The following is a 57231-nucleotide window of genomic DNA, read 5'->3' on the forward strand; positions in this document are numbered from 1 at the left end:
TTGAACTGTTCCTGCAGCATGCTTATCTCGAATTCGGAAATCATCAGCGTGAGGTCGCAACGGTAGATCGACGCGATTTCGCGCTGCGCCATGTCGCTGTCCGCCATGGCCTCGTACAGAACCTGTGCAGTGGCGTGCACCGGGCCGACCTGCTGCCGCTCGGTTTCGTTCGAACAGGCGTGCTGGCTGGCCTTGAGCAAGGCGTGACGGGCGTCGCGCAAGCAGTGCAGGTCGCTGGTGTCGAGTACCCGCAGGGCCTGTGGCCAGGCGCGCTCGACCCGCCAGGCGAACTGCTCTTCGGTGAAGAATCGGTCGAACAGCACCAGATCCGGCTGCAGCTGAGCAACCAACGCGTCGAAACTGTCGCAGTTCAGGGCAACGGGCACTTCGGCGATCTGCAATTCGCTCAAATCCGCGCGATGCGAAGACAGCGCCGCCGCGCTGGCGAAGGTGACCTGCCAGCCCTGGCCGTGAAACACGCCGAGCAGTTCGAGCATGCGGCTGCCCGCTGCGGACGAACGGGGTTCCGGCCAGACGTAGCCGATGACCAATACCTTGCGCATATCGGGCTCAGCGCTTGCCGCGGATGCTGCGCCACAAGGTGAACAGCACCAGTGCGAACAACACGGCGATGCTTGCCAGGGTCCAGACGGTGAAGGGCAGGCCGAGAATCTTGTAATCGTTCTGCCCGCAGATGCCACCGCTCATGAACACGCCCGGCCAGTATTCGTGTAGCGGCAGGGTCTGGTAATAGAACGGGAAGGGCGAGCAGCTGAAGCTTTCCATGATGCCCAGCTCGATGAGAGTGACGTGGGCGTTATCGATCAGCGCCATGCCACTGGCGGCGAGCAGCAGTGGCCACAGCAGCACCGCCAACCAGGTCTGCCGGGCCGCTGCGGCAGCGCTGAGCAGCAGGGCGATAACAGTGACCAAGACCAGCCACAGACGGATCTGCACACACAGCGTGCAAGGCTCCCAGCCAAAGACGTGCTGCGCGATCAGCGCACCGGCGAGCATGGCGGCGCTGGCCAGAGCGATCACGAGCAGCAGCGGGGCGGGCGTGGTAGAGCGGGACATGAACTTCTCCAACGAGACGGGACGGCCGGGCCACGGCGACAAGCTGCCGTTTGTACCGGAAGGCGGCGTGCGCGGCAATCGAGGATTCCGATGAAAACCATCATTTTCAATGACACATGACCGCGCCGCAGGCTTCCGCTGCTTGGTGACGCCGGGCCACGGGGCTGCTCCTGTAGCCCGGCGTCGAGCGCAGCGATACCCAGGAAGCATGTGCCTGCCCGAATACGAAACCGGCGCCCATAAAAAAGCCCCTCGGTCAGGAGCACGAACCGAGGGGCATCAAGGGCCAGCTGCGCTGGCCAGGGAGGGAAAAGCGATTCAGGACGCTGGCTGCCAACCGCCACCCAGCGCCTTGTAGATGGCGACGATGCCTTGGTACAGCTCGACCTCGGCCTGGGCCTGGCTGTCTTCGGCGGCCAGGCGCTCACGTTCGGCGTCGAGCAACACCAGAAAATCGGCCGTGCCTTCGCGGTACTGCAAGCCGGCCTGAGCCGCAGCACCACGGCTGGCCTCGGACTGACGTACCAATGCAAGCAGACGCTCTTGGCGTTTGGCGTAATCGCTGAAGGCGTTTTCGGACTCTTCCAGAGCCAGCAACACCTGCTGCTCGTAACCCGCCAGTGCGCCATCGGCATCCGCCTCGGCGCCGCGCAGACGGGCACGTACGCTGCCCAGATCGAACGCCGCCCAGGTGATGGTCGGTGCTACGCCCCAGGCGCGTGCCGCCGATGAGCCCAACTGCGAGCCACGGCCCGCAGTGAAACCGAGGAAACCGGACAGGCTGACCCGCGGGAACAGATCAGCCGTGGCTACGCCAATCTGAGCGGTGGCTGCGGCCAGCTCGCGCTCGGCTGCGCGAATATCCGGTCGCCGACGCAGTAACTCACCCGGGTCACCAATAGGCAGTGCCTTTGATATGGCGGGTAGCGGGCGCGCTGCCAGGTCCACACTGAGTTGATCCGTACGCTGACCAAGCAGGGTGGCGATACGGTTGCGAGCCCGCACCTGTTCGGCCTGCAGACGTGGCACTGTGGCCTCGGTGGCCGCCAGACGGGCGTCGGAACGCAGTACGTCCAGCTCGCTGCCCATGCCAACTTCGCGACGTCGCTCGATGATGTCGCGCGACGAGCGCTGGTTGTCCAGATCGTCACGGGCGATACGTTCACGCAGCTGTGCGCCACGCAGCGTGCCGTAGGCATCCACCAGCTCGGCGATCAGGCTGACCTGCAGTTGCTGATAATCGGCCTGGGCGACATCGATCTGCGCTTCGCTGGCTTCTAGCTGCCGCTGAATACGCCCGAACAGGTCGAGTTCCCAGGCCATGTCCAGGCCCAGGTCATAACGCTCGGCATTGATCCGTTCTTCAGTCACCCCAGGTTGCTGGGCCTTGCCGATTTCGCTGCTGGCCCGGGTGGTTACGGTGGGCAAGCGGTCATTGGCGACATCGTCGCGGATCGAGCGGGCAGCACGCAGGCGGGCATAGGCCACGCGCAGTTCGCGGTTATCCTGCTGCGACTGCTGCACCAGCTGGCTCAGGGTCGGATCTTCGAACTGCTGCCACCACTGGGTTTCGAAACGGCTGGTGTCGTAGCCTCCCCCGGCGCTTTGCGCCGAGGTCACGGTGGCGCTGTCCGGCGCCTTGTAATCAGGTCCGACTGCACAGGCAGTCAAGGCAAGCGTCAGGGCACTTAGCAGCAGACTGCGGGGTACCATCTTGGTCAGGGAATTCATGCCTGCACCTCCTGCAGACGGGCTGCCTTGCGGGCTTCGCGTTTTTCCACGAAAGCGCGGATCAGCACATAGAACACTGGCGTCAGCAGCAGGCCGAAGAAGGTCACCCCGAGCATGCCGCTGAACACCGCAACACCCATGGCATGACGCATTTCCGCACCGGCGCCGCTCGACAACACCAGGGGCACCACGCCCATGATGAAGGCGAAGCTGGTCATCAGGATGGGCCGCAAGCGCAAGCGGCAGGCTTCCAGCACCGCGGCTACGCGATCGAGGCCATGCTCCTGTTGCTCCTTGGCGAACTCGACGATGAGGATGGCGTTCTTGCACGCCAATCCCACCAGTACGATCAATCCGATCTGGGTGAAGATGTTGTTGTCACCCCCCGCCAGGATCACCCCGGTGATGGCCGACAGCAGGGTCATTGGTACGATCAGGATGACCGCCAGCGGCAGGCTCCAGCTTTCGTACTGAGCAGCCAGCACCAGGAAGGCCAGCAATACGCAGAGCGGGAACACGAACAGCGCGGTGTTACCGGCGAGGATCTGCTGATAGGTCAGCTCGGTCCACTCGAAGCTCATGCCGTTGGGCAGCTCTTCCTTCAGCAATTTGGCCATCGCCGCTTCGGCCTGGCCGGAGCTGTAGCCGGGCGCCGCCGCACCGTTGATTTCCGCGGTGATGAAGCCGTTGTAGTGCATAACCCGGTCAGGCCCGGCACTGTCGCTAACCTTCACGAAGGTCGACAGCGGGATCATCTCGCCACGGTTGTTGCGCACCTTCAGTTGCCCGATCTGATCGGCTTCCAGGCGGAACTGCTGATCGGCCTGGACGTTGACCTGATAGGTACGACCGAAACGGTTGAAGTCGTTGGCGTACAGCGAGCCCAGATAGACCTGCATGGTGTCGAAGATTTGATCGATGTCCACGCCGTGGGTCTTGGCCTTCTCACGGTCGATGTTGGCCTCCACTTGTGGCACGTTGACCTGATAGCTGGTGAACAACCCGGCCAATTCCGGTACCTGCTGGCTCTTGGCGATGATGTTCTGGGTCTGTTTGTACAGTTCGTCGTAGCCCAGGTTGGCGCGGTCCTGAACTTGCACACGGAAGCCGCCAATGGTGCCAAGGCCCATCACCGGTGGTGGTGGGAAGATGGCGATGTAAGCCTCTTGAATATCGGCGAACTTGCCGTTGAGTTCGGCCGCGATGGCATTGGCGCTCAGCGATGCATCCTTGCGCTCGTCGAAGTCTTTCAGGGTGACGAACACGATGCCGCTGTTAGGGCTGTTGGTGAAGCCGTTGATCGACAAGCCAGGGAACGCCACAGTGTTGGCCACACCGGGGTGCTTGGAGGCGATGTCGGACATGCGTTTGATCACCGCTTCGCTGCGATCCAGGCTGGCAGCATCCGGCAACTGGGCGAAGGCGACCAGGTACTGCTTATCCTGTGGCGGCACGAAGCCGGTCGGCGTGCTGGCAAAGCCCAGGTAGGTCAGGCCCATCAAGCCGGCGTAGACCACCAGAGCGATGCCGCTGCCGCGCAGTACCCGGCGCACGGTACCGACGTAGCCATTGCTGGCACGGTCGAATACCCGGTTGAAGGGGTTGAACAACCAGCGCCCGAACATGCGGTCGAGAACGCGCGAGAAGCGATCCTTCGGCTCGTTATGACCTTTGAGCAGCACGGCAGCCAGGGCCGGCGACAAGGTCAGGGAGTTGAAGGCCGAGATCACCGTGGAGATGGCGATGGTCAGCGCGAACTGCTGATAGAACTGTCCGGTAAGCCCGGAAATGAACGCGGTAGGGATGAACACCGCACACAGCACCAGCGCCGTGGCAACGATGGGCCCGGTGACTTCCTTCATCGCTTGCTTGGTGGCTTCGACCGGCGTCTTGCCGAGGCCGATATTACGCTCGACGTTCTCCACCACCACGATGGCGTCGTCCACCACGATGCCGATGGCCAGCACCAGGCCGAACAGCGAAAGGGCATTGAGCGAGAAGCCGAACATGTGCATCACCGCGAAGGTGCCGATCAGAGACACCGGCACGGCGGCCAGGGGAATGATCGACGCGCGCCAGGTCTGCAGGAACAGGATCACCACCAGTACCACCAGCACGATGGCCTCGAGCAGGGTGTGCACCACCGCCTCGATGGAGCCGCGTACGAAGATGGTCGGGTCGTAGACGATTTCGTAGTCAACGCCCTGAGGGAAACTCTCCTTCAGCTCGGCCATGCGCTCACGCACCGCATCGGAAATGGCGATGGCGTTAGAGCCGGGGCGCTGGAAGACCGGCATGGCAACGGCCGGCTGATTATTGAGCAACGAACGCAGAGCGTACTGCTCTGAGCCCAGTTCGATCCGCGCGATGTCCTTGAGGCGAGTGATCTCACCATTTTCACCGGCACGGATGACGATGTTCTCGAATTCCTCCTCGGTAACTAGACGGCCCTGGGCGTTGATCGACAGCTGGAAGCTGGTGTCACCGGCGCCTGGCGGTGCGCCCAGGGAGCCGGCGGCCACCTGACGGTTCTGCTCGCGGATGGCGTTGACCACGTCGGTGGCGGTCAGCCCGCGAGAGGCGACCTTGTCCGGGTCGAGCCAGACGCGCATCGAGTAGTCACCCAGCCCGAACAAACGCACATCACCGACACCGTCCAGACGCGACAGCTCGTCCTTGATGTTCAGCGCCGCGTAGTTGGACAGGTAGAGCATGTCATAGCTGTTATCCGGCGACGTCAGGTGAACCACCATGGTCATGTCCGGCGAGGCCTTGTCGACCGTCACACCGAGGCGCTGCACCTCGGTGGGTAGGGTCGGCATGGTACGCGTCACGCGGTTTTGCACCTGCACCTGTGCGGTATCCAGATTGGTACCCAAGGCAAAGGTGATGGTCAGCGTCATGCGCCCGTCATTGTTGGCCTGGGAGGACATGTAAAGCATGCCCTCGACACCAACGATGGCCTGCTCCAGCGGCGATGCCACGGTTTCACCGATGACCTTTGGGTTGGCGCCCGGGAAGTTGGCGGTGACCACTACAGTGGGCGGTACCACTTCCGGGTATTCACTGATCGGCAGTTGGAACAGCGAGATGGCGCCGCCGATCAGAATGATCAGCGACAGCACGGCGGCGAAGATCGGCCGCTGGATGAAGAACTGGGAAAAGTTCATCTGAGTGTCCTTGGAATGACGGGCACAGCCCAGCCTGCCCACGCCATCAATGGCGCGAGCAGGATTTCAGGTAAGGGAAAAGCGGGTGAAGCAGGGTGTTACTTGAGGCTGACCTTCAGCGGCTCGTCACTGCGTTCGGCGCGGGCCGAAGCTACCGCTCGGCGCTGACGTTCCAGAGCCGCCAGGGTTTTCTCATCGGCCATCGGCACAGACTGTGGATCCACCGTACTGCCCGGGATCGCCCGTTGCAGGCCATTGACCACGACACGTTCGCCCTTGGCCAGGCCATCACGGACGATGCGCAGACCTTCGAGCTTCGGCCCCAACTGCACGGAGCGGTAGACGACTTTGTTGTCGGTGCCGAGCACCAGCACGAATTTCTTGCCGAGATCGGTACCGACGGCGACATCCTGAATCAAGGTGGCGTCGTAGGTATCGCTGCCGACCAGCTTCAAACGCGCATACAGGCCCGGGGTGAAGCGGCCGTCTGCGTTATCGAACACTGCGCGGCCACGGATGGTGCCAGTACGCGGGTTGACCTGGTTATCGAGGAAGTCCAGCTGGCCCAGATGCGGGTTACCGTCTTCGTTCGACAGCCCCAGATAAACAGGGCTCTTGCCGCGGCTGTCGTGGCCGGACTGGCGGGCCAACTCGGTGTACTTGAGGAAGGCACGTTCGTCAGCGTCGAAGTAGGCATACACCTTGTCGGTGGACACCAGCGAGGTCAGCAGCGACTCGCTGGCGGTCACCAGGTTTCCGGCAGTGACTTCGGCACGGCTGACGCGACCGTCGATAGGCGCGGTCACGCGGGTGAAGCTGAGGTTGAGGCGGGCGTTGTCGAGCTCGGCCTGAATCGAGGCCGCTGCAGCCTGAGCTTCCTGGGCCGCGGTTTTGCGCGCATCAGCCAGTTCGGTGGAGATCGCATTGCCCTCACGCAGACGTTCGCCACGGCGTGATTCACTGACCGTGCGAGCCTGATTGGCACGGGCTTGCTGCAGTTGCGCTTCGAGGCGTTTGACTTCGGCCTGGAAGGGGCGCGGATCAATCTGGAACAGCAGATCACCTTTCTTCACCAGGGCGCCTTCGTTGAAGCTTACCTTGTCGACGAAGCCCGAGACGCGTGGGCGGACTTGCACGGATTCAGGTGCCTCGAGGCGGCCGGTGAATTCATCCCACTCGTTGAGTGGCTGTTCGATGACCTCGGCCACAGTGACTTTCGCCGCAGGCATCTGTTGTTGCGCCACATCCTCACTCTTGCCGCAGGCGGCGAGCACCAGAGTTGCGGCGAGTGCCAGAGGAAAGGGCCAGAGCCGGGTAGTGGGCTGTTCCATGATTACGATCCGCCAAGGTGTTAGTAGTGATGGAGGCGGAGTCTGGTCTCAGCAACATCAAGGAACGAATCGAACGCTCCGAAGATAGATATCACTGTGAATGATGATATTACGATTTGGAATATAAATAGCAAGCTACCTATCTATACTGCATAGATCGCCCGGTATGGCTGAATCTGTTATTCGAGGCTGTCCGGATCACCGAAGAACATCTGGATCCGCGACCGCAGCCAGCGCTCGGCCGGGTCGTTGTCCTGAGCGCCGCGCCAGGCCATGGACATTTCGAACGTGTCGCTCTCGAAGGGTGGGTCTTCGGCGCGCAGCCCGCCAGCAGCGGTGAGGGTAGCAGCGGTGTAGTCGGGGACCACGGCGATCAGGTCGGTGCCTGCCAGCAGGGTGCCCAGGCCATTGAACTGCGGCACGGCGAGCACCACCTTGCGGCTGCGATTCAGGCGCGCCAGTTGCTCATCGACAAAACCATTGAGATCCCCCGCGAAGGACACCATGGCATGCGGGCGAGCGCAGTAGTCGTCCAGGCTCAGCGGTCCGGGCACGACATCGGCACGCAACAGCTTCGGCTTGCTGCGGCGCAGGGTCTTGCGCTTGGCGTTGGCTGGCAGCTCCTCGGTGTAACTGACACCCACCGAGATCTCGCCAGAGGCCAGCAGGTTGGGCATCAGCAGGTAGTTGGCGCGGCGCACCACCAGCACCACGTTGGGCGCCTCGGAGCGCATACGGCGGAGCAGGGCAGGAAGCAGGGCGAACTCGACATCGTCGGAGAGGCCGACGCGAAATACTGCCGTACTGGTGGCCGGGTCGAATTCAGAAGCACGGCTGACCGCCGTCGAGATCGAATCCAGGGCGGGCGAGAGCAGGCCGAAGATTTCCTGGGCGCGGGCCGTGGGCTCCATGCTGCGCCCGGTGCGCACGAACAAAGGGTCGTCGAATAGCGTACGCAGCCGCGACAACGCGGCGCTGATCGCCGGCTGGCCGAGAAACAGTTTCTCTGCCGCGCGGGTCACGCTGCGTTCATGCATGAGTGTTTCGAAAACGATCAGCAGGTTGAGATCGAGACGGCGCAGGTCGTTGCGGTTCATCCAAGTACCAATGTGCGGGCTTGCCAGAGCGGGACGCTAGTGAGAGCCTTGTCCGCCAATAGTACGAGCACTTGAGCGAATTGGGAAAGACACCGGTATCATCGATATATCCACACGTTCTAGTGGCCTATATCACTGTCAGGCATGACGACTATCAATCGGGCCGGGTGGTGTACGTGAAGGTCAGCAGATAAAGTCGATTCCAATGAATAACCAATCCGCGATCAGTTGAGGTTGACGATGTCCCGCATGATCCGTTTCCACAAGTTCGGCGACGCCAGCGTATTGCAGTGCGAAGAAATGCCGACACCTACCCCCGCAGCGGGGGAGGTACTGGTACGCGTCCAGGCCCTTGGGGTTAGCTGGGGTGACGTACTGTGGCGCCAGAACCTGGCGTCGGAAGAAGCCAAATTACCATCAGGTGTCGGCTCAGAATTGGCCGGTATCGTAGAAGCCGTAGGCGAGGGCGTTGATGACCTCGAAGTCGGCGCGCAGGTTGCCGCCTTCCCGGCCAGTACCCCCAATCGCTATCCGACCTGGGGCGACCGCGTGGTCGTGCCGCGTTTTGCACTGACCCGCTTTCCTGACGTGCTCAGCCCGCAGGAAGCCAGCGTGCATTACACCGGCCTGCTGTTCGCCTACTTCGCGATGGTCGACCTGGCCAAGCTCAAGGCGGGTCAGCACGTGCTGATCACGGAGGCCTGCCATTGCCTGGCTCCGCAGTCGGTTCAACTGGCCAAGGCGCTCGGCGCCAATGTCATCGTATCGACCAGCGTGCCGGACAGCCGTGAGTTCCTGCGTGAACTAGGCGCTGACAAGATCATCTTCACCGAAGAGCAGGATCTGGTTCTCGAGGTCGAACGTTACACAGAAGGCAAGGGCGCCGAAGTGATCCTCGACCATTGCGCTGGTCAGCAGCTCAAACTGCTCGGTGATGTTGCGGCCACCCGGGGCAAGCTGATTCTGTACGGGCTCAACGGCGGTAACGATGCCGCATTCCCGGCCTGCGCCGCGTTTAAGAAACACCTGCAGTTCTTCCGTCACTGCGTGCTGGATTTCACTGGGCACTCGGAGCTGGGGATCGAACAGGATTGCGCAGCAGTGCAGCGGGCGCTCGATCACATCAACAAGCTCACCGCGGAAGGTGTGCTCAAGCCGCGTATCGACAAGACCTTCCCGTTCGAGGAGTTCGTCGAAGCACATCGCTACATGGAAGCCTGCCCGGATCGTGGCCGCGTCGCACTGACGCTGGAATGATCCAACTCTGAATGAAAGAAGCCCGGCATCTGACCGGGCTTTTTTCTGGGGCGACACATCCCTGTGTCAGGCCTGAAGCATGTCGCAAATCGATTGCGGTTTGATGACGGAAGCCGGGGGATCCACTAACTGCTTTCACGCACCCGCAGTTCGAAGCCGAGGTCGACGCTTGACGCGGCAGGGCGGCCATCGAGCATTTTCAGCAGCAGATTGGCGGCTTCGCGGCCGACTTCGGTGCGCGGCGTGTGAATCGACGACAGCCTTGGCACCGTATGGGCGGACGCTGGCAAGTCGTTGAAACCGACCAGCGCCACACGCCCGGGAACCGCGATACCACAACGCTGCGCTTCGAACAGTGCGCCCTGAGCAAGGTCGTCATTGCAGAAGAAGATGCCGTCGATATCCGGGTGGCGTTGCATCAGCTCACGAAACAGCTGGCCACCCAAGCCGATGGATGAGGGCAGGGGGTGCAGCAGCTCTAGCGCCGGGTCATACACACCGGCGGCCTGCAGCGTGCGTCGAAACCCCTCACCACGCTGCATCACCCGCGGGTCTAACTGAGCTGCGACATAAGCGAGCCGTTTGCGCCCCTGCTGCAGCAGATGTTGCGCTACAGCTTCACCGGCTGCCTGCTGAGAAAATCCGACGCTAGCGATACCGGGTGCACTGCTCAATTCCATCATGTGCACGCAGGGTATGCGACTGGCACTCAGCAGGTGTCGCGTGCCCTCGGTGCGGTCGAAACCGGTCAGCAGCATGCCCATCGGCCGATACGGCAGATAGTTGCGCACCAGCCGTTCTTCCTCATCCCGGCAGTAGTGGTAATCGCCAATCAGAACCTCGATACCACGTGGGCGCATCACTTCGTGAATCGCATCCAGTGGCTCGATGAACAACTGGTTGGACAGGGAGGGGATCAACACCACGACCGACGTGCTACGCGCCGACGCCAGGGTGCGCGCGGCAGGGTTCGCCACGTAGCCCAGTTCATCGGCCGCCTTGCGCACGCGTTCAGCGAGATCAGCCCCGACTGTCGCAACACCACGCAATGCACGTGATGCGGTGATAGTGGAAACCCCTGCGCGTTCGGCGACTTCTGCCAGCGTGGGCATACCAAGGGTACGGGAGTTGCTGGGCGTCGGAGATTTCATTGCAAGGGCTTGTCATCGGCAGTAATTGGCGTTTAAGGTAGCGCTGTCTCGGTGGCTTGGCAATCATGTGGATTGCTCATATGGCCCGGAGCAGCAGTACCTGGCGAATAACATTTACAACATTCGAAGCCGCCGTCTTGCAGATATTTACGATCTTCAAAGATAGCGCTGTCTTCCGCTGGAGTTGAGATATGCATAACCCAATAACCGCCTTGGTAGTCATGGGCGTATCCGGCTGTGGCAAGAGTTGCGTCGGAGAATCGATCGCCGAAAAGGTCGGCGGTTACCTGATTGAAGGTGACCAATTTCACCCTCCCGCGAACATCGAGAAGATGAGCGCCGGCACGCCTCTTACCGATGAGGATCGTGCTGACTGGCTGACTCGCCTGGGCCAGGAATTGGCCAGCGCACTCGAAACCCATGATCGGCCATTGCTGGCCTGTTCCGCACTCAAGCGCCAATACCGTGATCGGTTGCGCGAGGCAGTGCCCGGGCTAGGCTTTGTCTTTCTCGAGCTGTCCCGCGAAGAAGCTGCCAAACGTGTGGGCGACCGTCCCGGTCATTTCATGCCTGCCAGCCTTATCGACAGCCAGTTCGCCACACTCGAATCGCCTCGCGGCGAGCATGCAACGCTGACCCTTGATGCCACGCAAGCCATCGATACGCTCGGCCAGAAGGCCGCTGACTGGTGGTGCGCGTCCGATCGATAACACCTGCTGATAACGCAACAACCCAGTTTCTCCCATAACAAAGACAAGTGGAGACGATATGAAAACCATCCATCACGCTCACCGTTACCTGTCCCTGAAAGATGATCACGCTCGGCCTTGCCGAATGGCAGCAGTTGTAGAGGAGGGCGCTCATCATGAATGAGGTAGCCACTACCCTCGGCGCTGGAGCGCTTCTATCCATCGCAGCAGGCGCCGTACTTCTGCTGCTGTTGATGATCATCCGTTTTCGTCTGCATGCCTTCGTCGCGCTGGTGCTGGTCAGTATCATCACCGCGCTGGCTACGCAGATCCCCTACGATAAAGTCGTCCCAGCCCTATTAAGTGGGTTCGGCAGTACCTTGGCAGCCGTAGCGTTACTGGTTGGTCTGGGTGCGATGATTGGCCGATTGCTTGAAGTCACTGGTGGCGCTCAGGTGCTTGCGGACACGCTGATCAATAAATTCGGTGAGCAGCGTGCGCCATTTGCCTTGGGCGTCGCCTCGCTGCTGTTCGGCTTCCCGATTTTCTTTGATGCCGGATTGGTCGTGATGCTGCCGATCATTTTCAGCGTGGCCAAACGTTTCGGCGGCTCCACGCTGACCTACGCATTGCCTGCAGCCGGTGCCTTTGCGGCCATGCATGCCCTGGTGCCACCGCACCCTGGCCCCGTTGCAGCGTCAGAGTTGCTGGGTGCCAATATTGGCTTGCTGGTTCTCGTAGGCGGGTTGATCGCGTTGCCAACCTGGTATTTCGGCAGTTATCTGTTCGGCTTGTGGGCAGGCAAACGCTTTGACCTGAAGCTGCCGGCTAGCTTCCTGACGGAGGTCGAGCGCGACAACAGTGTGGCACCGCCGTCGTTCGCGCTGGTGATGACCATTCTGCTGATGCCGCTCGTGCTGATCTTCCTCGATACCGGGCTTAACACCCTTAGCGTGGTGGGTGCGGTCGATGGCAGCAGTGACTGGGTACAGTTCCTGCGCATGATCGGCAAAACGCCAGTAGCACTGCTGATAACGGTGATTTTTGCTCTGATCGCCTTCAGCGGTCGTCATGGGCGCAAGCACCTGGAAAAAATCTGTGAAGGCGCGCTTGCACCAATCTGCTCGATCATCCTTGTAACAGGTGCAGGCGGCATGTTCGGTGGCGTATTGCGTGCCAGCGGCATCGGTGATGCTCTGGCGGCAACGCTCTCGGATACAGGGATGCCCGTTATCGTTGCGGCATTTGTGATCTCTGCGGCGCTGCGTGTGGCCCAAGGCTCAGCCACAGTAGCACTGACCACGGCGGCGGCGCTGATGGCTCCCACGGTTGCGGCAACTCCAGGACTGAGCGAGTTCGATCTGTGTTTTATCGTCGTCGCTATTGCCGGTGGTGCAACGGTTCTTTCTCACGTCAATGATTCGGGCTTCTGGCTGGTCAGCCGTTTCTTGGAAATGGACGAGAAAACCACCCTAAAGACCTGGACAGTGATGGAGACCTTGCTGGGCAGCATTGCCTTCCTGCTGGCCTTGATCGGTAGTCTTATCCTCTAAACGCTCCTGCAAACAAGGCTTTCACTGCGTGTCGCAAAAGGCGCAGCGAAAGCCTTGGTCATTTGCGCTAGACGTATCCGTTCAATCACCTACAGTGAAATGAGAGAAATAGGCGGCTTAAATCTTTCAGAGTGTTTTCACCATGACGACTCTTACCAGCAAAAAGCTGGCATTCACTCACACCAGCAGAAGCGGCTCACGCAACGTGCAGCTCGAATTCATCTGGGCAACTGAACTGGGCGGCGTCGCACAAGCAGTCATCGCCACATTCCAGGACGACAACGGAAAACCACTCAAGCAATTCACCATATCAGGACCATTCAGTGAATCTGGCAGCGCACGCAAAGCGGTGATCGCTAAAGCGAATGCTTGGTTTGATCATGATCGGGAGTGAACCTGCACAAACCGCTAGATAGCTTATAGCTTACCCGTGAGCGGCAGCTTTAGTTCGCATAATGTATATTATGTTAAATTACGTGTCAGAATATCTGAAGCCGTCGGAAGCCGTCGGCTTTAGTTCGGGCGCTGAGATGGGAACGATCCAGGTTTTCTGCGCCATGCGAGTGCAATAGTTGAGCGCCCACGCTGACGTGGATTACGGCGAGGTGCTGGTGATCTTGACCATTTCGTTGGTCACGTCCGGTAATCCGCCTTGGGCAGGAACGAAGGTTTTCAGGAGGCGGCCGCCATAAGGCCCCTCGGACGCGAACCAGCTCTCGATGACGGCCAGATGTCTTCCATCCTTGCTGGATGCGGACCCCGAGGAAATCTCATTGGTGAACTTGCAGGTATCGAAGGTACCCAGCGGTGTCGTGATCGTCTCTCGACCGATGTAGGTGTGCTTCTCCGTGATCTCGGACTCTACGCCCGGGCCGGCCGTGACGGTTTTACTGAGATAGCTGACCGTAACGCTTTGCCCCGGTTGAAGATCGATCGGAACGGCCGGTGGCGGGATGTTGTAGGTAGTGACCAGTGAAGCACCGCTGCCGTGTTGGTTGCCATATCGGATGATCTTGCCATCCACGAGGTCAACGAAGACGTAACCCGTGAAGGCCGGGGCGTTATTGATCAGCGTCGTTTGTGCTTGAACCAGCGGATTGGCATCTGCGAAGGACTGACGGCCCAGGGTTTCGGTTTTGTTGTGACCCAACACGTCGGGCGCGTTGCTGATCCGAGCCTGCGTTTCGACCACACTGCCCTGTCGGAAGTCTGACTCGGCAATGCAGGCGCCCGATGACGCATCACTTGCAGCCGATGAACCCGCGAATGCCCCGCTCCACGCCACTACTATCACAGCCGTAACGCGCGTCGTTCGCTTGAGAGAACGACGTTGCGAACTGATTTCACCCATGAAGCGCCTCTTGTCTGGCAGCAATGAACGCCCTTCGCCTGGCACTCGCTGCGCGAATCACTCGGCTGCGTCAGGATAAAGACAAACCATGGAAATTATCAGCAGCTCTAAAAGGGCTCAATAGCACAGATGTGCTGCACGACTGCCCTCTCCGCCCACCACGCCGAATAGCCGGATCGATGAGCCGGAGAGGATTTTCAACAGTCGCCCCGGCTTCACAACACGCTGGCCAAAAACTCGCGCAGGCGCGGATGCTGCGGATTGTCGAGCAGCGTACGGGCGTCACCGCCCTCCACCACTCTGCCGTTGTCCATGAACACGATATTGTCCGCCACTTCCCGGGCAAAACCGATTTCATGGGTCACCACCACCATGGTGATGCCCGAGTGCGCCAGTTGCTTCATCGCCTGCAGCACCTCGCCGACCAGTTCGGGGTCGAGGGCAGAAGTCGGTTCGTCAAACAGCATCACGTCGGGCTGCATGGCCAGCGCGCGGGCGATTGCCACACGCTGCTGCTGCCCGCCGGACAGCTCGCGCGGCCAGGCTTGCGCACGATGCGCCAGGCCCACCTGTTCGAGCAGTTGCATGGCCCGCGCTTCCACCTCTGCACGCTTCTGACGAAGGATGCGCATCGGTGCATCGACGATGTTCTGCAACACGGTGCGATGCGGGAACAGGTTGAACTGCTGGAACACCATGCCGATACGCTGGCGCTGCTGGGCCACGACCTTTTCCGGCAGCTCGTACAGGGCCTGGCCCTTGCGCTGGTAGCCGATCAGGGTCTCGCCGACATGGATGGTCCCGCCGTCGAGCTTTTCCAGGTGGTTGATGCAGCGCAGCAGGGTCGACTTGCCGGAACCGGACGGCCCGAGAATCACCGTCACCGAGCCGGCGGCGATGTCCAGATCGATACCGTGCAGCACGGTGTTGCCGGAGAACTGCTTGTGCACGCCACGCAGGCGGATGGACTCACTCATGCTTCGGACTCCTGCGTGCCCTTGTTGCGGCGCAACCAACTGCTGCGTGCCGGGCCATTGCCGCGGCTGAACCACACTTCCACGTAATGCTGCAGCACCGATAGCACCGAGGTCATCACCAGATACCAGGCGGTGGCCACCAGCAGCAGCGGAATCACTTCATAGGTGCGCTGATAGATGATCTGCGCCGAATAGAGCACGTCCTGCAGCGCGATCACCGACACCACCGCGGTGGTTTTCAGCTGGCCGATCACCTCGTTGCCCGCTGGCGGGAGAATGGTTCGCATGGCCTGTGGCAGCACCGTCTGGCGGAATATCTGCCCTGGGCGATAGCCGAGCGCCTTGGCGGCTTCGAGCTGGCCCTGGCCGACGCTCTGGATGCCAGCCCGGATGATCTCTGCCGCATAGGCGGACTGGTGAATGACAAGTGCCAGAACCGCCGCGCTGAACGGGCTGATGACCTCGTTGGTGGCAGCGCTCCACACCTCGCCAACGAACGGCAGGCTCAGCGACAGCTGCGGATAGAGCGCGGCGACGTTGTACCAGAGGAACAGCTGCACCAGCATCGGCACGGCCCGGAAGAACCAGGTGTAGCCCCAGCTGACACTGACCAGCACCGGGTTGGAAGACAGCCGCATCAAGGCCAGCAGCGTGCCGCCGGCGAAGCCGAAAACCACCGAGATGGCCGTCAGCTCGATGGTCATCAGCACGCCGTTGAGGATCGATTCCTCCGTCAGGTTCTGTGCCACTACGTCCCATTCGAAACGTGGGTTGTTGACCATCGAAGTAGCCACTAGCGATAGCAACAGCAAGACGATCAAGGCGCTGAACCAGCGCCCCCAGTGACGGTGTTTGACGATGCGCAGCCCGGCGATGTCGTCGTCAGGCCGTGGGCTCATTTGATGTTTTCTTCGTTGAGGCCAGCGGACTCGACCGCACCGAAGCCGATTTCCCACTTGTCGAGAATCTGCTGGTAGGTGCCGTCCTTGATCAGCGAATTGACCGCTGCCTGGATCGGTTTACCCAGCGGAGAGTCCTTGGCCAGGGCGATGGAAACGATGGTGTCCTCGATGGTGATCTCGCCCGCCAGCTTCAGCGCCTTCACCTGGCTGGCCTGGTAGCGCAGGCCTTCGTAGGGGCCGAAGAACATCGGCACGCGGCCACTGATCACCGCCTGCACGCCAGCCGGACGATCCGGGAAGATCGGCACGTTGATGGCAGGCTTGCCATCGGCCACGCAGGCTTCGCTGGCTTGCTGCAGACGGGTCACCTGGGAGGTGCCGGCACCGGCACCGACAGTCTGCCCGCACAGTTCCGGGAAGGTATTGAACGGCCCATTGGTGGCGTCGCTACGGCCGATCAACGCCAGCTTGGAGGCGTTGTAGTAACCGACGAAATCCACCTGTTCGAGACGCTTGGCATTGGCGTCGATATTGGAAATCGCTGCATCGTAACGCCCGGACTTCAGGCCCGGAATGATGTTGTCGAAACCACCGGTATCGCGCAGCTCCAGCTTCACGCCAAGGCGATCGGCAACGGCGCTGATGATGTCGATTTCACGCCCGGCCAGGGTCTTGTTGTCGGCCTGGTAGAAGGTCGTCGGCGGCGTGTTCGGGTTGGTGCCGGCGATGATGCTGCCACGCTTCTTGATCGCTTCCGGCAGGCTGTCGTGCAGCGCAGCATCGGCCTCGGGTTTGGCGGTGGCGTTGAAGGGTACGCCCTTGTCGGCGGCGAAGGCGCCGGAAAGTGGCAGCAGTGCGAAGGCAGCAGCGGTCAGTGCAAGGCGTTTCATGGGTTATTCCTTCTCGGTTGCTAGCGGGGCAACGGCGGCAAAATTTTCGTCAACGGAGGGCAGGCCGAGGTTTTCACGCAGCGTGCTGTATAGGTATTCGCTGCGGAACAGGCCGCGGCGTTGCAATTCGGGAATCACCAGCTCGACGAACAGTTCCAGTTGGTCAGGCAGCACGGCCGGCATGATGTTGAAACCATCGGCACCGCCCTGCTCCAGCCAGAGCTGGAAGTCATCGGCGATATCTTCCGCAGTACCAACCACCACACGGTGGCCGCGCGAGCCAGCAGCCACCGCAGCCAGTTGGCGCAGGGTTAGGTTTTCCCGGGCGGCCAGCTCGGTGAGCAGCTTGACGCGGCTCTGGCTGCCTTCGGTCGCGGGAATCTCCGGCACCGGGCCATCGAGCGGATACGCCGTCATGTCCACGCCAAAACGGGCGGACAGCTGCTCGATACCGTTGTCGATATCCACCAGTTCATTGAGCTGGTTCCAGACTTCCTGCGCCTGTTCGCGGGTACGCCCGACAATCGGCATCACCCCCGGCAGAATCAGCAGGTGGTCGGCATTGCGACCGGCGTCACGCACGAACTGTTTCTGGCTTTTGTAGAACGCCTGGCCTTCTTCCAGCGAAGACGCCGCGGTGAACACCACCTCGGCGGTTTGCGCCGCCAGTTGCTGCCCGGCAGGAGAAGAGCCCGCTTCGATGATCACCGGACGACCCTGGGGAGAGCGCGCGATGTTCAGCGGGCCCTGCACCTGGAAGTGCTTGCCCTTGTGGTTGGCCGCGTGAATCTTGCTTTCGTCGGAGTAACGGCCAGTGTCCTTCTCACGGACGATGGCACCCTCCTCCCAGCCATCCCACAGCTTGAAGGCCACATCGAGGAACTCGCGGGCCATTTCATAGCGGTCGGCGTGGGACGGCAGGTCTTCACGGCTGAAGTTGCGCGCAGCGTCAAGGGAGAACGAAGTGACTACGTTCCAGGCGCCACGCCCGTGGCTGATGTGGTCCACCGAGCAGAGCGCGCGCGCCAGGTGGAACGGCTCATCGAAGGTTGTGGAGGCAGTGGCGGCCAGGCCGATGTGCTTGGTTTGCACGGCCAGCGCAGACAGCAGGGTCAGCGGCTCAAGGCGCGACATGGTGGACGGCAGACGATGCACACTGGTAGCCAGCGCATCGCCGACGAAGAACATGTCGAACTTGCCCGCTTCCGCGGTCTTGGCGATCCAGGTGAACCACTCGACATCGGTGGGCGAACCTTTCGCGCCCTCAGCACGCCAGCCACCCACGTGGTGCCCCAGCGCCTGCACGAACAGACCAAGGCGTAGCTGACGGGGCGACGTTTGTTGCACGGACATAACCAATCCTTATTGAAAGCCAACGAGTGAGATCAGGCGATGCAGCGCGGCATCGTCTGCAAGGCGTAGATCCTGACTGATTGCGACTACTCGCTCATCAGGCAGCGATTGAAGATTCTTGTGCAGTTTCGCCTGCACGTCGGTGGGCAGTGCAGCGGTCTCCTTGCGCGTCACGCAATGGCTGTGGGAAGACCCATCGGCCATGAACAGGGTGACCCGGTGAAAGCGCAGGTCGGGGTCGAGCTCGTCCGCCGGCGCATTCAGATCCGGCACGCGGCGCACCCGTGCAGCCAGTGCGGCAATGGTCGGGTCGACCGGTGCCTCGCCGTAGCGCTCGAGGGATACCGCACCGTTGATCAGCGCATCGGCGATCACGTATTCCAGGCTGAAGCGCGCTTCCACACCATTGACCGGCGCGATGATGTTCGGCGCGGTATCGGCCCCCGGCGGAAAGCTCACCTCAATGTGCCGCACAGCATCCAGCTCAGCATCGAGCCGCTCGCGCAGTACGAACGCCGCCTCGGCAGCACTGTGCGTACCGCCGCAGGTGGGGTAACGCTTGAACTCCAGCCCCGGCGCGATGATCCGCCACGGCTCGCCCCAGCCCGCCAGCAGGTCAGCCGGCTGGGCGACGCCGAAACCGAGCGTGGCGAGAAATGCCTCCAGCACCCCTTGGCGCTGAGCCGCGAACCCGCTACGGGACAGCTCGATGCTGTTGACTGCACTGCGCGCCGCGTATCCAGCATGCAACGCCTTGGCAGCAGAGCCGAACTGGGCGCGCAGGCCCGAAGCCTGGGTAGCGGCAAGGCCAATGGCAACTTCGGTCTGCTCCAGGGTCAGGCGCAGCAGGCGGCTGGCAGCACCGACGGCGGCAATCACCCCCAGGGTCGCAGTACTGTGCAAGCCGGCCGCGTAGTGACGGGTGCCGATGGCCTTGCCCAAGCGGCCGGCCAGTTCCACGCCGACCACATAGGCATCGAGAAAGTCGTCAGCCGCCTGGCCCGGATAACGTCCGCTCAACGCCAACAGCGTGGAGAGCACCACCGTGGTGGGATGCCCACGAAACGTCGCATGGTAGTCGTCGAAATCCAGCGCATGGCTCATGTAACCCAGCTGCAGCGCCTGGTTCTCCGTACTGCCCGCCGCGGGGAATACGTCGCGAACAGGCACCAGCCCGGAATCGGCAAGCAGACCAAGCTGCACTGGCAGCAGGCACGCGAAGTAATCCATCAGCCCTTCACGGGCATGCTGACGTTCACGTTCACCTGGATGGATGTCGAAAAGCGCCTTGGCCAACTGGCCGCTAAGGGAAATGTTCAAAAGGCACCTTTAAAAGTAAGGCTTTGACCTACATCAAGAATTTTTTACCATCGGGCATTTTCCTTGGCCAGCAAAAGCCCCGCAAATATCCAAGAGCTATTTGCTTAGTTCCAAAAGAAATAAGAAAGCGTGCCCTGAATACCGCAACACACTCCGTAGCCGGGTACCCGGGACGGCTCCCAGAGCTGATACCAGCCCCAATCCTGACGCGGCGCCAGGCTTGCCTTGGGTATTGCTGTGCTCAACCACAGGCTACCGACCCCCACTGCGTGACTATCCGTAGAATGGCTTGGCGGAAATGTCCTACTGGACAGCTGCGTTAGCCACTGACCCGGAGTCATTCCTGGCAGGGATAACCATGCTTTTGCCGAAGCGGCTAACGAATGGGCCAGCGCCTGGGTCAGTCATCTTTTGCGGCTCTTTACGCCGTAGCCAATTGCCTGGATTAGGCTCGAGCACAGCCGTTTGGGGCTCGGCTCAAGGCTAGCGGCCTGAGCACACTCAGCAGCCCCAGCAAGGCCAGTCCGGCGCCGACCCACAGTGGCGCGCGCAGGCCATAACCCGACTCGATTGCGGCACCGCCCGCCCAGCTTCCCAAGGCCAGTCCAGCGGTTATCACTGAGGTGTGCAGCGTATTGACCAGCGGTCCGGATTCAGCCGCTTTCATCACCCGAGCGACCATTGCCGGGTTCAGCGCCACGCCGGTCAGACCAATGGCGATGAAACATCCGAGGTTCAACCAAAGCTGATCACCGGCCAGGGCAAAGCCGCTCAGGGCAAGCACCAATAGGCCCAGGCCCCAACCCAGTGCGACGAACGTATGACTCTCGGCAACACGCCCCACAACCATGTTACCCAGCAAATTAGCCACGCCATACAGCGCCAGTAGCGGTGCCACCTGGCCAGGCGATATGCCGACTTCTTCGATCAAAATGGGTGTGCAATAGCTGAATGCCGCGAACGTGGCACCGATGATCAGGCCGCTGGTGAGGTACGCCGCCCACAGGCTACGGTTACCGAGTGTCGCCCACTGCCGCCGCAGCCCTGCCTGGCCGGCGTCACTGGCCGGCAAGCGCAACGCCGCAAAAGTGGTGCAAATGAGAGCCAGCAGCACCACCGCCCAGGAGCTGGCACGCCAGCCAAAATGATGTTCGATCCAGGCCGTCATCGGTACGCCCGCCACAGGCGAAAGCATCAGCCCTGCCAGCACCACCGACACTGCCCTGCCCCGCGCCTCACGCTCGACCATCGCAGCACAGACCGTCATGCACAAACCGATACAGGCAGCACTGGACACGCCCATGATGATCCGCGCCAACGCCAGCACCGAGTAGTTCGGTGCTGCCGCGGCAAGTGCGCCGGCCGCCACATACACGGTCAGCAGCCCGACCAGCGCGCGTTTATTGCTGATGCCCCGAGCGAGCAGCAGGATGGTCACCGGTGGCCCACCCAAAGCCATGCCGAGTGCGTAAAGCGCGATGAGGTTGCCAACTTGCGCCAGGCTCACTGAAAACGCATCGGCCAAGGCGGGCATCATGCCGGCGACCATGAATTCGGCAGTGACCAACGAGAAGATGGTCGCCCCTAGCAGGTAGACGGTAGCTGGCAGTTTAGAGCGGCTGGTCATAAGTACTTCTGGCGGGAAAACGGTCGCACACCCTATGCATTGTTGAACGATTGGTCAAATAACGACTGCGCATAAGATCATGACTGGAAACCCTATGGGATTCCACGTCCCTGCAGTGGCGTTTTTGAGCCGAGGAGTGGGTAAACCAGAGCGATCAGCATTGCAGCGCTGTGGGCATGACGCTTTTAGCAGAATCCCTTGGGTTTAGGCGAAAGGCAGCACCACGCAAACCATCAAGCCACCCTGCTTGCGATTACGCAGCGTCAGCGTACCGCCGTGCTCCAGCACCGTGGCCCGGGCGGCTGACAGGCCCAGGCCAACGCCACCGGTATGCTTGTTGCGCGAGCCTTCGATGCGGAAGAAAGGTTTGAATACCTCATCCAGATGCTCTTCAGCGATGCCTGGCCCACGATCCAGCACGCGGATATTGATTACGTGCGCGCCCTCCCCTAGCTCGATGGCCGGTTCCTGGCCGTAGCGGATAGCGTTGTCCAGCAGGTTGGTCAGCATGCGCTTGATGCCGATAGGACGACCGACGTAAACCACCCGACTCGGGCCGCTCAGTTGCACCTCGATGCCAGCATCCTTGTAGTCGTCGACGATGGTATGCAGCAGCTCGGCCAGGTCGAAGGCGGTCGCCGGTTCGAGGCGCGCGTCGTCACGGAAGAATTCCAGGGCGCTGTTGACCATCACCTGCATCTCGTCCACGTCGCGGAACAGCTTGGCCTGCTGGTCGGCGTCGTCGATGAATTCGCCGCGCAGGCGCATACGTGTCAGCGGCGCGCGCAGGTCGTGGGAGATCGCGGCGAGCATCTGCGTGCGGTCGTTGATGAAGTGTTGCAACTGAGCCTGCATGGCGTTGAAGGCGACGATGGCCTGGCGGATTTCCTGCGGCCCCTCCACGGCAATCGGCGGCGCGCGGAAGTCACTGCCGAAGCGCCGCGCACCGCGGGCGAAGCGCTCCAGGGGCGCGGCCAGATGACGGGTGGCGACCAGTGCGACGATGATGGTCGACAGCAAGACCAGAGCAACGATGATGAGGCCGCGAGGCAACTCATTCAGGCCCCAGATGCGCGTCAATGCCGAGAATTTCACCCAGCTGCCATCGTGCATTTCAACCATCAAGGCATAACCCGCGCCCGGCTGATCCGATGGCCAGTCGGCAGGCTCGTAACCTTCTATCCTCGCGTTGGGATTTCGCAACTGACTGCGTAAATAGTCCTCACCGGTGCGAAACCCGACGTCCTCATCCGCCGGTGGCAGGCTGGCCTCTTCGTATGTCAGCAACCAGGTGGTGGAATAGGTTTCATCGCTGGCGGATCGGGCGATGGCCGGCCGCTGCTCGGGTGGTGCTGCGTCGATGATGCGGCTGATGCTGGCCAGCCGCTCCAGCAAACCGGTCTCCAGCAGCGGCGGTCGTGCCCACACGCCGGCCAGTTGGCTGAGCAACCAGGTGAGGGCCAGCGCCGTCAACATCGCCGCCATGGTGGTCAGGGCGATCCAGCGCGCCACGGTATCGCTGGGACGATTGAGCCTCTCCAGCAGTTTCATCGTTTCACCAGTACGTTGGGCGTGAACAGGTAGCCGCTGTTGCGCACGGTACGAATCATCGGCGAGGCACAGACATCGCCCTCCAGCTTGCGGCGCAGGCGGCTGACCTGCACGTCGATGCTGCGGTCGAAGGCCTCGAAGGCTTCGCCGCGGGTCATGTCGAGCAGTTGCTGGCGACTCAGCACTCGACGCGGATGTTCGGCGAACACCAGCAGCAGTTCGAACTCACCGCCGGAGAGCGGAATCATCACCTTGTCCGGCGAGCGCAGCTCACGGCGGGTGACGTCCAGCTGCCAGCCGGCGAACTCCAGGGTTGGCCGCGGTTTATCGTTCAGTACGCTCTTGACCTCTCCCGTGCGGCGCAGCACCGCCCGTACCCGGGCCAGCAGCTCGCGGGCGTCGAAGGGCTTGGTCAGGTAGTCGTCGGCACCCAGTTCCAGGCCCACCACGCGATCGCTGAGTTCGCCCATGGCGGTGAGCATGATCACCGCCACCGCGTGCTCGCTACGCAGGCGCTGGCAGAGCACCAGGCCGCTTTCGCCGGGCAGCATGACGTCGAGGATGACCAGATCCGGCAACTGCCGCTCCATCGCCTGCCACAGGCTGTTGCCGTCGGTTGCCACATCGACGCAATAGCCGTGTTGTTCGAGGAATTTCTTCAGCAGGGCGAGGACTTCGAGGTCATCGTCGACAAGCAGTAAATGGATCACGTAAAGCTCGCTGCCGGCAGGTTCTGGAGCGGCTATCTAAAACCATTGGCGCGGGCGCGTCATATATTTCAATTCGGCAATAAAGCTGCGCTGTTGCAACAGTTGAGACATTCCCGAGCAAAACCTCGGAGGCAGCATGGGTGCATCCCCCATCGAGGTTTCACAATGCTGACCATCACCCTCGCTTCTCCCTTCGTCCGCAGCCTTTCACTTGCCGCTGCCGTGGCACTTGCCAGTGGCTGCGCGAGCTCGCCACCAGCCGGCAGCAGTGCCGCCTGTCAGGCGGCGGCCTACGAACCCCGTGACCCTGCCGAGCCGGTCAACCGCGGCATCTTCGCCTTTAACCGGACGGTGGACGATTACGCGTTGTCTCCGGTCGCTCGAGGTTATCGGCACCTACCGGGCTTCGTGCAGAGCGGCGTGCACAACTTCGTGGCTAACTTCGGCGAGCCCAAGGTATTCATCAACGACCTGCTGCAAGGCAACGGGCGGCGCTCGGTGACCACGCTGGGGCGCTTCGCGCTCAACACCACGGTGGGCATCGTTGGTCTGGTGGATGTGTCCGGGCGGCTGGGCATGGAGCGCCACGACGCCGACTTCGGCCAGACCTTCGGTGTGTGGAATATCGCCAACGGCCCCATCGTCGAACTGCCGCTGTTGGGCACCGGCAACCTGCGCGACGCCACGGGCAAGGTGCTGAGTTTCGCGGTGTCGCCGTTCGGTGGCAGCGATACGGTGGAAACACTCAGCACGGTGGATACCGTGGGCGGCATCGTCGATGGCCGCGCGGAGGCCCTGCCGCTGACCGACGAGCTGAGAAAAGAGGCCGACTACTACGTAGCGCTGCGTAACGCCGTGGCCGAGCGCCGGGCGCACTTCGTGAGCGAAGGGAAACTCGGTGCCGAACTGGATCTGGCTCATGGCTGCGAGAATGGAGCGCAATGATGAACGACGACGTGCTGGTTCTACATCGGCGGATAAGAACGCCGGACAGGGCGTCGCTGCACTGCCGTGAACTCGAACTGCGCCTCGACGCCGATGGCCGCCACCTGGTGCTCAGCCGCTATACCGAGCTGTATTGCGAAGACCAGCCCATCTGGGGAGCCACACGCGATCACAAGGTGCCGCTGGTCAGCCTGCTGCGCTGGATGATCAGCCAGGGGCACGGGCCCGAGATCGCCGTGGTGGACAGACAGAGCGTTGTCCAGCCGTCGTCCTGCTAGCTTGTCGCGGAATTGGTGGGCTAAAGCCCACCCTACCTGTGCCCCTCCCTCCGTAGAGTGGATGACGCTTTTTTCATCCACCATTGCCGATCCCCATTCGGGACGCGTGTAGGGCGGGCTTCAGCCCACCACCTGGTCTAGCCGCGCCTGCAACTCGGCGCGCCGTGCAGCATCGGCGGCTTCCTTGTTCTGCAAGCGCTCCAGCAAGCCAGCGGCCTGTCCGGCCTCGAGCACGTAGATGCCATCGTCGTCGGCCACCAGCAAATTGCCGGGCTGCACGTTGACGCCGCGGATGGTCACCGGCACGTTCACCGCGCCGTGCTCACCGAGGGAGCGCGTGGTGTAGGCGCTGACGCCGCTGCAGAAGATCGGCAGACCGAGCGCTCGCAGGGCGCGCACATCGGTCACCGGGCCGTCGATCAGCACTGCGGCCAGGCCCTTGATGCGCGCGGCGATGGTACGCAGTTCCCCCCAGCAGGCGCAGCCCTGCTCACCCAGGTTGGCGACCACCAGCACATCACCGGGCTGGCTGGCGATCAGGGCGTCGCGCAGCACGCTGCCGTCCGGCGCGTGGATCTGCACGGTGGTGACACGGCCAACGACGTGCACGTCGCCCACCAGCGGCGGCAGGCCGTGAATGTGGCCCTCACGCAGAAAGTGGCCGATGGTCGACGCGGCGATGCCTCGGTAGGCATCGAGCAGCGCGGCGGGAATGTTGTCGGCGGGTGCTGCGAGCGTCATCTGGCGGCCCTCGGGCGGATCAATGGGCAGGTCGAGCAATACTCCACCGGATCGCTGGCCTGGTAGTAGAAGCAGCAGGTTCTGCGAAAGCGCACGGCACGTGCGCCGTCGTCGACCAGCGTCAGCGGCCGGTTGAAGTGCTTGAGCGGGTTGTAGTCGAGGCCGAACACGTTGCCAGGCGCCTGCTCCGTCAGCCAATGAAAGTCCTCGGTGCAGCGCTGGCGGGTTTCGGCGCAGTCGAGCTTGGCCAGGCGCCGTTCGTACAGCGAGTACACCCGCACCGCGGTGTTTTCCCAGAGAATGCGCCGCGATACGCCCGTGACGCCGTAGAAGGTTTCCCACAGGGGCTGCAACAGCCCGGCGAACAGCTGCGTGGCCACAGCCTCGCGCCAGTCATCACGAGCGCCCGCCTCGGGTAGGCTGACCGCCAGGCTGTGCAGCGGCAGCGACGAAGTCCACACGCCGTCGTCGTGGCCGTACTCGATGAAGGTGTTGCCCAGCGAAAGCTGCAGCCCTTTGTCGTAGGCCGACATCGCGTACAGGCAGGCGCCGGTGAGCAGGAACGACAGGCGCTTGCCCAGCAGGGAGGCGGTGATGCGCCGCGATGGCGAAAGGATCACCGGGCCGAGCTGATCCAGCAGCGCTATGCAGGTGGTTTCGCCCAGCAGCTCGGCAGCCGGCAGGCTGCGCCCACGGTCGCGCTCCTCCTCGCGGCGCAATCGCAACGCGCCTGACAGGCTGGTCCATTCGGCACCGCTGAAGCTCATCGTGGAATGTCCCGACCAAACGGAATGCACAGGGGCGTATGGAAGAACGGATCGGGAATGATGCGGCAATCCAGATCGAACACCGTCTTGACCAGCGCTTCGGTAAGAATGTCCGCCGGTTTGCCCTGGGCATAGGCGGTGCGCTGGTGCACGGCGACCATGTGATCGGCGTAGCGACAGGCCAGATTGAGGTCGTGGAGGACCATGACGATGGTCTTGCCCTCCTGACGGTTGAGCTCGCGCAGCAGATCGAGCACTTCGATCTGATGGGCCAGATCGAGAAAGGTGGTCGGCTCGTCGAGCAGCACCAGCTCGGTTTCCTGGGCCAGGGTCATGGCGATCCAGGCGCGTTGCCGCTGGCCGCCGGACAAGGCGTCCACCGGACGTTCGGCCAGCTCATCCAGACCGGTGCGGCTCAGGGCGCGGGCCACCACGGCCTCGTCTTCGGCGGACCACTGCTGCATCCAGCTCTGGTACGGATAGCGCCCCAGAGCGACTAGTTGGCGCACGCTGATGCCCTCGGGCGGCACTGGCATCTGCGGCAGGATCGCCAGTTCCCGGGCCACGGCGGCGGTCGGCTTGCGCTGGATGTCGGCGCCATTGAGGATCACCGTCCCCGAGTGGGGCTTGAGCAACCGCGCGAAGGACTTGAGCAGCGTGCTCTTGCCACAGCCGTTGCTGCCGATCAGCACCGAGACCTGGCCGCGTGGCAATTCCAGGTCCAGGGCGTCGATGATGGTCTGGCGTTGATACGCCAGGGTCAGGTTGCGGCTCGCGATCGCGGTCATGTCGATGATTCCTCACTGCCGCTGTTTGATCAGCAGGTACAGAAAATAGGGGGTGCCGAACACGGCGACGAAGATGCCGGCAGGCAGGTCCAGCGGCAGAAACAGGGTGCGCCCCGCCAAGTCGGCGAGCATCACCAGGTTGGCGCCGACCAGCGCCGCCATGCAGGCCTGGGCGGCGAAGCCGATGGGGATCAGTTGCCGGGCGATGTGCGGAGCGATCAGCCCCACGAAGGCCATGGCTCCGCCCCAGGCGATAGCCGAGCCCGCCAGTGCCACGCTGACGGCGAGCAACGCGGCGCGCAGCCACTGCACGCGTACGCCGATGCCGCGCGCCAGCCCTTCGTCTAGTTGCTGAACCACCACATGGCGCGACAGCAGCATCAGGATCGGCAGCAGGCAGACCAGCCAGGTAGCCAGGGCACGCACTTCGGGCCAGCCAGCGCCGTACACGCTGCCAGTCAGCCAGACATAGGCCGACAAGGTGGTGGTCAGCGGGCTGAATACCAGCATGAAGGTGGTGGCTGCGGCCAGCATCGCCGAGATACCGACCCCGATCAGCACCAGCCGCAGCGGTGAAGTGCCCTGCTTCCAGGCCAGGGTATAGACCGCCAGCGCAGCGGCCCCCGCGCCGAGCATCGCCGCCAGCGGCAAGCCGCACATACCCCACACCGCTGCGAAGCTGGACAGGTACAGCACCGCCGCCGCACTGGCGCCACTGGACAGCCCGAGCAGATCCGGCGACGCCAGTGGGTTGCGCACGATGGCCTGAAGGATCAGCCCGGACACCGCCAGGGCGCCTCCGATCAACGCACCGAGCAGCAGGCGCGGCAGGCGTAATTGCTCGACGATGAACGACAAGGCCGCACTGCCCTCGCCCACCAACACCTGCAAAACGCTCTGCGGCGACAGCACGACCTTGCCCAGGCACAGGCTCAGCAGTATCACCGCCGCGCTGAACAGCACGGCCAGCAGCAGACGCAACGAGCCCTTGTGCTCGATGCGTCGGGAAAACCCTCGCCAGCGTAGAACCGTTCGCTTAACCATGACGACCTCCGCGCCTGGCCAGTGCAATGAAGAACGGCGCACCGAACAGCGCTGTCATCACGCCTACCGGGACTTCCTGCGGGAGAATCACCACCCGGGCGAGGATGTCGGCCACCAGCAGCAGCGTGGCACCGAGCAGCGCGCAGCCGGGCAGCATCACCCGGTGGTCGATGCCGATCAGACGGCGCACCAGGTGCGGCACGATCAGGCCGATGAAACCGATGCTACCAGCCAAGGCCACCGCGCTGCCGGCCAGCATCACCACCAGCACGCCCAGTTGCAGGCGAATCAGCCCGGTACGCTGGCCCAGGCCGATGGCGATCTGTACACCGGCGTTGAGCACGTTGACCTGGGCACCGAGCAGGCAGGCGACCAGCAAGGCCAGCAGCGCGCAGATCAATAACGGCTGAGCGGTTTCCAGGCTGCGCTCGCTGAGCGAGCCGGCCAGCCAGAACAGCACCGTGTCCAGGCCCTGCTGATCGATCACCAACAGCGCCTGGCTGAAGGCGGTGAACAGCGCGGTGATCGCCGCACCGGCGAGCACCATGCGCAAGGGGTTGAGTGCGCCCTGCCCGCTATTGCCCACCAGCCACACCAGCGCCCCGGCCACCGCAGAACCGATGAAGGCGCTCCACAGCCATTGCTCGGGAGAACTGATGGAAAACAGCGACAGGCAGAGAATCAGCGAAAACGTCGCCCCGGCATTAATACCAAATAGCCCTGGCGACGCCAGCGGGTTGCGGGTCATGGCCTGCATCAGTGCGCCGGCCACCGCCAGGCTGGCCCCGACCACCACCGCCATCAGCGTGCGCGACAGCCGTGTGGTGCTGACCAGCAGTTGTTCGATGTTCAAGGGGTCGGCATGCAGCAGTGCGGCGAACACCGTGCGTGGCGCGATCCAGCTGGCGCCGATGGACAGGCTCAGCGCACAGCAGGCCAGCAGCATCAGCAGTGCAACGCCCAGCTTGCCAAGTGCGCTCATGACTGGTCGCCCGGCAGAATCGTGCGTTCGATATCGTCGAGCATGCGGTTGGCACCGAGGATGCCGCCAGAGAATATCCATGCCACCCCATCCACCCACCAGACCCGCCCTGCCTGTGGCGCCCCCATGCGCTGCCACAGCGGATGCGCGGTCAAACTCTGGTAATGACGCTGTACGCCCGGGCTGTCAGCACGCCCGAAGACGAAGAACACGTCGGCATCCACCACCGGCAGGCTTTCCCGGCTGCTGAGCTTGATGGACACGCCCTGGGCATTGCGGCCCTGCTCGTTCCAGACGAAACCGAGTTGGCCGAGCACGCTGCCGGCGAAGCTGTCGGGCAGGTAGCTGCGCAGGTGATCCTCGCGAACATCCAGCACCGACACGCTGAGCGGCCAGCGCTCGCCGAAATGCCGTTGCAAACGAGCCCTGAGCATTGCGATGCGCGCGTCCCAGCTCGCCTGCAAGGCATCCGCCTCGACCTTGCGCCGGGTGGCGACACCCATCACGCGCAGGGTCTGCTGAAATTCGAAAACCTCTTCCAGCATCACCACCGGGCACAGCTGTTCGAGCAACCTCTGAATCCGCTCGTGGCGAAACCGCGAGGCGACGATCAGATCCGGCGCGAGCAAGGCGATGTCCTCCAGGCTCGGCTGAGTTTCCAGGCCGACATGGGGCACGCCTGCCAGGGCTGGGCGCAGGTAGCGATACATGGGTTTCTCGCTCCACGAATCGACTACGCCAGCCGGCCGAATGCCGAGCGCCACCGCGGTATCGGTGGCGCCCTGAAACAAGGTGATGACGCGCTGCGGTGCAGGCCCGGCCTTGGCCAGGGGGATTGCACCTGCAGCGAGAGCTCCCAGGGACAGGCGCATCAACGTGCGCCTGGACAACGACCCCTTATTACCTTCCAAACTCGATCCTTTGTAATGGATTAACAACCAGCCCCTTGCCGAACGGCATGCTGCCAGGCCCACCGGCTCGTTCGATCATCGGGCGCAGCAGGAGTTTCTGCGGCCAGGTCTCGGCCTCGAACAACTGGCCACGCAACACCGCGCGGGCTCCGTCGTCGAATGGCACGTCGGCGATTCGGTCGTTCAGCGCGTCACGCAACACGCGCCAGGCTTGCACGGCCGGCACGTCGTAGACCCGCTCCAGGGTGTCGATGATACCGCGCAGATTGACCTGGATGCCCAGCGTCTGCAGCCAGAACAGCAGATCCTCGGGGCGCTCGTGGTAGAGGGTCTGGGCGTGGCCCTTCTTGATCCGGTACTGCGGGTCAAGCATGCCATTGCGCTCCAGCCAGGGCACGTACAGGCGCAGCGAGTCGTGGTCACGCAGCAGCAGGCCGCTGACCTTGCCCGCCTCATACACCAGCACCGCGTTCTGGCCGTGTACCTCGCCCAGCATGCCGAGGCGGAACATGCGCAGGTTGACGTCGAAGAACAGCTCGCACAACTCGCCGAACAACTGCAGCACCGAGGACGGGCCCGCAGGCAGACCGCGCTGACGGGTGCAGTCGTCGAAGAAATGTCGGTCACTGCCCTGCAGCGGTGTGCCCAGCGCGGCCATGGGCAGCAGGCGCTTGGCGGGGTCTGCGAGCAGTTTCGGCGGATAGCCACGAACCATGGCCGAGAGGTGCCGTGGCGCCTCGTCGAACAATGTACCGCCGTCAGGCATGTAGCCCCACCATTTGCTTTCGTCGCAGATGTGCAGGGTTTCTCGCAGCACCTCGTCACGCTCCCGGCCCTGGCGCAGCAACGCTTCGCTCAGCCCGCCGTTGATCATCTTCACCGCGGGCAGATAACGGGAGGCGCCCAGCGAATACACGGCCATCGGCAGCTTGATGTGATCGGCCGGCGCCGCCGCGCAAGCCAGTGAACGCAGGGAGGACGTGGGGTTGAAGCTGCCCTTCTGGAAGTTCAGACGGTGACAATCACCCCGCTCGAATGCGTCGCCGAGCTGCGCAGGCAGCACCCGCTCCAGTTGCCAGGGGTGCACAGGCAGGGCGACATGACTGTCAGCGATGCCGAGGGCACGCAACTCGGCGTCCAGGTCTGCGCGCTGCTCGGAGTCGAGGATGTAGTGGGCTGGCTGGCAGCTGTCCAGGCCGTCGACGCCGTCGCCAAAGGTCAGACTGCCCTTGGCCACGGCCACCCAGTTGAGCGCCAGTGGCTGGTCGAACTCCGCCTGATACTGCCGGTACTGGGCATCGTCCAGGCCCTGCTTGGCCTTGGCCAGGGGATGGAACGGTCGGTCGCGCAGCGAGCCCCACTGCTCCATGGCCAGGAAGAATGCGGCACCGTCCTTTTCCAGCAGGCCGCCCGTAGGCACCTGATGATCGAGTGACAGCGCGGTCTGCCGGACGCTGGTACGCAGCACGTCCATGAACAGCTCGATGCCCTTGTCGTTATCGACCGCATCGACTTTCACGCCCTTGAGGGCCAGAGCCATGAACGCATCGGGGCTCAGCGGCCGGGTGCTGCCGCCCTGCACGTCGAGCACCGGGGTTCCCGGCACCTTCTCCCAGGCCTGGGTGATGCCGGCCCGCATCGCCACCGCCAGGCCACGCTGCTCGGCCGGGTCGTAGTGCCAGTGCCAGATCGTGTGCGGCGCCTCCACGCTGGCGAGCGGCGAGTCGGGCTGAGCGGCACGCCAGGCGGCAGGCTCGGTCAGGTTGGCGTCGAGGGTGCCGAAGAAGTCTTCGGCGAGCAGGCAGTCGATCAGGTCCTGCATCACCAGATCGTTGGCGATGGCTTGCTTGGTGGTGGTCATGAGATCAGTTTCCTCTCGTCGAGGTGGCGGCCAGTCTGGCCTGGAGGGCGCGGAACGCGATGCCGCGTTCGTCGCCCAGCACGAAGGTATTGACGCCGCGTTCGAGCCACCGCAGGTGGTCATCGGGCTGGCGTGGTATGGCGCAGTACGGGATGCCGGAAGCCTGGGCGGCGCGCCAGGTATCGATCAGCGCTTCCTGCACGGCGGGCTGGGCGATACGCCAGGGCGTGCCGAACGACTGGGAAAGATCGGCAGCGCCTTCGAGGATCATGTCCAGCCCCGGCACTGCGGCCAGCTCGGCGGCACGACGCACGCCCTCGACGCTCTCGATCATGGCCACGACCATGATCTGGCCGTTGGCCTGGGTGACGTACTCGGCCAGGCTGGCCTTGCCGAAGGCACCGGGACGACCGGCATTCAGGCTGCGCTCGCCCTGCGGGTGGTACTTGCAGGCGCGGATCGCCGCGCTCAGGTCTTCCGGCCGTTCCACCTGGGGCAGGACGATGCCCTGGGCGCCGCCGTCGAGCAGCCGCAGCATGCGTTTGCGGTCGAAGTCCGGCACCCGCACCAGGGGCGTGAGCCCATAGCTCTCGGCGATGCGGATCATGTGCTCGACGGTTTCCGGGTTGATCAGCACATGTTCCAGATCGATGATCACGAAGTCGTAGCCGGCTTCGGCGATCAGCTCGATGGAGGCCGCCGAGGGAATCGACGCGATCAGGCCACGGGCCCCCTCGCCCGCGGCCAGTTGCGCCTTGAGTCGATTGGTTCTCAGCATGTGCGTGGCCCATGGATGTGCAGTGGATTGAGCACCCGTTTGAAGCGTCGCTCACCGTCACCGAGCAGCCGGCGCTTGGTGAGTTCTTCCACTTCGTACTCGGCGGCGAACACGTCGAACACCGCGAAACGCGCTGCGTGCTGCGGGTGCTCGCGCTGGTAGTCGAGCACCACGGCGGCGGTCATGCGCCAGAACTCGCCCTCTTCCAGCCCATAGTGCTGACGCAGGAAGATCGCCAGCTCGGCCAGGCAGATGAAGAAGAACGCATCGCAGGAAAAGTCCCGCACCGCATCGACATCCTCGGTGAGGATGAACGAGTTGCGGTTCAGCCGCGCATGGCTCTCGGGTAGCGGCACCAGGTGTGGCGCCAGGTGCGGGCGGGCCAGGTGCGCAGGCGAGTAGCGCACGCCGTCATGGAAGTCCTTGAGGGCGATACGCTCTGGCCAGCCGTCACGGTGGATCAACACGATGTTCTGGCCGTGGGACTCCATGCCGATGCCTTCGGCATAGAGCATGTGCACGATGGGCGCCACGCTGACCCGCAGCAATTGCTGCACCCAGGCGTGCAGGCCATGGCGAACGATCCAGGCATCGATGAAGGGCTGCTGATCACCCTCGGTGTAGCGGTTCTCGACATGGCCGAGGCCATTGAACGGTACGCCCTGCTCGCCCGGTTTCAGGTACGTATTGAGGTTCTCCCGCCAGATCGCACCGAGGGTGCCGTAGGCCTGGCTTTGCCGGATGGTCGGCAGTTGGTCGTAGTCGAAACTCACCCCGGCGACCTCGCCAAGCACCACGAAACCCAGTTCCCGCGCCGTGGCGTCGGTGGCGATCAGCTGTTGCAGCCAGTCGTTGATGATCGGCCCGTTCATCACCGTGTGCCGCGCCAGAATGCGCGTGCTGGAGGTGTTGGTCATGCTCAGCGCGAGCTTCACGTAGGGTTTGGTGGGCTCCTCGACGTTGGCCAGCGTGCGGATCGACTGCTGAGCCCGGTAATCGGCCCCCGAGGTGCCGAGGTAAAGCAGCTCGCCACTCGCCAGCTCGGCCTGGAAGGTCGGCACGATGACCTGCTCCCACTGCCAGGGGTGCACGGGGATCGGCCAGTAATCGTCCAGAGAACGGCCCTGCTCGGCCAATGCGCGGTCGATCTCGGCCCAGCGCTGCTGACCGAATGCAGCCGTCAGGAACGCCTGCAGATCCACATCCCGCGAGCCATTGGCGGAGCCCAACTGCCGGGCGATGCCCAGCCAGACCACGGCCAGCGGCTGGCCGAACTCGGGACCGTAACGACGGTTGTCGTCCAGGGAAAAGCCGATGCGCGACTTGTAGCAAGGGTGGTAGCTGTGGGCATCCATGAAATGCCGTTCCAGGGTATCGGCATCCAGGGTGTGCGGCGCTGCGGCGGGCCAGTAGCTCTGGGTGCGCGACTGCAGATCCTTGAGCAGCGTCTGCTCCAGTTCCTGAATGAAGCGTGGCATGTGCGGGCCGTCGGCCAGGGCGCCAAGCAATTCCGCCAGCGCCTGGTGCAGATCCGGCTGGCTGGTCTGGCCCTGGGCATCGACACGCTGCAGGGTGGCCGGATCCAGGCGGATGATGGCGAAGCTGTCGCTGAGCAGGCCCAGGCAGCGGTACTCGACCACGGCCTGGGCCTGCTCATCGCGCCCTTCGACGATGAAGCGCTGGCGGCCGTCTGCGAGTGGCTCGCAGCGATAGCTCAGGACATCTTCGAAGAGCAGGGTTTGCAGCAGTTGCCCGATCACCCGTTGCGACACCTGGCGGTAGCGCTGAGGGTTCGCTGGAGTCAGCCAGCCGTGGGCATGGGCGATGAGTTCGGGCAAACGAAGTGGAGAAAAGGAAGACATGGATAGACACCTCATGAACGGTGTTCGGACAGGGCCGAGCCTTGCTCGACCGGGTCGTTGGAAGGGGAATGCGGAAAGCGCCAGGCGAACGGCAGCGCGAGCAGGATCAGAACCGCAGTGGCGATGAACACTTCGCCGATGGCGCTGGCCGTACCGGACTGGGCTGCCCCGGAGTGCACCGCGCCAGCATGGGCTGCCCCCCACTCATCGCCGAGGCGAATCTGCAGCCACAGCGAGGCCAGCACGATGGCCAGTGACGACAGCAGACGGCGCGAGATGTTGTTCATCGCCGCGCCCTGTGTGATCAGCGCCTCGGGCAGCACGTCCAGCCCGGCGGTAGTCACCGGCATGTAGGACAGCCCCAGGCCGGCACCGCGTACCACCATCAGCAGGCAGATGGCCAACATCCCGACATCGTGGTCGACGGTGCCCAGGGCGAAGGTCGCCAGGCCGGTCAGCAGCAAGCCGAGCGAAACGATACCCCGCGGCCCATAGCGATCGAGCAGCCTGCCGCCGTAGTGACCGAACAAGCTGGCCGACAAGGCGGTGCAGAGCAGCGCGATACCGGTCCAGATGGCACTGTGGCCCATCACCATCTGCACCAGCAGCGGCACCAGCACCAGGCACTCGAACATGCCGATGGATTGCACCACGGCGATGATCACGCTCGACCGGTAGCCTTTCAGGGCGAAGATACGCAGCTCCAGCAGGGGCGCCGTGTGGCGCAACTGATGCCTGACGAACCCCAGCAGGCAAGCCGCCGCCAGCAGCAGACCGAGCAGGTTGAGCGGATCCTGCAGGGCCTGCATGTGGCGCAGTTGCCCCACGGTGAGCATCAGCACGCCGATACCGACCGCGACCAGCAGGTAGCCGGTCAGATCGAACGGCTTGCCCGCCCCCGCCTCGTTCCTCGGTAGCACGTTGACGCCCAGACCGAAGGCCAGCAGACCGATGGGGACGTTGACCAGGAACAGCGCACGCCAGTCGTACCCCTGCAGCACCAGGCTGCCGCACAGTGGCCCGACCGCAGGCGCGAGCATCACGGCAGCGCCCCAGAGGCCGGTGACCGCACCCCGCTCGCCTTTCGGATAGACCGAAAAGATGATCGCCAGCGACAGCGGAATCATCAGCCCGCTGGCGATGCCCTGCACCACCCGCGCGGTGATCACCCAGGCGATGGAGTCGGCCATGGCGCCGAGCAGCGAGCCCGCCACGAACAGCGCCAGGCCGGCCAGGTACATGAGCTTGCGGCCCACGCGTTGCGCCAGGTAGCCGGTCAGCGGCATGGTCATGCCCATGCTCACCATAAAGGCCGCCACGATCCACGTAGCCATCACCGGGCCCAGCTCGAACGCCTCGATGAAGGCCGGCAATGCCGGATTCAGCGAGGTGTTGTTGAGGCTCACGGTGGTGGTACCGAGGATCACGGCGACCACTACCAGCCGGCGCGACGCCACGACGGGAGCCCGTGCCGGCGCCATCATCCAGCACCTCCGCGGCGGCCCTCGGCCCCGATGAACAGCTGTTCAGGCCGCGGATGACAGAGGAAATCGGCATGCGAGATGTTGTAGCCGTAGGCACCGGCCAGCGGCAGCACCAGCAGATCGCCCACGGCGGCATCGACCAGTTGACGACCACGGCTGAGCACGTCCTTGGGTGTACACAGCTGGCCGACGATGGTCCATGGGCGAGGCGTACCGCTCGGTGTACGCCCCGCCGCAGGCAGATGGATCACCGGATGGTCATGGCCCTGGGCAACCGGCAGGCGGAACTGGTGGGTGCCGCCGCGGCAGACCAGAAAGTGCTGGCCGTGGCTGGATTTGGCGTCCAGCACCTCGATGGCGTAGTAGCCGCAGAACGCACTGATGAAGCGCCCCGGCTCGAAGCGCACCACCGGCGCGTCGCGCAATGCCCCAAGGCGTTGCTCCAGGTGGCGGCACAGGCGCGCCCAGTCGAACCGCTCGCCGCTCAGGTAGTCCACCCCGATGCCACCGCCGACGTTCAGGTGAGTGATCGTCGCAGGCCGCGTGGCCAGGGCCTTCCATTGCGCCCAGCGCTGCAGATAAAGATCGAGCAACTGCTCGTGGCGCTCCACCTGCTGCTGATGGGACATCGCATGCACATGGAAGCCCTCCAGCCGCAGATGGCTGCAGGCTTCCACCCGCCTGATCGCCTCAGGCACGTCGGCCTCGTCCAACCCGAAAGGCGTCGCGGTGCCGGCCATGGCCAGGCGGCTGGAGAGCGTGGCCGGCAGTTCCGGGTTGATGCGGATGAACACCGCCTGCACACGGCCCAGTTCTGCGCCGATGCGTTGCAGGCGTTCTATCTCGCTCAGACTCTCGACGTGGATGGCCGCCACGCCATGGCTTAGCGCGGCACGCAGATCGGAGTCCAGCTTGCCGGGGCCGGAAAACACGAAGGGTTTGTCGCTGGCAGCCGCCTGCAGCCGCTCGATCTCGCCACCGGAGGAGATCTCGAAGCCGTCCACCAGGGGCAACAGCGTCTGCAGGATCGGCGCCTCGCTGTTGGCCTTGATCGCGTAATACAGCTCCACGCCCGCTGGCAGCTCGGCCATCACCTCGCGAACATGCTGCGCCAGTGCAGCGAGGTCGTAGACGAACACCGCCATGGGATCCGCCGCGCGGCTACGGGCCTGCTCGATGGCGTCGAGCACGGTCGTGGGCAGCTTATCCATGGGCTGCCCCCTCGCCCCACGGGCACACCAGCTGTACGTAACCGGCATGGCGGTCGGCCTGGGCCGAGAGACGCACCTTGAGGTTGGTCTTGCAGGCTATCGGTTCCCCGGCAAGCAGCGCGTCCAGCTCCGGTGCTGGCCGTGCCAGTTCACTACGCAGCGCGAACAACTGGCGCTCGACCCGTTGCCACATGCTGGCCGCCAGGTGCGGGCGGTCCCAGCTCAGTGCCAGGATCGCTTCGGACAGGTTGTTGACGAACAAGCAGTAGCTGATGCGCTTCCAGCCCTGCTGCCGCGAGTAAGTCAGCGACTGGCGAACGCACGACTGCACGCCCTCTTCGATGTAGCTCACCCCCAGATCGTCGGTGAGCTTCACGCCTTCGAAGTCGCGCAGCAGCAATTGCGCCGGCCAGCCGTTGTCGTGGATCAGCACCGCGTTCTGCAGGTGCGGCTCGAGCACCACACCATGATTGAAGAACAGCGACAGCACCGGCCGCAGCAACAGCGCCTGGTAGGCCTCGAACCAGCTCAGCAGATGGTCGTCGCTGGGTTTTTTCGATCCCTGCTGCAGGAAACCATGGATCAGCGGCCGCAGTTGCAGATCCCTGGCGAACAGCGTGCCCGCCATCAGGCAGGATTCGGGCGGTGCGTAGCGGCAGAAGTTCTCGCGCAGGATGGCGCCGGTCTGCTCACGGAACCAGTGACTGTCATCGGCGCTGCTCTGCGCCGGGGCCCAGCTCAGTGAACCCGGCTCGCTGACCAGGGTGGCGCCGCCGATGCTGGCCTTGTGCTCGCGCTGCAGGCGCGTGAACAGGCGGTCGATGAGCATGGCGCTGTCCAGTTCGTACCAGGCGTTCTTGCGCACGCAGTTGGTGATGCGCACGTTGAGCGAGCCCTTGAGGAAATAACCGCGGCCTTCGCCGTACCAGGTACGCATTGAGGCGGTGGGGCTGGCCAACGGGCCCTTCTGGCCGAGATCGACGATCTCGCCACGGGCGATCAGCGCCTTGACCCGCGGGTCGGCGAGGAACAGTTGCGCCTGCACCGGGTGCAGACAGATAGCCGCACGCCCGCTGCGTGCCAGACCCTGGCTGGCGAAACCTTCGAGCACCTGCTCATCGCTCAGGTCGTTGCCGCGCACCTGCAGGCCATCACGGGGGACTTCGAGAACATGCAGCGCGACTCGGGCGCGAAACTCTGGAGCATAGGTCTTCTGCCCCAGATGCTCGGGCCACAGTCGGGCCTTGGGCGCCGGGTGGTTGGGGTGGCCGAACCAGAGCCCCTGCTCGCTGGCCAGGTAGTCGCGCAGCGGGTGCTGATCCTGCACCTGCAGCGCGCTGTCGACGATGGCCGCGGTAACGCCCTGGCTCTGCATGACCTGTTCGAGCAACTCGTCGTTGCGCGAGCCGGTCAGTTGCTGGCAGGCCTCCAGCAATTGCGTGGCGAATTCGGCGAACGGCGGGCAACGCCAGTCGGCATCGCCTTGGCGCGTGTACACGTCGCTCAGGTAACGCTGGCTGCCGAGCGGATCGCGGCGATCCACCAATACCAGAAACTGCCGCCTTTGCGGCAGATCGATCACCAGCGGCATGCCCTTGCCCTGAATGGCGCGCAGGTAGCTGGCGGGTGCTATACCTCTTACATGGGACGGCCAGGCATAACGTGCGCAGTTCTCGGGCAGCGCGAACTCCTTGATCAGGCAGTTGAGCAGCGCGTGGGAGGCGGCCATTTCACTGACCACCCGCGCCAGGCTGGCACGCACGGAATCGATGCGAGTGACGTCGCTCGGCTGGGCATCGAGGTCTGGGTAGGCACGCACGGCGCGTGCAGACAGATCAGCCACGAGCACCTCCCAATGCGGCGTCCAACGCGCGTTCGAAACGGGCGATCACTTCACCGCACTGCGCCTCGTCGATGATCAAAGGCGGCAGCAGGCGGATGACACTGCCATTGCGCCCGCCTCGTTCAAGCAGCAGGCCCTGCTTGAAGCAGTGGCTCTGAATGGCAGCTGACAGCGCAGCATCCATGGGGTGGGCGCCCAGCGCGTCGGCAGGCTGACGCTCGTCGACGATTTCCAGGCCTAGCATCAGCCCGCGACCGCGCACCTGACCAATCACCGGGTAGCGCTCACGCAGCGCATTGAAGCGCTCCTTCAACCAGTCACCGCGCACCTGAGCCTGCTCGGCCAGGGCATCGTTCTGAATGATCTGCAGGGTGGTCATGCCGCTGGCCATGGCCATCTGGTTGCCGCGGAAAGTGCCGGTATGGGCGCCTGGCTGCCAGGCGTCGAACTCGCGCTTGATGGCCAGTACCGCCAGTGGCAGGCCGCCGCCGACCGCCTTGGACATGACGATGATGTCGGGCTCGATATCGGCATGCTCGAAGGCGAACATCCGCCCGGTGCGACCAAAACCGGCCTGTACCTCGTCGAGGATCAGCAGGATGCCGTGGCGCCGGGTGACCTCGCGCAGGGTTCGCAGCCATTGATTGGGGGCCGGGTTGGCACCGCCCTCGCCTTGCACCGCTTCGACGATCACCGCAGCCGGCAGGCAGACGCCGCTCTCGACATCCTCGATGAACTGGGTGAAGTAGTAGGACAGCGTACGGGCACCCGCCTCGCCGCCAATGCCCAGCGGGCAACGGTATTCGTGGGGGAACGGCATGAACTGCACGCCAGGCATCAGCGAGGCCACGGCATCTTTCGGGCCGGTATTGCCGGTCACTGCCAGGGCTCCGTGGGTCATGCCGTGGTAGCCGCCGGAAAAGGCGATCACGTTGCTGCGCCGGGTGACGGTCTTGGCCAGTTTGAGCGCGGCCTCCACGGCATCGGCACCCGAGGGGCCGCAGAACTGCAGGCAATAGCCCTGGCTCGGCAGCACGCCGAGCAAGGTCTCGCTGAAAGCGTCCTTCAGCGGCGTGGTGAGGTCCAGGGTATGCATGGGCACCCCCGAAGCCAGAAAGCTCGACAGGCTGTCGACGATGGCTGGATGGTTGTGGCCGAGCGCCAAGGTTCCAGCGCCGGCCAGGCAGTCGAGATAACGACGCCCCTCGACATCGGTCACCCATACGCCCTGCGCCTTGGCAATGGCCAGGGGCAGCTTGCGCGGGTAACTGCGCACATTGGATTCGAATCGCTCCTGGCGTTCCAGGTAATCCGCGTTGTTGCTGTGGGCCGAATCGCGCTGGAATCGGTCCAGTGGTATTGCTCGTTCACTCAACATGGTGCTCGCCTCTATCTGTTCGAGGCTCCGGTTGGAGCCGTGAAAGTCGTCAGCACTGCACTCATCAGTCAATGGCAGGTCACGCAAAGCACGGGGCAGCCTTCTGCGAGGCTTCCCGCTTCATCCCTGAATGGTTGGTTTTATTGTGTGCGGCGAGCGCCCGTTACACGGGCGTTCACCGCAGAGGTGCTGCGAACTGTCAGAACCCGAGGGTCGCCGACAGAATGAAGGTGCGCGGGGTGGAGATGGTCAGGCCAGCTTCGCTGTCGTCCGAAGCACCGGCGGAAATCCAGTCGCGCTTGTTCAACACGTTCTCGACGGTACCGCGCAAGGTGACATCGGTTTCGTCGACTTTGAAGGCATAGCGAGCGCCCACGTCGTAGCGCTCCCAGGAGTCGATTTCCTTGGAGTTGGCCTGATCCAGATACTGGGAGCTGCTGTACATGCCACGGGCGGTCAGGGTCAGGCCCTGGAGGGTCGGCACGTCCCATTCAGCACCCAGGTTGGCGTTGTACTTGGGCGTGGCTGGGGCACGATTGCCATCGTTGACGCCACCGTTGTTGGTGTCCTTCAGTTCGCTGTCGATGTACATCACCCCGCCGAGAAGACGGAAGCCTTCGATGGGCTCACCGAACACGTTCAGCTCGATGCCGTCGTTGATGCGCTTGCCATTGGGGCCGAAGGTACCCTCAAGCTGAGTACCTACTGGCGCCGCAGTCTCGTAAGCCGGTTGCTTGATGCGGAACACAGCGGCAGTAATCGCGAACTTGCCCATGTCGTACTTGGCACCGGCCTCGAGCTGACGGCTGATGAAGGGCGCGAATATATCGTTTTCGTTGTTGGAGGTCGATGGAGCGATCTTGCCCTGGCTCAGGCCTTCCATGTAGTTGGCGTAGAGCGACAGTTGGTCGGTGGCCTTGAACAGCACGCCAACCGACGGCGACAGTTTCTCTTCGTCGTAGCCGGTCTCGCCCTTGATGCCGTTTTCCCAATCGTCGACCTTGACCCGCTGCCAGCGGGCGCCAAGGGTCAGCAGTACACGATCTTCCAGAAAACCCATGGTGTCGGAGAGCGCGACACCGCTGAAACGGTTCTCGGTGTAGACCTTGGCGTCATCTCGAGTCCTCACTGTCGGCTCAGGTGTCGCGATCGGGTTGTAGAGATTGCCCGCGCGGTTGGCGTAACGCCCGCCACCATTCTCGAAGTCCATCGAGAAGTAATCGGCCGCCAGATTGATCTCGTGGCTGACCGGACCAGTCTGGAACCATTTACGCACGCCTGCGTTCACCGTACGCACGTCTTCTTCCCGGGTGAAGTCGCGCGGCGAAACGGTGAAGTCACCGGCAGCATTGGTGATCGACACGTTGTGGCGGAGGAAGTCATGGTTGCTCTTGCGCGCGCCCACCGCACCGTAAACCATCAACGAATCGTCGATATCGTACTCGCCACGCAGTGCGCCAAAGGTGTCGCTGGTTTCGGCCTTGCTCCAGGCCTGGGCGTAGTTATGACGCACGTCATTGGCTCTTGGCACGGGTGCAGCGGCGTTGACCAGCACACGTTCCTGCGGTGCATCGGTATCACGCTCGGTGTGCCCCACATCCATCGACAGACGCAGGCGCTCATCGCGGAAGTCCAGACCGAGCACGGCCATTTCGCGGTTGACCTTCTGATGATCCCACTCGGTATCGCCGGACTGTTTCACGCCGTTGAAGCGGATACCGAAGCGATTGTCCTCGCCGAAACGACGGCCGACATCGACAGCGCCGCCAACCTGGCTGTCCGACGCATAGCTGCCGGTGAATTCGGTGATCGGCTTGTCGGTGGCGCGCTTGGGAACCACGTTGATGCCGCCGCCGACGCTGCCTCGCGGCGAGATGCCGTTGACCAGTTGAGTCGGGCCTCTGAGGATATCGACGCGATCGGCCATTTCCATGTCGATGGAGTACGTCGGCATGATGCCGTACAGCCCGCCATAGGAAACGTCGCTATTGAACAGGCTGAAACCGCGGATGGTGAACTGCTCGAAACGACCGCCCGCCGGGTTGGTCGAACGTACCGCCGGGTCGCTGGCGGTCAGGTCTGCCAGGGTGCGCGACTGATTGTTCTTCACCGCCTCGCTGGTGTAGGTGGTCATGCTCAGCGGCGACTCCATGAAGTCCCGCGAGCCCAGCAGTCCTTGGGAACTGCGGCGCGCCACCTGGCCGCCAGCGTAGCGTTCGCCCTCAAGGCTCTCTGAGGGCACGGTGACACCGGTAATCGCCGTCGGGGCGATTTCCATGGCAGAGGCCCCTTCGCTGGCCGGCACCAGCGTGTAGGCTCCAGTGCCTACCGGCTGCAGACGCAAACCACTGCCCTGCAGCAGCCGCGCGAAGCCTTCATCGACGCTGTAGCTACCGGAAAGCCCCTGAGTGCTTTGGCCACTGACCAGCGCCGGATCGACGGAGAGGCTCACCCCAGCCTGACTGGCAAAACGGCTCAACGCGGCGCCCAGGTCGCTACCCGGCACGTTGTAGCTGCGCTCCTGAGTCTGTGCATGAGCGGCGAACGGTGCGACCGCCCCGAAACCGAGCAACAGGCTCAGGCATACCGTCGAGTAGGAGATGGATGACACCAGACGAGGCCGATGACGTGTCAATAGTGGCATGGGAAGCATTCTCTTTTTAATTCACTTACTACCCATGACACGCCAGTGAAGAAAAAGGGACAGAGCGCGGGGAAAAATTTCACAACCCATCTGTAGGAGCCGCGACCCCGCGGCGAATGGTGGTCAACGCCATGGATCTTCGGAACGGCACCACAACATTCGCGCCGCGCCGTCCCGACTGCGCCAGACACTCCTCTTGCAGATACATTCATACCGTAGGAGCCCGCTTGCGGGCGAATCGTGGGCATGGCACGAATTACTGGAATGGCCGCAATCGCATTGCCCGCAAGGGGGCTCCTACAGGTCAGGCCGCTCGTTCGCGAGGTACCAGAGTGACCCAGTAGCGCGTACGGGCCTGAACCTGCAGCGGCAGGCTTGCAGCAAGCAGATCGAGTATCTGGTCGGTGTCGGCGAGGCGGAAGCTGCCGGTGACGCGTAGTGATTCGAGGGCTGGCGACCAGCGCAGGATGCCGGGGCGATAGCGATCCAACTCACGTAGGAAGTCGCCCAGCGGCTGATCGTTGGCCATCAACACACCGTCACGCCAGCCGGGTACTTCGGTATCGAAGGCCAGGGTGGACTCGATGCGGCCTTCACGCAGGCGCACCCGCTGACCTGGCCGCAGGGCAAGCGTGTCGTACCCCGTAGGCCGTAATTGCGCCGAACCGCTGAAAACCGAGAACTCGCAGGTATCGCCTTGCTGCTGTACGCAGACTTCCCCAGCACTGATCGTCGCCCTGCCCTGGGCGGTATCGATGATGAACGATGAAGTGCCGGCAACCCGCAAGGCGATTTCACCGCGTACCAGGGTTAGCTGCCGCTTGCCGGCGTCGATATTCACTGCTGAAGCGGTATTCAGATCCAGCACGCTGCCATCGGCCAGGGTCAGGCTGCGGCGCCCCCCGGTGCCGGTGGAGATATCCGCCCGCCAGGCCTCGAGCGGCAGTTCGCGGCTGACCAGCCAGGCGGCTGGTGCCACAGTGGCAAGGCCAAGCATGCCCTTGAGCATGCGCCGACGGCCCTGGTCGGGGCGGTTCAGGCTGGCCATGGCCAGTTCGGGGGGCAGCCCGTCGAAACGCGAGCGCAGCGCTTGAATCCGTTGCCAGGCATGTTCGTGTGCGGCGCTGTGGTCGCGCCAACGCTGCAATGCGGCGTGGTCCTGCTCACCAGCCTCACCAGATTCGATCAGCGCCAACCAGCGGGCGGCGGAACGCGCAACACGGCGGGTATCGTCACTGACCTCAGGGTTCAACACAGTTCGACCAGCAAACAGTGTTCGTAGGCTTGAGCCATGTAGCGTTTGATGCTGCGCTCGGAAACCTCCAGGCGCTCGGCAATTTCCCGGTAGCCGAGCCCTTCAAGCTGGCTAAGTAGAAAGGCACGGCGCACCACTGGTGGTAAGCCATCGAGCAATTCGTCCAGGGCCTGCAGGGTTTCCAACAGTAGCCAGCGTTGCTCTGGCGAGGGCGCGCAGGTTTCGGGTAGTTGCAGCAGTGCATCGAGATACGCCTGTTCAAGACTGCGGCGTTTGTGCAGATTGATCAGCAGGCGCTTGCCAATGGTTTTCAGGTACGCGCGTGGCTCCTGCAGTTCGGCAATAACCTGGGAGCCGCCTAAAACGCGGATAAAAGCATCCTGACTGAGGTCAGCCGCATCCCAGCCGTTACCCATACGGCGACTCAGCCACTGCTCCAACCAACTGCGGTGGTCGCGGTAGAGATCGTGAAAAGCCTGTGCAGTGGATACTGCCGAACCGGACATGCCGGGCACCTGTTGTAAGAGTCAATAACGAGATCGATTCTAATTAACAACGGAACCAAGCGGTAGCCTTGCTGATGGATTTCGTTGCCGACTACCTTCTCCCGTTGCTGTTCATCAGACTGATGATGCGCGTATTGGAAGGCTGCCATCAGACCGGTACAAGGCGAAAATCCGGCTGAATATTTAAGCTCAGAGAGCAGCAAAACATTTGGCAATGACCGCCACTGCGCTCTATTGTGCTGCGAGTTTCCGACAGAGCGGCCTGCCATGAAGTCTATTTCCATCCTGCTTTTCAGTGTTATGTGTTCCAGCGCCTGGGCCACCGATGCGCCCGCCCCTTCCACGCCCTGGACGCTGCTGGATCAGTTCGAAAAGGCCTACACCCTCAATGACAGCGCCCGCGTGGTGCTGGTGGCACGCAGCATGTCGACCGCACGCCTGGTCAATGGCGCACTGGAGGAGAAGCCGGAAGGTTTTCTGGAGGCGCGCCACGTGGTCTACGTAGCGGATATCGAGAAGATGCCATCACTGGCGAAGATGGTCGCGGTGCCGGCCATGCGCTCGGCCAAATACCGCATCATGCTCGATCAGACCGGCAGGGTCGCAGGCCGCTATGAAGGCGACCGGGAAACCGTGCAATGGCTGGAGCTGGAAGGCGGCAGCGTGATTCGCGAACAGCGTTTCAGCGATGCAGCCGAACTGCAGAGTGCGCTGGAGGCACTCCCTCAATAGTCCCTGACGCTCACGCGAAGAGCATGCCGAGGAAGCGGCCTATATACACGTCACCTCGATAGGCCTCGTCCAGGCAAATCTGCGCACGTGCCAGGTGACCATCGAGGCGTTCGCGCACCCTCTCCTCTCCATGCAGTGCCAGCAGGGTCGACTTGCCGTCGTCCTTGCCCTGATCTTTAGCGTTGTTGGGGTTGGCGTCTTGCAGGTCATCGTAGAGCTGCACGGCATGGCCGAGTTCGACAGCGAAGCGCTGCAGCACGCTGCGCAACGGTTTGGGCGCGTCGCTGATCAGGTAGGCCATGTCCATGATCGCGCTGAACAGCACCCCGGTCTTGAGCTTGTTGGTTTCGGCGATCTCTTCTTCGGAGCGGGCATTCTTGCCATCGCGCAGATCCTGCAACTGCCCCTGCACCAGACCCTGTGAGCCGACTGTATTGGCGACGATTTCCACCAGTTGAGTGCGCACCAGCGGTTTCAACCCCTCGATACCGGCGACCACGCCAAAGGCTCGTGCCAGCAAGGCGACGGCGGCGAGAATGGCGATGTCTTCGCCGAACGCCAGGTGCACGGTGGGCCGCCCGCGACGAACCTGGGCGTCGTCCATGCACGGCATGTCATCGAGAATCAGCGAGGCGGCGTGCACCATCTCGATGGCGCAGGCCAGATCCAGTGCCTGACGCTGATTGGCGCCTAGGCCATTGGCGGCAAGTAGCAACAGCAGTGGCCGCATGCGTTTGCCAGGGGCCAGCGCACCGTCACGAACGGCAGCGGCTACCAGATCTCGTTCATTGCTGACGGCGGGTAGCAGTTCATCCAGCCGCCCCTCGATGGCACCGCGCAATTGCAGCAGGTGCTCGGTGAATCCGCTGTCGATCGTTGCAGTCGCATAGGCTGTCATCGTTCCCTCTCTTCTTCTGTATTCCCGCAACACTTGGACACGCTTTCAAGTACTGCCAGGTCACTGCAACGAAGGATCCTGACACCGAAATGATCACAACTGAAGCTGGTTTGTAATGTTGGAACGTCTAGTGCGTGCAGTTGCCTGATAATGTGGCCAATTCAAGCCTAGCGGATGTCGATATGCTATTCGATCATTCCGTTCTGCACAGACCGCGTGCACCGCAAAATGATTCCTGCGCAATGGAGCCTGCATGAATAATAACGACCTGAGTCGGCGTAAGGATGACCACCTGGATATCGTTCTGGATCGACACAAGGCGGCTACACGTGTCAGCGCAGGCTGGTCGGCCGTGCAGTTCGAACATTGTGCATTGCCTGAGCTCGATCATGGGCAGATCGACCTGCGCAGCTCGCTGCTCGGTATCGCTCTGCAGGCACCGCTGCTGATCAGCTCCATGACCGGCGGTGCCAACCGCTCCGAAGCCATCAACCGCCACCTCGTCGAAGCCGCCCAGGAGCTGGGCATTGCCATGGGCGTTGGCTCCCAGCGCGTCAGCCTGCAGACAGGCAACGACCAGGGCCTGACCCGTGAACTACGCCGCTGCGCGCCAGGTATCCCGCTGCTGTCCAATATCGGCGCCGCGCAACTGCTCGAACCTCAGGGGCTGGATCTGGCCCGCCGTGCCGTCGATGCGCTGGAAGCCAACGGCCTGATCATTCATCTCAACCCGCTGCAGGAAGCCGTTCAGCCTGAAGGTGACCGCGACTGGCGCGGTGTGCTCACGCAGATTGCGCGGGTTGTGAATAGCCTGCATGTGCCGGTGATCGTCAAGGAAGTGGGCGCCGGGCTATCGGCCTCGGTGGCTCGCTCGTTGGTCGAGGCTGGCGTCCAGGTCATCGACGTGGCAGGTGCTGGCGGCACTTGTTGGGCTGCGGTGGAAGGTGAACGCGCCGCGAATGAAGCAGATCGAGCCGTGGCGATGGCCTTCGCTGGCTGGGGCATTCCGACCGCCACGGCGCTGCAGGGGATACGGGAAGCCTTGCCTGACGTCACGCTGATCGCCTCCGGCGGTGTTCGTGACGGCGTGGATGCTGCCAAGGCCATTCGCCTGGGCGCCGATATCGTTGGCCAGGCCGCTGGCGTGCTGCCCGGGGCGACACTCTCGACCGAGGCCGTAATCGAGCATTTTCAGATTGTTATTCGCCAACTACGCACGGCGTGCTTCTGCACCGGCTCTGCCAACCTTGTCGCGCTGCGCAAGGCCCGATTGCTGCCCCAAGGCACACAGCAACTGGTTCAAGCATGAGTCATTTCGCCGTTATCGCCCCACCCTATTACAGCCACTTTCAGGCATTGCAGGCGTTGGCGGTCGAGCTACTAGACCGTGGGCACCGGGTGACCTTCTTTCATCAGTCGGACGCCGCCCATTGGCTCAGCGACCCGCGCGTCGGCTTTCGCTCAGTGGGTGCCAACAGCCACCCGCCAGGCAGCCTGGAGCACACCTTGCGCCAGGCGGCGCGACCAGACACCCCATGGGGGCTACGCCGCATCATCAAACAGATGGCGGCTACCACAGCCATGCTCTGCGCCGAGCTGCCGAGCGCACTGGCTGACAATCACGTGGACGTCCTGCTCTGCGATCAGATGGAGCCCGCAGGCGGATTGGTTGCCGAAAGCCTGGGACTGCCATTTGTTTCCGTCGCCTGCGCGCTGCCGGTCAACCGCGAGCCGGGGTTGCCACTACCGGTGATGCCGTTCGCCTACGCCACCGACGAGCGCAGCCTGCACATGTACCGGGGTAGCAGCCAGGTGTACGACTGGTTGATGAAGCCGTTGGGCAAGGTCATCCAGGATGCCGCCAAACGCCTGGATATCGCACCGCGCACGGCGTTACACGAATGCCTGTCGCCGTTGGCGCAAATCAGCCAGACGCTGCCCGGGTTCGACTTCCCGCGCAGTCAGTTGCCCGAGCACTTTCACGCGGTCGGCCCGTTGCGTAGCCCGGCGACCGAGCTGCAGGGCGAATGGCCAATCGATAAGCAGAGGCCATTTTGTTTTGCCAGCCTCGGCACGCTACAGGGTGATCGCCTCGGCCTGTTCGAACGGATTGCTACGGCTTGCCGCAGTATCGACAGCCAATTGCTGATCGCCCATTGCGGCAAACTCAATGCGGCGCAGGAACAACGTCTTATCGAGCGCGGCGCCACCTGGGTCACCGACTTCGCACCGCAGCAATGGGCACTGGAGCAGGCCGACGCGGTGATCACCCATGGCGGCCTGAACACCGTGATGGATGCAATCGCCGCACGCACGCCGATGCTGGTAATGCCGATTGCTTTCGACCAGCCTGGCGTGGCGGCGCGCGTCGCCTACCGAGGCGTGGGTACGCAATTGAGCCGTCGGGCCAGCGCCTCACGTATCGCCGCGGCGCTGCGCACCTTGCTGGCAAAGCCGTTGCCTGGTTTCGAGACGCTGAACCTGGAATTGCAGCAGGCAGGCGGCGCACCGAAGGCCGCTGATATCGTCGAAGCAGCCATGGTGCAGCACGCCCCGGCAGAGGCAGCCCAGCAATGACCTACGACCTGATTCTGGCTGGCGGCGGCCTCGCCAATGGCCTGATCGCCTGGCGTATGCAGCAGCAGCGAGCGGATCTCAAGGTACTGTGCATCGAAGAGCAGCTGAGCCTGGGCGGCAACCACACCTGGTCGTTTCACGACGGCGACCTGAGCGAAGCTCAGCATCGCTGGCTGGAGCCTCTGGTGGTGAAGCGCTGGCCGGGCTATCAGGTGCACTTCCCCTATCTGTCGCGGGCCATGAACAGTGGCTACGCGAGCATCACGAGTGAGCGTTTCGCCGAGGTCATCACCCCAGCGCTGGGTTCGACGCTTCGCCTGGGCAGCGCCATCAGCGAAATCAGCCCTACCCACGTGACACTGGAGAGTGGCGAGCGGCTCGACGCCCTGGCAGTGATCGACGGCCGCGGCGCCAAACCGAGCAGTAATCTGGTACTTGGCCAGCAGGCCTTCGTCGGCCAGCTGCTGCGCCTCGAGCAACCCCACGGCCTGACGACGCCGATCATCATGGATGCGCGAGTGCCACAGGGCGACGGTTATCGCTTCGTCTACGTGCTGCCCTTTTCGGCGGACACGTTGCTGATCGAAGACACCCACTACGTCGACAATCACCGCGCCTCCACCGAACAGTTGCGCGAACACATCGCGGCCTATACTCGTCAGCATGGCTGGCAGGTCGCCGAGTGCCTGCGTGAGGAACAGGGCATCCTGCCAATCACCCTGGCCGGCGACTTCGACGCTTTCTGGGACGAAGCCGCCGGCCAGCCGCTGTCCGGTCTGCGCGCCGGGCTGTTCCACTGCACCACCGGTTATTCACTGCCCCATGCGGTGCGCCTGGCAGACTGGCTCGCAGGCTATGCATTGCAAGACGCAGCCACCTTGGCACGCGACCTGCGCGCCCACGCCCGAAGCGAATGGCGCAACCAGAACTTCTATCGTCTGCTCAACCGCATGCTGTTCCTGGCCGGGCGCCCGCAAGATCGCTGGCAGGTCATGCAGCGTTTCTACGGACTGCCCGCAGGGCTGATCGAGCGTTTCTACGCTGGCAGCAACCCCTGGTACGACCGTGCACGAATTCTTGTCGGCAAGCCGCCGGTGCCCTTTGATCAAGCCATGCGGGCGGCCGTGCGCCATTCCCCTCGGCATTTCGAGACTCGTTCATGAACCAAGCGAAAACAGCCATCGTCATCGGCGCGGGTTTTGGCGGGCTGGCTCTGGCCATTCGCCTGCAGAGCGCAGGCATCCAGACCACGCTGCTGGAAAAACGCGACCAACCAGGCGGCCGCGCCTACGTTTACCGTGATCAGGGTTTTACCTTCGATGCAGGCCCGACGGTGATTACCGACCCCAGCGCCATCGAGGAGCTGTTCGCCCTCAGCGGCAGGAAGGTTGCCGACTACGTCGAGTTGCTTGCAGTCAAACCCTTCTACCGCCTGTGCTGGGAGGATGGCACGCAGTTCGACTACGCCAACGATCAGGCCGAGCTGGATCGCCAGATCCAGGCCCTCAACCCCGGCGACGTGGAGGGTTACCAGCGCTTCCTGGCTTACTCCCGTGCGGTGTTCAAAGAGGGGTACCTGAAGCTTGGTGCGGTGCCTTTCCTGTCGTTCCGCGACATGCTCCAGGTTGGCCCGCAACTGGCGCGGCTGCAGGCTTGGCGCAGCGTCTACTCAATGGTCTCGAATTTCGTCGAACACGACAAATTACGCCAGGCCTTCTCGTTCCATTCTTTGCTGGTCGGCGGTAACCCCTTCGCTACCTCATCGATCTACACCCTGATCCATGCCTTGGAGCGCGAGTGGGGCGTATGGTTTCCCAAGGGCGGCACGGGTGCACTGGTGCAGGGCATGGTCACGTTGTTCGAAGATCTCGGCGGTACGCTGGAGCTGAATGCTGACGTGGCCGCCATCGAAACCGAGGGCAATCGCGCCACCGCCGTGCGGCTGCAGGACGGTCGTCAATTCGCGGCCGACAGCGTGGCCTCCAACGCCGACGTGGTACACACCTACGCCAACCTGCTCGCCAAGCACCCGCGCGGGCGGCAGGAAGGTCGTCGCCTGAAAGGCAAACGCTTCAGTAACTCGCTGTTCGTGATCCACTTTGGCCTCAAGCGTCCGCAGCCACAGTTGCAACACCACACGGTGTGTTTCGGGCCACGTTATCGCGAGCTGATCGAGGAAATATTCAGCGGTCAAACCCTGGCCGAGGACTTCTCCCTTTACCTGCACGCGCCATGCGTGACCGACCCCAGCCTGGCGCCGCCCGGCTGTTCGAGCCACTACGTGCTGTCGCCAGTGCCGCATCTGGGCAACGCGCCGATCGACTGGGAGGTCGAGGGCCCGCGCTACCGTGATCGCATTCTCGCCTACCTCGAGGAGCACTACATCCCGGGGCTGCGCGAAGACCTGGTGACCTGCCGAATCTTCACACCCAACGATTTTCGCGATGAGCTCTATGCCTATCAGGGCTCGGCGTTTTCGCTGGAACCCGTGCTGCAGCAGAGTGCCTGGTTCCGCCCGCATAACCGGGATGCGCAACTGAGCAATGTTTATCTGGTTGGTGCTGGCACCCACCCTGGCGCTGGCGTTCCGGGCGTGATCGGCTCGGCCAAGGCCACGGCGGGCCTGATGATCGAAGACTTACAGCCATGAGCGCCGCCACGCCGGACGATCAGGCGCTGATCGAGCACGCTAACCAGAGCATCGCGGTAGGTTCGAAGAGCTTCGCAGCGGCCTCGAAACTGTTCGACGAGCCGACCCGACGCAGCGCCGTGATGCTTTACGCATGGTGTCGCCACTGCGACGACGTGATCGACGGCCAGGAAGCCGGACACAACGCCGTATCGATCAGCCGCGAACAAGCCGAGCAACGCCTGGCTCATCTGCAGGCACAAACCCATACGGTATATGCCGGTGGCGAGCTGAACGACCCCGCTTTCGCAGCCTTTCGCCAAGTTGTACTCGCCCACGACATTCCCGAGCAGCATGCCCTGGAGCATCTGGCAGGTTTCGAAATGGATGTGCTGGAACGCCGCTATCGGAGCGTCGACGATACCCTGCAGTACTGCTACCACGTAGCCGGCGTGGTGGGTCTGATGATGGCCCGAGTGATGGGCACTCGAGATGAGCCAACCCTGGATCGCGCCTGCGACTTGGGCCTGGCATTTCAACTGACCAATATCGCCCGGGATATCACCGAAGACGCCGCCGTGGGGCGCTGCTACTTGCCCGAACAATGGCTGGAAGAACTAGGCGTACCGCGCGATCAGGTCGCCGATATTCGTTATCGTCCGGCCGTGGCGGTACTGGGGCAGCGCCTGGTCGAGTTAGCCGAACCCTACTATGCCAGCGCTCAGGCGGGCCTAAGCGCCCTGCCCTGGCGTTCGGCCTGGGCGGTGGCAACGGCAGCGGTGGTGTACCGGCAGATCGGCATGAAGGTGCTGGACGCTGGCGACCACGCCTGGGACGAACGCATCTCTACTTCAAAGGCGGAGAAGATCGGCGCCGTGCTGATCGGCTTGTGGCAGGCGGTTACGAGTCGCTTCGCGCGCTGGCCGGCTCGCTCCGGGAACCTGTGGCAACGTCCGCATCCGTCTTGCGCAGCGGCCCGTCATGCATCGCCCGCAACTGAGCCTTCAGACGTGCCGTAGTCGGTGCGTAAAGAAAACCGAAGGAGACGCAGCGCTCCTTGCCCTCCACCGCATGGTGCATCAGATGCGCCTGATACAGGCGCTTGAGGTAACCACTGCGGGGCACGAAGCGAAACGGCCAGCGGTGATGCACCAGCCCGTCATGGACGACGAAGTACAACAGGCCATAGGCGGTCATTCCCGCACCAATCCATTCCAGTGGGTGCAGACCCTGGGTGCCCAGGGCAATCAACACAATTGCCAGCCCGGCGAATACCGCCGCATACAGATCGTTCTTTTCGAACCAGCCGTCACGCGGCTCATGGTGCGAGCGATGCCAACCCCAGCCCCAACCGTGCATCACGTACTTGTGCGCGTAATAGGCGACACCTTCCATCGCAATCAGCGTGGCGAGAAAAACCAGGCCGTTGATGATCATCGGGCGACTGGCGCTCGCAAGCTGACAGTGGCAGGCGCAAAGCGGCTGAAGTGGGTAAACGGCACGCTGTAATCCCTCTGACGATGGTGGTTGATCAAGATCCCTGCTGCATTCGTAATGTTTGGCTGCACCGTGCATAAAATCCGCAGTGCATCATTATCGGCAGTCATTGGAGGAATCGCCATCCTACAAGACCTGAGTGTGAAGCGCCGCTCTAGCAAACGCCACATGGCTAACCCAGCGGACACCAGATCTCAGTCAGCCACCCCATGCCTTCAACACCTCAAGCAAGTATCGGGCTATGCCAGCACGCAGTAGTCAACACCCTTTATAGCCAAAAAACCGGGCACGAAGCCCGGTTTCTTTAACACTCACAGCGGTTAACCGCGGCCTTCGCGGTAGAGGTTCTCGAAGCAGAAGTTGGTCGCTTCGATGTAACCCTCGGCACCACCGCAGTCGAAACGGCGGCCCTTGAATTTGTATGCCAGTACGCAGCCTTCCTGAGCCTGTTTCATCAACGCGTCGGTGATCTGAATTTCACCGCCCTTGCCCGGCTGGGTGTCCTTGATCAGGTCGAAGATATCCGGAGTGAGGATATAGCGACCGATGATCGCCAGGTTCGACGGCGCATCTTCGGCCTTCGGTTTTTCGACCATGTGGCTGACGCGGAAGATGTCGTCACGGATCATCTCGCCAGCGATCACACCATACTTGTGGATCTCTTCCATCGGTACTTCCTGCACCGCGACGATCGAGCAGCGGAACTGGTTGTACAGCTTGACCATCTGGGTCAGCACGCCATCGCCTTCGATGTTCAGGCACAGGTCATCGGCCAGTACCACGGCGAACGGCTCGTCACCGATCAGCGGACGGCCGCTGAGAATGGCGTGGCCGAGGCCCTTCATTTCCACCTGACGGGTGTAGGAGAAGGTGCAGTTGTCGATCAGGCGACGGATACCGACCAGGTATTTTTCCTTTTCGGTGTCGCGGATCTGGTGCTCCAGCTCATAGCTGATGTCGAAATGGTCTTCCAGGGAGCGCTTGCCACGACCGGTCACCATGGCGATCTCGGTCAGGCCTGCGTTGAGGGCTTCCTCTACGCCGTACTGGATCAGCGGGGTGTTGACCACGGGCAGCATTTCCTTGGGCATGGCCTTGGTCGCCGGGAGAAAGCGGGTGCCATAACCGGCGGCTGGGAACAGGCATTTCTTGATCATGTGTTTTCCTTGAGTGGTCGATGTTGCACAAGTCGCTGAACCGCTGCCGTCAGGAGGTCTGACGCAACCGTTCGTAGTAATAGGGCAGTCGAAGCAAGGCATGGCGCGCTGCGGCAGCGCGCCTTTCGTTATTGTCTCCGGGGAAGGTGACGGTCTCGCTGGTCACCCCCTGATGTTCGGCAAGGCGCGTGGCGCAGGCGAAGCACATGGCGCCGTCGATCACTTCCTGGCCGCTCTTGTCGTCAGCGGTCGGTGCGCCGGTGATCGCCAGGATGATGTCGGCGCTGCTGGTCTTCAGTACGCCCAACGCCATTTCCCTCGCCACCTCTTCGCTGTTCATACCGAAGGTGTCTATGGTCTCCAGGCTCACCCCAAGACTGGCCTGCATGGCGCGCTTGGAGTAGACGACGTAGCCGCTTTCGAGCACGCCGTCACAGCCCGGCACAGCCGCAACCGTAGCGGCTAGAAGGCCTGCCGTGGATGACTCTGCGGTGCTCAGCACCAGGTTGTACTTTTCCAGGAAATGAACCGCCTGCTCGATGTTTTGCATGCTGGCGAAATTCTCCGAGCCAATCGTTACTGTGTGTCTATGGCAGTGCATGGGGCACACAAGTTCCGGACAATTAGCAGAGACCATTTATCGAGCAGCCTGAACTCTTTGCACCGCCTGTTTTTCCCACGCTAGACAGCAGGCCGAACTCAAGGGGCAATGAAGTGAATACTCTGCGCAAGCTGCAAGACACCCATGAACTGCATGACGTGAGCGATAGCTCGATCCGCACTGCATTCATCCAGGCATTGAGCGAGAAAGCGCGCCCTCTGTTCGAAGAAGCAGCCAGTTATGCCCGCAATCACGATCTCGACGTGGTGGTCGATCTGGTGCTGGAAAATGAAAAGCCGCGCCTGATCCTGGCGGTCAGCCGACCCGATGAAGGTCTGGTGAGCAGCTACAGCCTGGTCGCCAACCTCGCAGCGCAACGCATGCTGCACGAGGAGTACTACGCCGACAGCGGCGATATCCACCGCCAGGAATCGCTGCTGGCGTCGGTCAACGAAAAGGTCATCGACACCCGTCTGGCCAACTTCTTCCGCAAGGGCTTCGCCCTGCCACTCGATTACATCAACGAGCGTCACCCCATCGGTTTCTGGTGATCGCAGCGTTTGCCTGATCCCGGGCAATGTTCCCCGGTACTCGCTGACCTACAGTAGCGATCTGTCAGCAAGTACGGGAATCGCCATGCAAGTGGATGTCGTCATCGTCGGAGCCGGGCCAGCGGGTCTATGCCTGGCCCGTTCCCTGTCCGGCCACGGACTTTCTATTCGGCTGATCGAACGCCAGCCCCTCGATGCAGTGGCGAATCCGCCGCTGGATGGGCGCGAAATCGCCCTCACCCATGCCTCACGACAGGCGCTGCAGTCACTGAACATATGGCAGCACCTGCAGGCCGACGAAATCTCGCCCTTGCGTGACGCCCAGGTACTCAATGGCCCGTCCCTTTATGCACTGCGCATCCTCGCCGCAGCCGCTGGCGAGGAGCGTTTGGGCTGCCTGGTGCCCAATCAGGCGATCCGCCGCGCAGCCTTCGCGGCGGTAAACGGCTGCCCCGACGTCGAATTGCTGAGCAGCTGCACGATCGAGGATCTGCACTGCTCCAGGCAATCAGTAACGCTGCGCCTGAACGATGGCCAGCTCCTGCATGCGCGCCTGCTGGTCGCTGCCGACAGTCGTTTTTCGGAGACCCGGCGACGCCTGGGAATCGGTGCGCGCATGGAGGACTTCGGCAAGAGCATGCTGGTTTGCCGTATGAGCCACGAACGCAGCCATGAACAGGTGGCCTGGGAGTGGTTCGGTTACGGGCAGACGCTCGCCCTGCTCCCCCTTAACGGCAACCACGCCTCGGCGGTGCTGACCCTGCCACCGGAGGAAATCAACGAGGTAATGAAGCTGGCGCCGGACGCCTTCGCCCGTGATATGGAGCGCCGTTTCGAGCGGCGCCTGGGGCGCATGGAGCTGGTTGGCGAGCGCCATACCTATCCGCTGGTGGGCGTCTATGCGCAGCGCTTCGCCGGGCTGCGTTGTGCGTTGATAGGTGACGCCGCGGTGGGTATGCACCCGGTAACGGCCCATGGCTTCAACTTCGGTTTGCAGAGCCAGAAGCGGCTGGCGCAGGTGTTGCTCGATGCATCGCGCGAGGGTCGCGACATCGGCGACCCCGACGTTCTGCAGCAATACGCCCGTGCCCAGAGGCGCGCCAGCTGGCCGCTGTATCAGGCCACCAGCCTGCTGGTGCGGCTGTACACCGACGACCGAATGCCCACGCGCCTGCTGCGCAATGCCGGGCTACGCCTGGCGCAGAACCTGCCGCCGTTCAAGGCGGCACTGGCCCGGCACCTGACGCAGGTCTCGGGCTGACTCAGCTGTCTGCAGCGCGCTGCATGTTGACCCGCTGACGCCACTCCATGTACGTCTTGAGGAACAGCGTGAACAACGCCATGCAGGCCAGCAGCGCTGCTGCGGTGAAGGCCGCCACCGGTTTGTAGTCGTTGTTCAGCTGATCCACCAGCAGCGGCAAGGTCAGGGTCTGGTTGAGGATGGTGCCGGACACCACCGACACCGCACCGAACTCGCCCACTGCCCGCGCATTGGTGACCACCACGCCGTAGAGCAGCGCCCATTTGATGTTGGGCAGCGTGATATGGCGGAAGATCTGCCAGCCATTGGCACC

Annotated in this window: 51 protein-coding genes (2 of these 51 only partly in view); 14 read left to right on the plus strand and 37 right to left on the minus strand. The window is 62.9% G+C overall.

All coding sequences use genetic code 11. From position 1 onward, the window contains the following. The 6 genes from ACZ3GY_RS07045 to ACZ3GY_RS07070 form a co-directional block, all read right to left on the minus strand. On the minus strand, positions 1 to 563 hold the 5' portion of the coding sequence (locus tag ACZ3GY_RS07045) for a glycosyltransferase (protein WP_465909455.1). Its footprint begins 739 nt before the window's first position; the window shows 563 of its 1302 coding nt (coding positions 1-563); its start codon is at positions 561 to 563; the stop codon falls past the left edge of the window. Positions 564 to 570: 7 nt separating this feature from the next. Continuing rightward, the gene (locus tag ACZ3GY_RS07050; RefSeq protein ID WP_465909456.1) at positions 571 to 1077 is read right to left on the minus strand and encodes a disulfide bond formation protein B; all 507 of its coding nucleotides are present in this window, start codon (positions 1075 to 1077) and stop codon (positions 571 to 573) included. 318 nt (positions 1078 to 1395) lie between these two features. Continuing rightward, positions 1396 to 2790: an efflux transporter outer membrane subunit gene (locus ACZ3GY_RS07055; protein WP_465910014.1), complete on the minus strand. Its 1395-nt coding sequence runs from the start codon at positions 2788 to 2790 to the stop codon at positions 1396 to 1398. 14 nt (positions 2791 to 2804) lie between these two features. After that, complete coding sequence (locus ACZ3GY_RS07060; protein ID WP_465909457.1) at positions 2805 to 5978, minus strand: efflux RND transporter permease subunit; 3174 nt, start codon at positions 5976 to 5978, stop codon at positions 2805 to 2807. A 98-nt stretch (positions 5979 to 6076) separates the two neighbouring features. Then, positions 6077 to 7309: a multidrug efflux RND transporter periplasmic adaptor subunit MexE gene (mexE, locus tag ACZ3GY_RS07065; RefSeq protein WP_465909458.1), complete on the minus strand. Its 1233-nt coding sequence runs from the start codon at positions 7307 to 7309 to the stop codon at positions 6077 to 6079. Between the two features lie 179 nt (positions 7310 to 7488). After that, entirely contained in the window at positions 7489 to 8406 is a 918-nt protein-coding gene (locus tag ACZ3GY_RS07070; protein WP_463566248.1) for a LysR family transcriptional regulator, read from the minus strand. 240 nt (positions 8407 to 8646) lie between these two features. Here ACZ3GY_RS07070 and ACZ3GY_RS07075 point away from each other — a divergent pair, with 240 nt between their 5' ends. Further along, positions 8647 to 9663 (plus strand): zinc-dependent alcohol dehydrogenase family protein, encoded by a 1017-nt coding sequence (locus tag ACZ3GY_RS07075; RefSeq protein WP_465909459.1) that lies wholly within the window; start codon positions 8647 to 8649, stop codon positions 9661 to 9663. A 125-nt stretch (positions 9664 to 9788) separates the two neighbouring features. Here ACZ3GY_RS07075 and gntR read toward each other — a convergent pair whose 3' ends face one another. Next, complete coding sequence (gene gntR / locus ACZ3GY_RS07080; RefSeq protein WP_465909460.1) at positions 9789 to 10814, minus strand: HTH-type transcriptional regulator GntR; 1026 nt, start codon at positions 10812 to 10814, stop codon at positions 9789 to 9791. 191 nt (positions 10815 to 11005) lie between these two features. Between gntR and ACZ3GY_RS07085 the strand changes: the two genes are divergently transcribed. The 3 genes from ACZ3GY_RS07085 (at position 11006) to ACZ3GY_RS07095 (ending at position 13450) form a co-directional block, all read left to right on the plus strand. Then, the gene (locus ACZ3GY_RS07085; protein WP_465909461.1) at positions 11006 to 11524 is read left to right on the plus strand and encodes a gluconokinase; all 519 of its coding nucleotides are present in this window, start codon (positions 11006 to 11008) and stop codon (positions 11522 to 11524) included. Between the two features lie 155 nt (positions 11525 to 11679). Continuing rightward, a complete protein-coding gene (locus ACZ3GY_RS07090) occupies positions 11680 to 13056 on the plus strand; it encodes a GntP family permease (protein ID WP_465909462.1) in 1377 nt (458 codons plus the stop codon). A 142-nt stretch (positions 13057 to 13198) separates the two neighbouring features. After that, positions 13199 to 13450, plus strand: a complete 252-nt coding sequence (locus ACZ3GY_RS07095) for a hypothetical protein (protein WP_465909463.1) — start codon at positions 13199 to 13201, stop codon at positions 13448 to 13450. 201 nt (positions 13451 to 13651) lie between these two features. Here ACZ3GY_RS07095 and ACZ3GY_RS07100 read toward each other — a convergent pair whose 3' ends face one another. The 9 genes from ACZ3GY_RS07100 to ACZ3GY_RS07140 form a co-directional block, all read right to left on the minus strand. Further along, positions 13652 to 14407 (minus strand): DUF3108 domain-containing protein, encoded by a 756-nt coding sequence (locus ACZ3GY_RS07100; RefSeq protein WP_465909464.1) that lies wholly within the window; start codon positions 14405 to 14407, stop codon positions 13652 to 13654. Positions 14408 to 14622: 215 nt separating this feature from the next. Further along, positions 14623 to 15384 carry an amino acid ABC transporter ATP-binding protein gene (locus tag ACZ3GY_RS07105; protein ID WP_225832293.1) on the minus strand — a complete coding sequence of 254 codons (762 nt, stop codon included), beginning with the start codon at positions 15382 to 15384 and terminating at the stop codon, positions 14623 to 14625. Beyond that, positions 15381 to 16283 (minus strand): amino acid ABC transporter permease, encoded by a 903-nt coding sequence (locus ACZ3GY_RS07110; RefSeq protein WP_465909465.1) that lies wholly within the window; start codon positions 16281 to 16283, stop codon positions 15381 to 15383. The genes ACZ3GY_RS07105 and ACZ3GY_RS07110 overlap by 4 nt, the downstream gene beginning before the upstream one ends. Next, entirely contained in the window at positions 16280 to 17176 is an 897-nt protein-coding gene (locus ACZ3GY_RS07115) for an ABC transporter substrate-binding protein (RefSeq protein WP_465909466.1), read from the minus strand. The genes ACZ3GY_RS07110 and ACZ3GY_RS07115 overlap by 4 nt, the downstream gene beginning before the upstream one ends. A gap of 3 nt (positions 17177 to 17179) precedes the next feature. Then, the gene (locus ACZ3GY_RS07120) at positions 17180 to 18529 is read right to left on the minus strand and encodes an LLM class flavin-dependent oxidoreductase (protein ID WP_465909467.1); all 1350 of its coding nucleotides are present in this window, start codon (positions 18527 to 18529) and stop codon (positions 17180 to 17182) included. Between the two features lie 9 nt (positions 18530 to 18538). Continuing rightward, positions 18539 to 19849: an MmgE/PrpD family protein gene (locus ACZ3GY_RS07125; protein WP_465909468.1), complete on the minus strand. Its 1311-nt coding sequence runs from the start codon at positions 19847 to 19849 to the stop codon at positions 18539 to 18541. Positions 19850 to 20294: 445 nt separating this feature from the next. Continuing rightward, positions 20295 to 21476, minus strand: a complete 1182-nt coding sequence (locus ACZ3GY_RS07130; RefSeq protein ID WP_465909469.1) for an MFS transporter — start codon at positions 21474 to 21476, stop codon at positions 20295 to 20297. A gap of 204 nt (positions 21477 to 21680) precedes the next feature. Further along, complete coding sequence (locus tag ACZ3GY_RS07135) at positions 21681 to 23027, minus strand: ATP-binding protein (RefSeq protein ID WP_465909470.1); 1347 nt, start codon at positions 23025 to 23027, stop codon at positions 21681 to 21683. Further along, positions 23024 to 23737, minus strand: a complete 714-nt coding sequence (locus ACZ3GY_RS07140; protein ID WP_465909471.1) for a response regulator — start codon at positions 23735 to 23737, stop codon at positions 23024 to 23026. The genes ACZ3GY_RS07135 and ACZ3GY_RS07140 overlap by 4 nt, the downstream gene beginning before the upstream one ends. Before the next feature lie 165 nt (positions 23738 to 23902). Here ACZ3GY_RS07140 and ACZ3GY_RS07145 point away from each other — a divergent pair, with 165 nt between their 5' ends. Both ACZ3GY_RS07145 and ACZ3GY_RS07150 read left to right on the plus strand, forming a co-directional pair. Continuing rightward, on the plus strand, positions 23903 to 24682 hold the full coding sequence (locus ACZ3GY_RS07145) for an MlaA family lipoprotein (RefSeq protein WP_465909472.1): 780 nt from the start codon (positions 23903 to 23905) through the stop codon (positions 24680 to 24682). Continuing rightward, positions 24682 to 24960 (plus strand): hypothetical protein, encoded by a 279-nt coding sequence (locus tag ACZ3GY_RS07150; RefSeq protein ID WP_465909473.1) that lies wholly within the window; start codon positions 24682 to 24684, stop codon positions 24958 to 24960. The genes ACZ3GY_RS07145 and ACZ3GY_RS07150 overlap by 1 nt, the downstream gene beginning before the upstream one ends. A 120-nt stretch (positions 24961 to 25080) precedes the next feature. Here the strand turns inward: ACZ3GY_RS07150 and ACZ3GY_RS07155 are convergent, their stop codons facing one another. From ACZ3GY_RS07155 to ACZ3GY_RS07230, 16 genes are all read right to left on the minus strand, one after another. Then, entirely contained in the window at positions 25081 to 25701 is a 621-nt protein-coding gene (locus ACZ3GY_RS07155; protein WP_465909474.1) for an RraA family protein, read from the minus strand. Continuing rightward, complete coding sequence (locus ACZ3GY_RS07160; protein ID WP_465909476.1) at positions 25698 to 26468, minus strand: IucA/IucC family C-terminal-domain containing protein; 771 nt, start codon at positions 26466 to 26468, stop codon at positions 25698 to 25700. Before ACZ3GY_RS07160 ends, ACZ3GY_RS07155 begins: the two co-directional genes overlap by 4 nt. After that, on the minus strand, positions 26465 to 27256 hold the full coding sequence (locus tag ACZ3GY_RS07165) for an ABC transporter ATP-binding protein (RefSeq protein WP_465909477.1): 792 nt from the start codon (positions 27254 to 27256) through the stop codon (positions 26465 to 26467). Before ACZ3GY_RS07165 ends, ACZ3GY_RS07160 begins: the two co-directional genes overlap by 4 nt. 12 nt (positions 27257 to 27268) lie before the next feature. Further along, positions 27269 to 28300, minus strand: coding sequence for a FecCD family ABC transporter permease (locus ACZ3GY_RS07170; protein WP_465909478.1), 1032 nt, complete (start codon positions 28298 to 28300; stop codon positions 27269 to 27271). Further along, entirely contained in the window at positions 28293 to 29282 is a 990-nt protein-coding gene (locus ACZ3GY_RS07175) for a FecCD family ABC transporter permease (RefSeq protein WP_465909480.1), read from the minus strand. The genes ACZ3GY_RS07170 and ACZ3GY_RS07175 overlap by 8 nt, the downstream gene beginning before the upstream one ends. Next, positions 29279 to 30154: an ABC transporter substrate-binding protein gene (locus ACZ3GY_RS07180; protein ID WP_465909481.1), complete on the minus strand. Its 876-nt coding sequence runs from the start codon at positions 30152 to 30154 to the stop codon at positions 29279 to 29281. Before ACZ3GY_RS07180 ends, ACZ3GY_RS07175 begins: the two co-directional genes overlap by 4 nt. Before the next feature lie 28 nt (positions 30155 to 30182). Continuing rightward, positions 30183 to 32054, minus strand: a complete 1872-nt coding sequence (locus tag ACZ3GY_RS07185) for an IucA/IucC family protein (protein ID WP_465909482.1) — start codon at positions 32052 to 32054, stop codon at positions 30183 to 30185. A gap of 4 nt (positions 32055 to 32058) precedes the next feature. Continuing rightward, a complete protein-coding gene (locus ACZ3GY_RS07190; protein WP_465909483.1) occupies positions 32059 to 32832 on the minus strand; it encodes an HpcH/HpaI aldolase family protein in 774 nt (257 codons plus the stop codon). After that, a complete protein-coding gene (locus tag ACZ3GY_RS07195; protein WP_465909484.1) occupies positions 32826 to 34694 on the minus strand; it encodes an IucA/IucC family protein in 1869 nt (622 codons plus the stop codon). Before ACZ3GY_RS07195 ends, ACZ3GY_RS07190 begins: the two co-directional genes overlap by 7 nt. Positions 34695 to 34705: 11 nt before the next feature. Continuing rightward, positions 34706 to 36178, minus strand: a complete 1473-nt coding sequence (locus ACZ3GY_RS07200) for a DHA2 family efflux MFS transporter permease subunit (protein WP_465909485.1) — start codon at positions 36176 to 36178, stop codon at positions 34706 to 34708. Beyond that, on the minus strand, positions 36175 to 37389 hold the full coding sequence (locus ACZ3GY_RS07205) for a type III PLP-dependent enzyme (protein ID WP_465909486.1): 1215 nt from the start codon (positions 37387 to 37389) through the stop codon (positions 36175 to 36177). Before ACZ3GY_RS07205 ends, ACZ3GY_RS07200 begins: the two co-directional genes overlap by 4 nt. Beyond that, the gene (locus tag ACZ3GY_RS07210; protein ID WP_465910015.1) at positions 37382 to 39118 is read right to left on the minus strand and encodes an IucA/IucC family protein; all 1737 of its coding nucleotides are present in this window, start codon (positions 39116 to 39118) and stop codon (positions 37382 to 37384) included. The genes ACZ3GY_RS07205 and ACZ3GY_RS07210 overlap by 8 nt, the downstream gene beginning before the upstream one ends. A 106-nt stretch (positions 39119 to 39224) precedes the next feature. Next, positions 39225 to 40610, minus strand: a complete 1386-nt coding sequence (locus ACZ3GY_RS07215; protein ID WP_465909488.1) for a diaminobutyrate--2-oxoglutarate transaminase — start codon at positions 40608 to 40610, stop codon at positions 39225 to 39227. A gap of 199 nt (positions 40611 to 40809) precedes the next feature. Further along, positions 40810 to 43254, minus strand: coding sequence for a TonB-dependent siderophore receptor (locus tag ACZ3GY_RS07220; protein WP_465909489.1), 2445 nt, complete (start codon positions 43252 to 43254; stop codon positions 40810 to 40812). 304 nt (positions 43255 to 43558) lie between these two features. Then, positions 43559 to 44506 (minus strand): FecR domain-containing protein, encoded by a 948-nt coding sequence (locus tag ACZ3GY_RS07225; protein ID WP_465910016.1) that lies wholly within the window; start codon positions 44504 to 44506, stop codon positions 43559 to 43561. Continuing rightward, positions 44503 to 45024 (minus strand): sigma-70 family RNA polymerase sigma factor, encoded by a 522-nt coding sequence (locus ACZ3GY_RS07230; RefSeq protein WP_463564841.1) that lies wholly within the window; start codon positions 45022 to 45024, stop codon positions 44503 to 44505. Before ACZ3GY_RS07230 ends, ACZ3GY_RS07225 begins: the two co-directional genes overlap by 4 nt. A gap of 258 nt (positions 45025 to 45282) precedes the next feature. On the opposite strand from ACZ3GY_RS07230, the gene ACZ3GY_RS07235 reads away from it, so the two are divergent. Beyond that, positions 45283 to 45747, plus strand: coding sequence for a hypothetical protein (locus tag ACZ3GY_RS07235; protein ID WP_463564840.1), 465 nt, complete (start codon positions 45283 to 45285; stop codon positions 45745 to 45747). Positions 45748 to 45757: 10 nt separating this feature from the next. Here the strand turns inward: ACZ3GY_RS07235 and ACZ3GY_RS07240 are convergent, their stop codons facing one another. Further along, entirely contained in the window at positions 45758 to 46645 is an 888-nt protein-coding gene (locus ACZ3GY_RS07240) for a polyprenyl synthetase family protein (protein ID WP_465909490.1), read from the minus strand. 253 nt (positions 46646 to 46898) lie between these two features. Here ACZ3GY_RS07240 and fni point away from each other — a divergent pair, with 253 nt between their 5' ends. Genes fni through crtB form a run of 5 tightly spaced genes read left to right on the plus strand, consistent with a single transcriptional unit; the run spans position 46899 to position 52870 of the window. Then, positions 46899 to 47954, plus strand: a complete 1056-nt coding sequence (gene fni, locus ACZ3GY_RS07245) for a type 2 isopentenyl-diphosphate Delta-isomerase (RefSeq protein ID WP_465909492.1) — start codon at positions 46899 to 46901, stop codon at positions 47952 to 47954. Then, positions 47951 to 49222 carry a glycosyltransferase gene (locus ACZ3GY_RS07250; protein ID WP_465909493.1) on the plus strand — a complete coding sequence of 424 codons (1272 nt, stop codon included), beginning with the start codon at positions 47951 to 47953 and terminating at the stop codon, positions 49220 to 49222. The genes fni and ACZ3GY_RS07250 overlap by 4 nt, the downstream gene beginning before the upstream one ends. Then, on the plus strand, positions 49219 to 50385 hold the full coding sequence (gene crtY, locus ACZ3GY_RS07255; RefSeq protein ID WP_465909494.1) for a lycopene beta-cyclase CrtY: 1167 nt from the start codon (positions 49219 to 49221) through the stop codon (positions 50383 to 50385). The genes ACZ3GY_RS07250 and crtY overlap by 4 nt, the downstream gene beginning before the upstream one ends. Further along, positions 50382 to 51872: a phytoene desaturase gene (locus tag ACZ3GY_RS07260; protein WP_463564835.1), complete on the plus strand. Its 1491-nt coding sequence runs from the start codon at positions 50382 to 50384 to the stop codon at positions 51870 to 51872. Before crtY ends, ACZ3GY_RS07260 begins: the two co-directional genes overlap by 4 nt. Further along, positions 51869 to 52870 (plus strand): 15-cis-phytoene synthase CrtB, encoded by a 1002-nt coding sequence (gene crtB / locus ACZ3GY_RS07265; RefSeq protein ID WP_465909496.1) that lies wholly within the window; start codon positions 51869 to 51871, stop codon positions 52868 to 52870. The genes ACZ3GY_RS07260 and crtB overlap by 4 nt, the downstream gene beginning before the upstream one ends. On the opposite strand, the gene ACZ3GY_RS07270 is transcribed toward crtB, so the two are convergent. From ACZ3GY_RS07270 to ACZ3GY_RS07280, 3 genes are all read right to left on the minus strand, one after another. Further along, entirely contained in the window at positions 52752 to 53288 is a 537-nt protein-coding gene (locus ACZ3GY_RS07270; RefSeq protein ID WP_465909497.1) for a sterol desaturase family protein, read from the minus strand. The two genes, crtB and ACZ3GY_RS07270, sit on opposite strands and share 119 nt — an antisense overlap. Positions 53289 to 53668: 380 nt before the next feature. Further along, positions 53669 to 54505 (minus strand): UTP--glucose-1-phosphate uridylyltransferase GalU, encoded by an 837-nt coding sequence (galU, locus tag ACZ3GY_RS07275; RefSeq protein ID WP_042554636.1) that lies wholly within the window; start codon positions 54503 to 54505, stop codon positions 53669 to 53671. A 49-nt stretch (positions 54506 to 54554) separates the two neighbouring features. Beyond that, positions 54555 to 55055, minus strand: coding sequence for a CinA family protein (locus tag ACZ3GY_RS07280; RefSeq protein ID WP_465909498.1), 501 nt, complete (start codon positions 55053 to 55055; stop codon positions 54555 to 54557). Positions 55056 to 55219: 164 nt separating this feature from the next. Between ACZ3GY_RS07280 and ACZ3GY_RS07285 the strand changes: the two genes are divergently transcribed. Further along, entirely contained in the window at positions 55220 to 55657 is a 438-nt protein-coding gene (locus tag ACZ3GY_RS07285; protein ID WP_465909499.1) for a hypothetical protein, read from the plus strand. A gap of 85 nt (positions 55658 to 55742) precedes the next feature. After that, positions 55743 to 56918 (plus strand): 5-demethoxyubiquinol-8 5-hydroxylase UbiM, encoded by a 1176-nt coding sequence (gene ubiM / locus ACZ3GY_RS07290; RefSeq protein WP_465909500.1) that lies wholly within the window; start codon positions 55743 to 55745, stop codon positions 56916 to 56918. A 1-nt stretch (position 56919) separates the two neighbouring features. Here ubiM and cysW read toward each other — a convergent pair whose 3' ends face one another. Continuing rightward, positions 56920 to 57231, minus strand: partial view of a sulfate ABC transporter permease subunit CysW gene (cysW, locus tag ACZ3GY_RS07295; protein ID WP_465909501.1) — the final stretch only. The gene runs 519 nt beyond the window's last position; the window shows 312 of its 831 coding nt (coding positions 520-831); its start codon lies beyond the right edge, outside the window; the stop codon is at positions 56920 to 56922.

This window comes from Pseudomonas sp. PME37.24/006 (assembly GCF_055556635.1).

Coding starts and splice junctions, on each gene's coding strand:
- ACZ3GY_RS07145 (WP_465909472.1), top strand. CDS start 23,903: ATGCTGACCATCACCCTCGCTTCTCCCTTCGTCCGCAGCCTTTCACTT.
- ACZ3GY_RS07195 (WP_465909484.1), bottom strand. CDS start 34,694: ATGTCTTCCTTTTCTCCACTTCGTTTGCCCGAACTCATCGCCCATGCC.
- ACZ3GY_RS07175 (WP_465909480.1), bottom strand. CDS start 29,282: ATGAGCGCACTTGGCAAGCTGGGCGTTGCACTGCTGATGCTGCTGGCC.
- crtY (WP_465909494.1), top strand. CDS start 49,219: ATGACCTACGACCTGATTCTGGCTGGCGGCGGCCTCGCCAATGGCCTG.
- ACZ3GY_RS07210 (WP_465910015.1), bottom strand. CDS start 39,118: ATGGCCGCCTCCCACGCGCTGCTCAACTGCCTGATCAAGGAGTTCGCG.
- galU (WP_042554636.1), bottom strand. CDS start 54,505: ATGATCAAGAAATGCCTGTTCCCAGCCGCCGGTTATGGCACCCGCTTT.
- ACZ3GY_RS07135 (WP_465909470.1), bottom strand. CDS start 23,027: ATGAAACTGCTGGAGAGGCTCAATCGTCCCAGCGATACCGTGGCGCGC.
- ACZ3GY_RS07185 (WP_465909482.1), bottom strand. CDS start 32,054: ATGACCACCACCAAGCAAGCCATCGCCAACGATCTGGTGATGCAGGAC.
- ACZ3GY_RS07155 (WP_465909474.1), bottom strand. CDS start 25,701: ATGACGCTCGCAGCACCCGCCGACAACATTCCCGCCGCGCTGCTCGAT.
- ubiM (WP_465909500.1), top strand. CDS start 55,743: ATGCAAGTGGATGTCGTCATCGTCGGAGCCGGGCCAGCGGGTCTATGC.
- ACZ3GY_RS07260 (WP_463564835.1), top strand. CDS start 50,382: ATGAACCAAGCGAAAACAGCCATCGTCATCGGCGCGGGTTTTGGCGGG.
- ACZ3GY_RS07050 (WP_465909456.1), bottom strand. CDS start 1,077: ATGTCCCGCTCTACCACGCCCGCCCCGCTGCTGCTCGTGATCGCTCTG.
- ACZ3GY_RS07060 (WP_465909457.1), bottom strand. CDS start 5,978: ATGAACTTTTCCCAGTTCTTCATCCAGCGGCCGATCTTCGCCGCCGTG.
- ACZ3GY_RS07110 (WP_465909465.1), bottom strand. CDS start 16,283: ATGAGCCCACGGCCTGACGACGACATCGCCGGGCTGCGCATCGTCAAA.
- ACZ3GY_RS07220 (WP_465909489.1), bottom strand. CDS start 43,254: ATGCCACTATTGACACGTCATCGGCCTCGTCTGGTGTCATCCATCTCC.
- ACZ3GY_RS07105 (WP_225832293.1), bottom strand. CDS start 15,384: ATGAGTGAGTCCATCCGCCTGCGTGGCGTGCACAAGCAGTTCTCCGGC.
- ACZ3GY_RS07180 (WP_465909481.1), bottom strand. CDS start 30,154: ATGCGCCTGTCCCTGGGAGCTCTCGCTGCAGGTGCAATCCCCCTGGCC.
- gntR (WP_465909460.1), bottom strand. CDS start 10,814: ATGAAATCTCCGACGCCCAGCAACTCCCGTACCCTTGGTATGCCCACG.
- ACZ3GY_RS07095 (WP_465909463.1), top strand. CDS start 13,199: ATGACGACTCTTACCAGCAAAAAGCTGGCATTCACTCACACCAGCAGA.
- ACZ3GY_RS07205 (WP_465909486.1), bottom strand. CDS start 37,389: ATGGATAAGCTGCCCACGACCGTGCTCGACGCCATCGAGCAGGCCCGT.
- ACZ3GY_RS07235 (WP_463564840.1), top strand. CDS start 45,283: ATGAAGTCTATTTCCATCCTGCTTTTCAGTGTTATGTGTTCCAGCGCC.
- crtB (WP_465909496.1), top strand. CDS start 51,869: ATGAGCGCCGCCACGCCGGACGATCAGGCGCTGATCGAGCACGCTAAC.
- ACZ3GY_RS07115 (WP_465909466.1), bottom strand. CDS start 17,176: ATGAAACGCCTTGCACTGACCGCTGCTGCCTTCGCACTGCTGCCACTT.
- ACZ3GY_RS07120 (WP_465909467.1), bottom strand. CDS start 18,529: ATGTCCGTGCAACAAACGTCGCCCCGTCAGCTACGCCTTGGTCTGTTC.
- ACZ3GY_RS07215 (WP_465909488.1), bottom strand. CDS start 40,610: ATGTTGAGTGAACGAGCAATACCACTGGACCGATTCCAGCGCGATTCG.
- ACZ3GY_RS07055 (WP_465910014.1), bottom strand. CDS start 2,790: ATGGTACCCCGCAGTCTGCTGCTAAGTGCCCTGACGCTTGCCTTGACT.
- mexE (WP_465909458.1), bottom strand. CDS start 7,309: ATGGAACAGCCCACTACCCGGCTCTGGCCCTTTCCTCTGGCACTCGCC.
- ACZ3GY_RS07190 (WP_465909483.1), bottom strand. CDS start 32,832: ATGCTGAGAACCAATCGACTCAAGGCGCAACTGGCCGCGGGCGAGGGG.
- ACZ3GY_RS07090 (WP_465909462.1), top strand. CDS start 11,680: ATGAATGAGGTAGCCACTACCCTCGGCGCTGGAGCGCTTCTATCCATC.
- ACZ3GY_RS07100 (WP_465909464.1), bottom strand. CDS start 14,407: ATGGGTGAAATCAGTTCGCAACGTCGTTCTCTCAAGCGAACGACGCGC.
- ACZ3GY_RS07170 (WP_465909478.1), bottom strand. CDS start 28,300: ATGGTTAAGCGAACGGTTCTACGCTGGCGAGGGTTTTCCCGACGCATC.
- ACZ3GY_RS07200 (WP_465909485.1), bottom strand. CDS start 36,178: ATGATGGCGCCGGCACGGGCTCCCGTCGTGGCGTCGCGCCGGCTGGTA.
- ACZ3GY_RS07280 (WP_465909498.1), bottom strand. CDS start 55,055: ATGCAAAACATCGAGCAGGCGGTTCATTTCCTGGAAAAGTACAACCTG.
- ACZ3GY_RS07070 (WP_463566248.1), bottom strand. CDS start 8,406: ATGAACCGCAACGACCTGCGCCGTCTCGATCTCAACCTGCTGATCGTT.
- ACZ3GY_RS07130 (WP_465909469.1), bottom strand. CDS start 21,476: ATGACCAGCCGCTCTAAACTGCCAGCTACCGTCTACCTGCTAGGGGCG.
- ACZ3GY_RS07250 (WP_465909493.1), top strand. CDS start 47,951: ATGAGTCATTTCGCCGTTATCGCCCCACCCTATTACAGCCACTTTCAG.
- ACZ3GY_RS07150 (WP_465909473.1), top strand. CDS start 24,682: ATGAACGACGACGTGCTGGTTCTACATCGGCGGATAAGAACGCCGGAC.
- ACZ3GY_RS07270 (WP_465909497.1), bottom strand. CDS start 53,288: ATGATCATCAACGGCCTGGTTTTTCTCGCCACGCTGATTGCGATGGAA.
- fni (WP_465909492.1), top strand. CDS start 46,899: ATGAATAATAACGACCTGAGTCGGCGTAAGGATGACCACCTGGATATC.
- ACZ3GY_RS07160 (WP_465909476.1), bottom strand. CDS start 26,468: ATGAGCTTCAGCGGTGCCGAATGGACCAGCCTGTCAGGCGCGTTGCGA.
- ACZ3GY_RS07240 (WP_465909490.1), bottom strand. CDS start 46,645: ATGACAGCCTATGCGACTGCAACGATCGACAGCGGATTCACCGAGCAC.
- ACZ3GY_RS07165 (WP_465909477.1), bottom strand. CDS start 27,256: ATGACCGCGATCGCGAGCCGCAACCTGACCCTGGCGTATCAACGCCAG.
- ACZ3GY_RS07085 (WP_465909461.1), top strand. CDS start 11,006: ATGCATAACCCAATAACCGCCTTGGTAGTCATGGGCGTATCCGGCTGT.
- ACZ3GY_RS07075 (WP_465909459.1), top strand. CDS start 8,647: ATGTCCCGCATGATCCGTTTCCACAAGTTCGGCGACGCCAGCGTATTG.